Source organism: Kroppenstedtia sanguinis, assembly GCF_050433445.1.
In the GTDB taxonomy this organism is placed as follows: domain Bacteria; phylum Bacillota; class Bacilli; order Thermoactinomycetales; family DSM-45169; genus Kroppenstedtia; species Kroppenstedtia sanguinis.
Map to the genome: position 1 here is coordinate 1 of NZ_JBNPXF010000028.1, position 47,627 is coordinate 47,627.

Below are 47,627 nucleotides of genomic sequence, written 5' to 3' on the forward strand. Positions count from 1 at the left end.
GGCTTCAGCCCATCGAGATTGTAGTGCCTGTGGCGCATCCTTAACTTCAAATTGTAGTGCCCATGGCGCAAAGGTCGCTTTGGCAGCACACGACTTCCTTCCGCCGCCCATTTTCTGGTTAATCAACAGCCCTGCATCATAATGTTTCTAGGTTACGCTTTAGAGGGAGAGTGGGCAGTCCTCTCGCTGATTGCTGGGGGATGGATCAGGAAGACCCCGAATTTGCATGGTTTTCTGAATTACAGCAAACGAAATTTTGCAAACAGAGGAACCGATCATTTGCATATTGGCGATAAATCGTTTATTATGGATATCGCGGGTCCGTAATAGATATCCCCTTGTGAGAGGAGGAAGTTAACATACAGTTTTCTAAAAGCACCGATTATGCTCTGCACGCCTTAATTCATTTGGCTCACTCAGAGCATCGCCGCAACATCGGAATCAAGGAGTTATCTGCGTCACTTAGTGTTTCAGAAAGTTACTTATCCAAAATCATGTCCAAGTTGAGGCGGGATGGTATCGTACGTGCAGTGCCGGGAGTGAAGGGCGGTTACGAGCTTGCACGACCAGCCGGGCAGATCACATTTCTTGAGGTGATCCATGTGATTGAAGGCCGGCAATCGCTGTTTGAATGCTCGACTTTGAAATCGAAGCAGCATCGGTTGTTAGCTGAAGAGAGAGCTACGAAACGAGATCCGGATTGTCAGGGAAACAGCGAATGTCTGGTAAAAAAGGTGATGGACGGCGCCGAACAACATCTGTATCAATACTTGCGGGAACATACGATTCAGTCAGTGCTGGATGAAGCTTTCAAGGAGAAGGATCCTGTAAACAAGAAATGATACACTTCTTGTAATTCAATTATGGATATCGGAGGTCTATAAAGGTGGCTGAATACATGGAAAATCAACTGCTCGAAGTGGCAATTATTGGCGGAGGTCCAGCAGGTTTGAATGCCGCCCTCGTGTTGGGAAGAGCGAGGAAAAAGGTGGCAGTGATTGATGAAGGCCGTCCCCGTAACGCAGTGACTCGCGAGACCCACGGGTTTCTTACCCGCGACGGGATCAGTCCTGGCGAGTTTCGGAGGATTGCACAGGAAGAGATCGGCGCCTATCCCTCTGTCTCTTTTGGAGAGGATACGGCCATATCGATTGCGGGCAAGGAGGGCCAATTCCAAATTGATACTGCGCAAGGAAACACCTTTGTAAGCAAAAAGTTGCTGTTTGCTGTCGGAATGAAGGATCGACCATTGGATATTCCCGGACTGGCGGAGGTATACGGGAAAAGTGCCTTCGTCTGCCCGTATTGCGACGGATGGGAATTAAGGGATGAGCCGCTTGTCATCATTAGCAAAGGGGCCGAGCTGATGCATTTCGCTCCATTGATTTCCGGATGGACGAACCATTTTACCATCTGCACAAACGGCCCCGACGAGTTGACAGACGCCGAACGCGACGAACTTCGTCGGCATCATGTCCCCGTATTCGAATCGCCGATCCGGTCCATTGACTCAACCGATGGGATGGTGCGGCAAGTGGTTCTTGAAGACGGGACGACCCTCCCGTGTAGGGGGATCTTTTTTAAACCGGAGCTGGTTACGGGAACGGACTTGCCGCAAGCCATCGGATGCCAGATCACTGAATCGGGAACGATCGTCGTCGACGATTTCGGGAAAACGAATATTCCGGGTGTTTATAGCGCCGGGGATTCAGCAACGCGACTACATCAGGCCATAGCTGCGGCCTCGATGGGCGCATTTGCCGCTGCCGCCATAAACAATGAACTGAATATGGAGGCTTGGAAGAGAAACGGATGAACATTTTTGAAGGAGTTACAGGTTAATTGGAGGTTCAGTTAATAGGACCTGGTTTGAATCAGTAAACCTTGGAGAGGGATAGGTTTCACATGGAATGACTTTGGCTTGCAATAACGGAATGCAGGCGTGTTGATTAGCTATTTTTAGGCAGGAAATAAGGTGGGGATGGTGGGACGGCTAGGATCTCTTGCAAAGAGCGCAAAGGCCTTTCACCGTCCCACCATCCCCACCCCCTCAAACGATATTTTTTGATGGGGGCAGTAGGAAGAGCGAAAGGGTCGTTTCGTTCCCATCATCCACTTTATGGTTCATCAACAGCCCTGAACGGAATGGAATGTGAAACTGGCCCGACCCCAATATGGACTTATCAGACATGCCTTAATCGACACCTGAGTTATAGCGACGCCTCTGTCATAAAAAGCTTTCCGATGGAAATCCTAGATGGGAAAGGATTTCCATCAGAAACGGGGAGTGGGACGGATGAAGCGTCGCTTTTTGACCTATTTGACCCTGATATCATTACTGGGGTCGCTGTGGACAGGGGTGGCCCCAGCCCAAGGGCAGCCCGCCGGTGAACAGACGGAGAGGCCCCAATATTCCATTTGGGCCAAATACGATGATCAGACCGCCAAGGTGACAGGAGATCTGTCGGTGAAGGTGCCGGTGACTGGCGAACCGATGAACCGTCTTTATTTTCACCTCTATCCCAACGCTTTCACCAATTGGAAATGGGGAAAGGAATCCAAGCCGAAGCAACCGGGGTATTTGAAGGTGAAAAATGTCAAAGCAGAAGGTAAGAAAGTCTCTCAACAGGTGAAGGAAACCTTATTGGAGGTACGTCTTCCCAAGCCGGTGCAACCGGGACAGTCCGTGCAGGTGAACATGGATTATGAATTGAAATTGCCCAAAGGAGGAACCCGGCTGAATCAATTTAAGAACACCGCTTTTCTGGCCCAATGGTATCCCATGTTGGCGGTGAAGGACCAAGAGGGATGGCACACTGATCCATATACGACCACGGGGGACCCCTTCTTCTCCCGCATATCCGATTTTGAAGTGACCTTTGAAGTGCCGGAGGGGTATCGTCTGATCACCACTGCCAGGGATTCCCGGGAACCCGTGATGAAACCGGTGACTTTGAAACAGGAACGGGTTCGCGACTTTGCGGCGGTCATTTCCAAGGATTATGAACCTGTGGAGGGAAAAGCCGGCGACACCCAAGTCAATCTGTGGTATCTCAAAGGGATGGAGGAGGTGGCTCAGGAGCTTCACGATGCTGCCATTTCCGGGATGGAGTTTTTCAGCCAACGCTTTGGTCCCTATCCTTATGATGAAGTGGACGTGGTTTTGGGGGAGACCGGTTATGGGATCGCTGGTATGGAGTACCCTGGGCTGGTGACCTCTGTGGATAAAATCCCCACCCGCCAGGGAGAACGGCCTGCGGTCAACGTGGTTGCCCATGAATTGGCCCATCAGTGGTGGTACGCCGTGGTCGGTAATAACCAGGTGAAGGAGCCTTGGCTGGACGAAGGCTTGACCACCTTTTCCGAGTTTCTGTTTATGAAGGAGAAGATGGGAGAAGATGAGGGGAGGTTACTGGTCAAAGCGGCGGAAAGAACAGAACAGATTCATAAGGAGAAAGGGGTTACCTCCGTTGAGTCCCTTTACAAGTATTCCGATCCTATCTACGGCTTGATGGTGTATACCCGGCCCGCTGCGATGATGTGGGCATTGATGGACGAGCTGGGGAAAAATCAGGTGATGAAGATCATGAGTACCTACTACAACCGCTACCAATTCCAGACAGCCACCACAGCGGATTTCATCCGCGTGGCCAAGGAGGTAGCGGGCAAGGATCTGCAGCCTTTCTTCGACCGGTGGCTCTTTTTTAAACCGGGCAAGCAGAAAGGAGTATCATAAAGAGAGGACCGGCATCTGTGCCGGTCCTCTATCATTTACCGGGTCTGATCGATCGCATCCTGATCGATAAACTGATTGGCACCGCCCTGGATATTGGCGCTGAAATCTCCGACAGGAATAGATCCACCTAAATTCTTGATATTAAAATCTCTTCCGACGTTGACACTATCTCCGATATTGACGTTTCCGGTCTGAGACACATTGAAGAGCTTGGCATTAAAGATCTGATTGGCAACAGCCATCCGGGCTCCTCCTTTTTCAACATCCTATGGCAGCGGCAGGGGGCGGGTTCCGGTATCGGAAAAATGAACTTGTGGCAGTGCATAAGATGAAAGGAATACATCGTGGAAGGTGGAAATGAGGGTGAAGTTGATGAGTTACAACATCCGTCACGGATTGGGCTGTGATGGGTGTCTCGATCTGGAACGGATCGCCCGGGTCATTGAAAGGAATGCCCCGGATCTGGTGGGACTGAATGAAGTGGATGTTCGCTTTCACCACCGAAGTGCTTTTACAGATCAGTTGGGTTGGTTAGCGGAACGACTGGGAATGAAATCCTTGTTTGGACCAGCAATCCTTCACAGCGAAGTGGCGGGGAAGACAGCGGGTTATGGGAATGGACTCTTGTTCAAGGGGAAGGTGCACTGCGTACGCAACCAGAGGGTGCAGTGCAGGGGGGAGGAACCCCGTGCCTTGCTGGTGGCGGAATGGATCCCGCCGGAGGAGCGAGTTTCCATCCGAGTAGTGGTAACCCATATGGGACTCAGTCCCTGGATGCGTAGACAGCAGGTGGATCGATTGTTAGAGGAATGCCGGGATTCGACCCAACCGGTGTTGGCCTTGGGAGACTGGAATGTGACCCCCGGTCGGCCGGCAGTCACCCGTCTCGCCCCCTTTCTTGTGGATACCTTGGGGGAGTGCGGGACACCCGCTTCTACCTATCCTTGTTCTTCCCCCCGCAAACGGATTGACTATATTTTTTGCTCCCCTCATTTTCACCCAGGGCCGGCGTCTGTGGTGGCCACCCCGGGATGTCCTTCCGATCATTTGCCGGTGCTCTCTGAACTGAACTGGAAGAGTGAAAAAGAAGCTGAATTTGCCTCCCCGGATTCGTTATAATGAGAGGATGAAACGAGGGGGTGAAAGAGTGGGAAGGGAGGATAACGGATGGCACCCCATTTCCGAACGACTGGCAGCGGTGGCCGCCCAGGTTCCCCCGGAGCGAGTGGTGGCGGATATCGGGTCGGATCACGGATGGCTACTGATCTTCCTCGCTCGGCAGGGAAAAATGAAACGGGGAATTGCCGGAGAAGTCAATCAGGGTCCTTTTGAAAATGCAAGCCAACGAATCCAAAGCCAAGGATTGACAGATCAAATCGAGGTGCGCCTCGGGGACGGACTGAGTATTCTGCGGCGGAACGAGGCAGATGTGGTGGTATTGGCGGGAATGGGGGGCGTCTTGATTCGCTCTATTCTATCCCAAGGGCTAGAGCGGCTTCATGGAGTGGAGCGGTTGGTGTTGCAACCCAACAACAACGGGGAGCAGGTGCGTGCCTGGTTACTAGAGCAGGGTTGGGAAATCGACGGGGAGGATCTGGTGAAAGAAGGAGGAATCCTCTATGAGATCCTCACCGCCCGGAAAGGGGGCGACCCCGGCGCTCCATACAAGGGACTCTCTCTGACGTGTGAACAAGCTCTGCGGTTGGGGCCCTTGCTTTGGAGGGAGCGTCACCCTTTGTTGGAGAAGAAGGTAGAAGAAGAACTGCTGGGCTTGAACCGGATTTTGTCCGGCCTGCAGTCGGCACGTTCACCTGAAGCCGTCCAGCGGCGAGGAGAGATTCATGCCTGGCGACGTCAATGGGAGGAGGTACAATCATGGCTGTCAGAGGAAAAGATCTAATCCGTGTAATGGAAGAGTGGGCGCCTGTGTCCTTGGCAGTGGAAAATGATCGGATCGGACTGCAGGTGGGGGATCCGGAAGCGCAGGTGGATGGAGTTCTGTTGGCCTTGGATGTGACGGAAAAAGTGGTGGATGAGGCGATCCGGATCGGAGCTAACTGGATTGTTGCCCACCATGCGGTGATCTTCCGTCCGCTCAAGGATTTGCGGACGGATACGCCAGCAGGTCGTCTCTATGCCAAACTCCTCAAGCATGATCTGCATGTCTTTATCGCACATACCAATCTGGATTCCGCCCGGGGCGGGGTGAACGATGTCTTGTGTGAAAAGTTGGGCTTGGAACAGACCCAGGTGATGATTCCCACCCGGACTCAGCCATTGCAAAAACTGGTGGTCTTCATACCGGAAACTCACTATGATCCGGTGTTGCGGGCTGTGTGTGAGGCCGGTGCCGGCTGGATCGGAAATTACAGCCACTGCACCTTCAATCTGCGGGGAACGGGTACCTTCCTGCCGGAGGCGGGAACCAATCCTTATATTGGAACCCAGGGGGAGTTGGAACAGGTGCGGGAGGTGCGATTGGAGACAGTGATCACTCCAGAGATCCAGGGCCGGGTTTTGGCTGCCATGATGGAGGCACACCCTTATGAAGAGCCAGCCTATGATCTTTATCCCCTGAATCTGCCAGGAGAGGTGGACGGATTGGGACGGGTGGGGAACTTACCCCAAAAGCTGAAATTACAGGAATTAGCGCAGACATTGAAAGAAGCTTACCGAATCCCCGGATTGCGCATGGTAGGGGACGGAGAGCGGGAAGTGTCCAGGGTGGCGGTGCTGGGTGGCTCCGGAGGACGTTATTATCCGGAGGTAAAAGCGTTGGGGGCGGATGTATATATCACCGGTGATCTGGATCATCATACCGCATTGGATGCACTGGCCGATGGCCTGACCCTGTTAGATCCGGGCCATCATGTAGAGCACCTCGTCTTGGAACAGATCATGCATAAATTGAAGGAAGCCCCGCATCTACAGGAGGTGCCGGTGCAGGTGACCCAGGTGGATACCAATCCTTTCAATTATATATAAACCAATATATAAACCAATAATTGGCTGTTGTTTTGTTCCCCGCAGTTTGATACAATTAACTTCGTCGCTCGTTGAAGGAGAGTAAACTGGGCAATCGCCGGTGGAGTACCGCAAGGTCCCACGGGAGGAAAGTCCGAGCTCCGCAGGGCAGGGTGCCGGCTAACGGCCGGTGGGGGCAACCCTAAGGATAGTGCCACAGAAATGAAGACCGCCGATGGGAACTACGGTTCCACAGGTAAGGATGCAACGGTGCGGTAAGAGCGCACCAGCAACATGGAGACATGTTGGCTAGGTAAACCCCACTCGGAGCAAGACCTAATAGGGGATCTGCGCCGCAAAGCGCAGCTGTTGCCCGCAGTGATCCCGGGTAGGTCGCTGGAGCGGTGTAGCAATGCATCGCCTAGACAGATGATTGCCACTCCACCGATGGGAGGCGTTTCGACAAACGCCGTCTAACCACTTGGAGAACAGAACTCGGCTTACGGTTTGCTTTCCTCTACATAAACCATCGAAAAACAGCGCTCAAAAGCGCTGTTTTTATTTTTTAATAAAAAGGTGATCTGATTGTGATCTCCCTGATAATGGTTTGTCATAGTTTTTGGGTATGATTGGATTAACTAATTAAGGACAAAAAGGAGGGGCCACATCATGAAGAGATGGATCTGGGCGGTTGTCAGCCTCTGCCTCATTCTCTCCGTGATTAAATTTTATCCCATGCTTCAATGGATGTTTGCTGGGCCCCCTCCTGAACCAGTGATGATGACCCAAGAGAACATCTTGACCCAGCTCAGAGAAAAAGCAAAGGAAAAGGCAGAGCTCAACTATCTGGTGTTGGGAGACTCTGTAGCCCGGGGATTTGGATCGGAAAAGTCAGATTCCCATGGATACAGTTCACTGGTAGCCAAAGAGTTGGCCAAAGATCAGATCCCCCTTCAATTGATCAATCGAGGGGTGATCGGACAGACATCGAAGCAACTGACCGGTTATATCCAGACTCCGAACATCCAGCAGGAGATTCGGGAGGCGGATTTGATTTCACTGACCATCGGGGGAAATGATCTGCTGAAGGCGGCTCTTCAAGATCATGACCCTCTTCGGATACTGACGGATTTTGACCAGATACAGTCCAGATACAAAAAAAATCTGGATACCATTTTGACGGAGATCCGGGCTCACAACCGCAAAGCCCCGATCCTGATCACCTCTCTGTATAATCCGGTATTACCCGACGAGCCTTATTTCAAGATATCCAATCGCTTGCTGAAGAACTGGAATATCGGGATGAAAGAGGTAGCATACTCCTATCGGCTCACTCATGTGGTGGATGTGACGGAGCGGCTGATCGCAGGGAAGGGCAACTGGTTGTCTGACGAAATTCACCCCAATGACAGGGGATATAGATGGATGGCCGAGGGAATTCTCGATGAAATCCGGGCCAATCGGTCTGTCTCCGCCAGCGCAAGGTAGTGTTCACTTCAGCTGAGCGGGTGGAGTCATTCTATGACGATGGCGAGGAGAAGAAGAGGTCTGTAGGTATGGCGGAGATCCTTTGCGAAGATCTTCTTGCAAGCCATCGATTTCACAGCATAAAACGATATGAATCACGGCAGGCTATGTTCAACTCCATTCCAAAGGATGACTTCTATGTCTGACGATTTTTTCACATATCAAGCTTATCTGGACCGTTACAAAACCTTTTGGTCTGAGGAGGGGGATCACCGTCCACCGATTCTCACAGAGGAGAGCTTTCGTCACCATTTTCGGTTGTTGCAGGAGAGCTATGACACCTATCGGAGTATGATCAATCAAGGTATGGAAGACGAAGCCGCCGCCTACTACGGAAATGTGATTAACCTCCTGGAAAATGAATTATCCATCGCCGATGGTTTTGACAACTTTCTGGATGAAGATTTTCGCAACAGACTGCAATGAAAACCAAAACTGAACCTGACTTTGTTTACATCCATCAAGCCCCCGGCACTGCCGGGGGCTTGATGATTAGGGATTAATGGTCAAAAGACGGTCCAGCCGATCGATCTGGTGGATCCATTTCTTTTTCTGGGAAGGTGGCACCGTGGAGGTCTGTTCCAATGTCCTTTTTAGTAGCTTTAGATCGTGACCGACATGTTGAGTCTGGCCAGCGATGACAGATTGTAGCATGGCATCCGCTCTCTGTTGCAGGGGGAAAGGAGCAGAGGAGGAGATCTCATGAAAGAGATGAAAAGACTGGTACATCATCATGGAGATCAGATAGACCCGCAGACGGCGCTTGGGGTCATAGATCAGGGTTTCCCCGATTATTGCCGGATGGTTGGAATGATAGGACCAACCCGAAGGTTCTTCGAAATTGGCCTGGGTCAGCTGAAATCCCAAGGGATCCAGTCGATCGAAGCCGATATACAACCAGGAGGGGGATTTCCCCCCTTTTCGTACCAGCCTCAAAGTGAGGTTGGTTTCCTTTTTCCCGCGAAGGTGGGGAGTCAGATTCAGGCTTTCCCCTTTCCACTTTTCCACCTCGCCTGCCCGGACGTCCTCTTCCCATACCACACGATCGCCGATCAGAATCTGTTTTACGTATTCTCCTTTGCGGAGATTCCGGGGATAGACGCTCATGTGATGGAAGCGAAGCTCGTACTTTCCCGAGGGTTTAGGCCGGATGAGCTGCCGGATCTCTCCCTTGTTGCCAGGGGCGGGAGCAGGGCCGGAGGGGATAAAGAGAGAGCCGTAACCATCACCGCTGTATGCGGCATGGTCCCGTCTCTCGGGAAACCATTCCTTGTGAAGGACATAGGTGACCAGTCCCTGGATATTTCCATGGTGAAGCTGTCGGAGACCGGTCCGCAGACTCTCTTCGACGTAGTGTGCAGATGGATTAGAGGGGGTGGCTGACAATTTGCTTGCATGAACCATCAGAATCAAGGGCAATCCTTCCCGAGCGAGAAGTCGAGAGGTTTTGCTGATTTGTTCTTCCAGATCCTGATTTCTTTGGGTGTTTCGATATTTCCCGTCCCGAAAGGTCATTACCACGCCATCAAACAGAGAGCGATACTTTTCCAGAATGTGAGGGTGAATGGCTGAATAGTAGATCTGTGGGTAAAACAACAGATCCCGGTTGCTCTTTTTTGCGGCTTGCTTCATTTTGGCCACGTATTCCGGAGTGAAAAAGGAAAGGTTGTGATTGAAATCATCCATGACGACGCCTTTCAGATTTGCGTAGTTTCGGGACAGACTACCGATGGCCCGGAACCAAGCGATATAGTCAGTTCCAAAGGGTTCCGATTGGATTCGGTGGGCCTCGGAAGGGGGAACAAGGTAAACCCAGACATCGATCCCCGCCTGGCGGGCGGCAGGCAAAAATTCATGGCGAAAATCGTCCCAGTCTGTAGGAGCATGCCAAACCAAATAGAAGTACTGGGTCACACCCAGTTCTTTCAATTTTTGAATCAGTCTCGGGGTATCCACGTGACGAACCCCGTCCTTTCGGGGGCGGGGTTCCCGCAATTCTCCGGCATAATCCCCAAGGAAAGGGGAGGGAGGAGATGAATTGGCCCAAACCTTCAGGGATTGGCTTGTCCAAAGGTGGGGATGAAGAGTTGTAGGACAGAGCGTGAGAAGTAGTATGAGGAGGATGCAGTACTGTTTTCGAGAGTGGGCCAATGGGATCACCTCTGTCGCTAGTTTGATGAGGAAGAAGCCGAAATATGTGTCCCTGTCAGGGTTGTGATTAACCAGAAATTGGACGTGTGTACGATTTTGCATCCTGCCAGCGAAAGGACGCAACATAGGCATGTTGATGAGCCGTATTTTAGTCAGAAAATCAGGTTGGGATGGTGGGGACTTTGATTCGCCTTTGCGCTCTTTGCAAGAGATCGTAGCCGTCCCACCATCCCCATCCCTTCAAGCGATATTTCACGATGGAGGCAATGGGAAGAGTAAAAGGATCCTTTCGTTCCCATCATCCCACTTTATGCTTCATCAACAGCCCTGGAAGCAGCAAAATGATCTTTCCGAAAGTTTCGGCCCCTGTCCAACACTCAGATTCGGAGCCGGGGAGAACACGACCTTACTACCCAAAATATGGTTCATCAACGCGCCTGATAAAATGAGGTGCAGTCAACCATAATAGGAGGGAATCCAAGCGGAAAACCAAAGAAAGGTGAGGGTCTCCCATGGAACTATTAAAAGAGTTGACTGAAGCGAAGGGCGTTTCAGGGTTTGAGGGAGAAATCCGGCAAATCATGCGCCGGGAGTTAGAACAACAAGTGGACCGGGTAGTGACGGACCAGATGGGCGGGATCTTTGGAGAGAAAAAAGGATCCCATGAGAACCCTAGAATTCTGTTGGCCGGTCACCTGGATGAAGTGGGATTCATGGTGACGAAAATCAGTAAAAATGGTTATCTCTATTTCACACCCTTGGGGGGCTGGTGGGAACAGGTTCTTCTTTCTCAGCGGGTGACAGTCATGACCGAGAAAAAGAATTTCACCGGAGTGATTGGCTCCAAACCCCCACATCTATTGACGACGGAAGAACGGAACAAAGTTTACCCGATGCAGGAAATGTATATCGATGTAGGAGCCAAGGATGCGGAGCAGGTGAAAAAATGGGGAATCCGAGTGGGAGATCCCGTGGTTCCCATCTGTCCCTTCGAAATGATGCCCGATCACGATACGATCCTAGCTAAGGCCTTGGACAATCGGTTTGGATGCTATCTCGCTCTGGAAACACTGAAACGGCTGAAGGAGGGAGACCACCCCAATACCGTGATGGCAGGCGCCACTGTCCAGGAAGAAGTGGGTCTGCGGGGGGCGAACACGGCTCCCTACGCGACAAAGCCGGATGTAGCCTTTGCCCTTGATGTGGGAATTGCCGAGGACGGTCCGGGGAGCGATAGTGACAAACCTCGATTGGGCGGGGGTCCCTTGATCACCTTCCTCGATGCCACGATGATCCCGAATATCCGGCTGCGCAACCTAGTGATTGAGACTGCCGAGGAGCATCAAATTCCATATCAAGTGGATACGATGACTGGAGGAGGAACCGACGCGGGCAGATTTCATCTCCATCGCCGTGGAGTGCCTTCCATCGTGATTGGTGTTCCCACCCGCTATATTCACAGCCATGTATCTATGGCCAGCAAGAGTGACATTGAGTATTCTGTCAAATTGCTGACGGCAGTGGTCAGGAAGCTGAACTCCGAGACAGTGAACTCCTTCGGCTTTGACGGTTAATCCCAAAACCCGCGAACATGCGGGTTTTTACTATTCCATCTCATGGATTGACCCAATTTCCAGCCATGGAAAACATAGCGCTTTCATGATAAGATGAAGAACGAAAACGGATAGGGAGAGAGATTGGAAAATGAACAAGTTCAATGAATTTCTGAATTATATGGAAGCGGATCTTTCCAATTTGCCCACACTTCCAGCGTCTGAGTTGTTGGAGCAGACGGGGCCTGATCGGCTTTATCTGGTGTTCGTCGATATTATCAATGGATTTTGTGAAGAAGGGGCTTTGGCCTCTGACCGCGTGGCACAGATCGTGGAACCGGTGCGCCAACTGGCACAATTTTCGGTGGATCAAGGGATTCCTCCTCAAAACTTGATTTTTTTACAAGATGATCACTCGCCGAATGCAGCAGAATTTAGTTCCTTTCCATCCCATTGTGTAAGGGGCACAGCTGAGGCCGACACGGTAAAAGAGCTTCGCCCTTTCCTGGAAGCACCTGGTGCGAGACTGTTTCGCAAGAATGCCACCAACGGTCTGTTTGGCAGAGACGAGAAGGGGCTACGTTTTTTTGAATTTTTGGAAGAGGTGTTCCGACAAGGCCCTGCCACCTTTGTGGTGACCGGGGACTGCACGGACCTTTGCATCTATCAAAATGCGACAGGCATTCGGCTGTTGGCAAACGAACATGATGCCGATGTCCGGGTGGTGGTTTCCGGTGAACACACCCAAACTTTTGATACCCCGGTTGAAACGGCAAAATCCATCGGCGCCCATGCTCATGATGGAGAGTTTATGGATCATATGTTTCTCTACCACATGAAGCTGAATGGGGTGGAGGTGGTACGCGCCATTCAAGTGGATTCAAGCGTGTCTGATTAAAGAGAAGGGGAAAGGCCTGGTAACGGATATGGAAGATCGGAGAAACCATTGCCTCCCCGGAAGGGATGACTCCGACACGCCTACATATGAGAGGGAGGGGGAGAAGCTTGCGAACGGAAGAGATGCTATTGAATGTGGGTCCGCAACACCCGAGTACGCATGGGGTGTTTCGGCTGATTCTGCGGATTGACGGAGAAATCATCCGGGAGGCCCAACCCCGGATCGGCTATCTCCACAGGGGAACGGAAAAACTGGCGGAAGATTTGACTTACAACCAGATTATTCCTTACACGGACCGCATGGACTATCTCAATGCGATGAACAACAATCACGCGATCGTCCTTGCCGTGGAAAAACTGATGGAGTTGGAGATTCCGGATCGAGCAGAGCATCTCAGAGTCATCGTTACTGAGTTGAACCGGGTGGCCAGTCATTTGGTCTGGTTCGGTACGTATCTGATGGATATCGGGGCGTTGAGTCCGTTTTTGTATGCTTTTAAAGACCGGGAGAAGATCCTCGAGCTGTTCAATGAGCTGTGCGGCGCCCGCCTCACCTACAACTACATGCGGGTGGGTGGTGTGAAGTGGGATGCGCCGGATGGCTGGTTGGAGAAGGTGAGGGACCTCATCACTTATCTCCGGCAGCAACATCAGGTATATATGGATCTAGTAGCGGGAAACGAGATTTTCCAAGCTCGGGTGAAGGGAGTGGGCCGTTATGACGCTCGGACGGCGGTGGAATACGGCTTATCCGGGTCCAATCTGCGATGCACGGGGGTCAAAAGGGATCTGCGCAGGGACCGCCCCTACTCCATATACGACCGTTTCGATTTTGAGGTACCGGTAGCGAGGGGCGGGGACTGCCGGGACAGGTTCTATCTTCGCATGGAAGAGATGTTACAATCCCTCCGGATCGTGGAGCAGGCAGTGGAAAGGATTCCCGATGGGCCAATCATGGCCAAAATTTCGCGAGTCATCCGACCTCCAGCAGGAGAAGTCTACTCAGCGGTGGAAAATCCTCGAGGCGAACTGGGGGTCCATCTCGTCAGCAAAGGGAAAGACAAGCCTTGGCGCCTCCATTGGAAACGGCCCTCCTTTAGTAACCTGCAAATTCTTCCACACCTACTGGAAGGTGAAAATGTGGCCAATCTGGTCGCGATCCTCGGTGCTGTCGATATCGTTTTGGGGGATGTGGATGCTTGATAAAGGCAACCTATTTTGCGGCCGGAAGGCCGTTTTTTTATTTTGGGTTATAAAGGACCCCCTTCTTGTACATATAATGGAGAGAGAAGCCCGTCCGGCGTAGTTCTCGCAAGCTTGTCAGATCTTTGGTATCATAGATGAGGAGTTTAATAAACACCTATGCCGATTCAGGGCCTGGGTTGATGTACCGAGAAAACGAGGTTGAACCATGGAACAGACTGTAATGGATCTACTGTCTCAATACGGATATCTCGGGATTTTCTTCTTCCTAGTGCTGGGGATTATCGGACTGCCCCTGCCCGATGAAATCATGATGACCTTTATCGGCTATCTTACATCGATCGGGCAACTCAACTTGGTCTTTGCTTTTCTGAGTGCTGTGGCAGGTTCTATGTGTGGGATCACAGTCAGCTACTATTTGGGGGGCAGACTGGGTTATCCTTTTTTGAAGCGATACGGGAGTAAATTTTTTATCACACCAAAACGGCTGAGAACGACACAAATCTTATTTCGGAAATATGGCAACTGGGTCCTGCTTTTTGGATATTTTATCCCTGGAGTGCGGCATGTGACTGCATATATGGCCGGGATCTCCCGGATGTCACCGTTTCAATTCGCCTCTTACGCCTATGTCGGTGCCTTTACCTGGTGTACGGCGTTTATCGGTCTTGGATATCTGGTAGGGGCCCAATGGGAAAGTGTGTTTCAGGCGATGCACCGTTACGGTTTGATTGCGCTCTGGATTCTGATTCCCGTGCTTGTCCTTGTGATTGCACGTTTTCTTTATGTGCAACATGATCGATACAACTCTCTCCGCAAATGAGATGATTCCTCCCTGTTTAGTAGAGCGGAAGAGTTTGGTTAACCGAGGGCAGTCCCCTGTAATCTTTTACTGAGAAGGTGGCAGAAATAAGAGGAAGGCCCCTCAACTGACGTGTATGGACTCGGGGCTGAAGATGGAACTCGTCCATGATAGATCGGCTGTGGCTGCCGGAATAGAGCAGGAGACAGAAGTGGATTCTGATGGGCAGGTGGAAGGGGACAGATCGGTCCCTCACCGGGGTATGCCAGGAGAGATGAAGGGGCAAACCATGCCCCAGGCTGATGCAATAGAGCAAGAACGAGAGGGTGGGAGGAGACGAAATTGCCACAGGTGGAAGTGAAAATCGGGGCAAAGGAATACCAATTTGAGTGTGAAGAAGGGGAAAACCTGCTTTTTGAAGCGATCTCACGCAATATCATGATTCCATTTAACTGCACCTCCGGCCGTTGCGGACGATGCCGGGTCCGCGTGCTGGAAGGGGCAGAGAATTTAAGTGAGCTAGGCGACCGGGAGGAACTGCGCCTGGGAGAGGAGCAGGTGGAAAAAGGGTTTCGCCTTTCCTGTCAGACTTATATCTATGGAGATGTTTCTCTGAAAGTCCCACAACCGCGATTATATTAAATGGATTTGACCAGGCGTGTGGATTAGCCATATTTAGTCAGGAAATCAGGTCGGGATAGTGGGACGGTGAAGAGTCTTTGCACTCTTTGCAAGAGATCGTAACCGTCCCCTCAAACATATTTTACGATAGGGGCACAATGGGAAGGATCGTTTCGTTCTCATCCTCCACTTTATGGTTCATCAACAGCCCTGGGATTTGACCCTTTGCGGGTCCATTGTTAAAATAAAGAAAACTCCATCTTTTAAATGATTCCACTAGGGGTGCACGAAGACGTGCTGAGAGAGGCCTGATGCTTCAACCCTTTGAACTTGACCTGGTTTGCACCAGCGTAAGAAAGTGGGATCCGGCATGGACGATCATGTAATGTGACCGTACAACCGGGATCCCAACAGGGGTCCCGGTTTTTGCATGAATGGAGTGGGGGAGGAAGGAGGATGAATGAACTTCATTTCGTGACGGATCCCCGGAAATCAGTGAATGAGTGGGTCTTAGTTTGCCGAAAAGCAAGAGAATGGTTGGATTGGATCCACCTACGCAAACCGGGGGCATCCACTGCAGAGCTTCAGAGCTTGGGACATACTCTGATCCGGGAAGGGGGAGTGGATCCGAAACGATTGACAGTCAATGGGAGTGCTGAAGTAGCGGAAAATCTGGGATGTGGTGGGGTTCATCTCCCGGAAAGTCATCCGATAGCTGGGATATTCATCAAGAAAGGATCCCATCGGCGGATAGGATGTTCTGTTCACTCCCTGGAGGCTGCGAAAGAGAAGGAACGGCTGGGAGCCGAATACCTGTTTTTCGGACATGTGTTTGCAAGTGATTCCAAACCTGGGCAAAGGCCGAGAGGAACCCGGCAACTGTGCCAAGTGACAGCGGCAGTGAACGTCCCCGTGATTGCCATCGGAGGAATCACTCTCGAAAGGCTTCCTTCATTGTCTGCAACAGGCTGCGCCGGGGTGGCTGTCATTTCCGCAATCGCTGATGCTCCAGATCCGGCAGCCGCTGCCCGCCAGTTGAAGCAGGCCCTTACATAGGTGAGGGAGGATGTTTGTTCCATGTTGAAGGGAAGCCGTGTCCGTGAAGGAGGGGGATCATGCATATTCAATTGAACGGGAAGCAGCAGGATGTACCGGAGTCCATCTGCGATGTGGAAAGCTTGATCACTCATCTAGGACTCTCCGACCGCATGATCGTGGTGGAGAAAAACCGCGAGATTCTCGACCGAGATCAATATAGCGAGATCCTGCTAGAGGAAGGGGATCGACTGGAAATCGTTCAATTTGTGGGAGGAGGTTAAATCTTGCTCAAGATTGGAACCTACACTTTTCAATCCCGACTGCTGTTGGGAACTGGCAAGTTTTCATCCCTTCGTGTGCAATCCGCGGCGGTGGAGGCATCGGAAACGGAGGTTTTGACCTTTGCCTTGCGCCGTGTCAATCTAGACCGCCCTGATGAGCCCAATTTCCTGCAAGAACTGGATCTGAACCGATACCACCTGCTTCCCAACACCGCCGGTGCCAAAACAGCGGAAGAAGCGGTTCGTTTGGCCCGCTTGGCCCGAGCCTCTCAGCTGTGTGATATGGTGAAAGTGGAAGTGATCGGGGATGATGAGAGGTTGCTCCCGGATCCGGTGGAAACTTTGAAAGCGACTCAACAACTGGTGGAGGAAGATTTTATCGTGCTCCCTTACACCAGCGATGACCCTGTGTTGGCCAAACGACTGGAAGAGGCAGGCGCCCATGGCATCATGCCGGGAGCTTCCCCCATCGGTTCAGGGCAGGGGATCTTGAATCCGATGTATCTGAAGTTTATTATTCAGCAGACGCGCTTGCCCGTGATCGTGGATGCAGGGATCGGATCTCCTGCAGATGCCGCCTGGGCGATGGAGTTGGGGGCGGATGGTGTGCTCCTCAACACCGCAGTCTCTGGAGCGGATGACCCGGTTCAGATGGCCCACGCGATGAAACTGGCGGTACAAGCCGGCCGTCTCGGTTTTGAAGCCGGCCGCATCCCCTGCAAGGAGACTGCTGCCGCCAGCAGCCCTGTCGTAGGAGTGCCCAAGTGATAGGAAAAGCCCCCCTGTGGGGGCTTTTTTCTGTCTGGTGTAAAAAATCACCCGACCATCCGGAGTCTCACGTCCGGAATGGATCGGGTGAACTGACGGGGTGGAGATGGCGGGCCCTTTTGGGCTCCGACTTTTTTTGTGAGGTTTGGGAGACCGAGTGACGAGAGATATTGAGCAGGATACCCGCGGCCAACATACACATGAGCAGAGAAGAGCCCCCGTAACTGATAAAAGGAAGCGGGACCCCTGTAACTGGCAACATAGCGGTTACCACTCCCAAGTTAAAGAGGGTCTGCAGAGAAAACATGGTGACGATTCCGATCCCCAGCAACATCCCAAATAAATCTGGGGCTTGAAGTGCGATACGAATCCCCCGGATCACAAAGGCGATGTAAAGAAGGATCAGAAGGGTTCCGCCAATAAATCCTAGTTCTTCGGCAATGATGGCGAAGATGAAATCTGTTTGCGACATCGGTAGATAGGCCAGTTTTTGAATACTGTTGCCCAGTCCTTTTCCCAGAAGACCTCCCGGACCGATGGCAAAGAGGGACTGAATCGTTTGGAATCCATCTCCCGACGGGTCTTTCCAGGGATCTCGGAAAATGAGCAGGCGCATCACCCGATAATCTTCAGAGGTCATGAGCCACACGAAAAAGGGAATTCCCGTTGCTCCCAGAAGGAGCAGATGTTTGAGACGGGCTCCGGCACAGAAGATGATGGTTAGGCAGGATCCGAGTAGAATCACTGTGCTGCTGAAATGGGGTTCCAACACGATCAGCCCGCAGAAAAGTCCCAGTACAATCAAGGGCGGAAGCAACCCTTGTTTGAAGAGATGAAGACTCCCCTGTTTTTTCACCATAATCGATGCAGTGTAGATGATCGCGCCCAGTTTGGCCAATTCTGAGGGTTGAAAACCGATTGAACCCAACTGGATCCAACGGGTAGCCCCATTAAAATTCACTCCCAATCCGGGAATGAAGACCAGCACTAGCAAAATCAGACTTCCCAACAGGATAGAGCCCACATGCTTTCGATAGAAGGTGTAGGGAACATTGGAAATAACGAAAAAGAGGAGAATCGATCCCAATGCCCACATCAGTTGGCGTTTAAAATAGTGGTAACTATCTCCGTGCTGGACCCATCCGTCATAGTAACTGGCACTGAAGACCATCACCAGTCCAAAACCGGTCAGCAGAAAAATGATGAACATCATCCAGAAATCAGGTTTGCCGCGTGACATAACGATCTCCTTCGTTCAAGATATGTAGGGGCGGCCCTGTAAATAGGGGGTAGCAGTACTCAATGCATCTGAAGTTCGGTATACTGTTGGTGAAACCTTTATCAATGGCGGGTGTTGGCAAATGAAGCCGAGTCGAATGATCCGACAGTTGGATTACCCATTGATTTTCTTGATTCTAGTCTTGGCCGCCATTAGCATTGTTGCCATTTCCGGTGCCACTCACTCTTTCAACCCCTCCTACGTGCAACAACAGCTCCTCTGGTACCTTTTAGGTATTCTACTCATGGGAGCGACACTCCTGTTTGATTACCGGGTTCTCATGCAAGGACGTTTCCTGTATGTACTGTACGGTTTGGGCGTTCTACTACTAATTCTGGTGATGATTCCAGGTGTGGGAGTGACGGTCAAAGGAGCGCAAAAATGGATCCGGCTCGGTGGCTTTCAGTTTCAGCCGTCGGAATTGATGAAATTGATCTTGATTCTGGTTCTGGCCAAAGTGATTGCAGAGATCAGACATCTTCCCCTCCGGGATTGGCGGAAGATCGGGCAGATCATCGGCCTGTTTATTCCGCCTTTTCTTCTGACACTGAAAGAACCCGATCTTGGGATGGCATTGGTTTTTGTCGGAATCTTGGTCAGTATTTTGTTGGCAGGGGGATTGGATTGGCGCATTATGTTGATGGGTTTGACGGCAGTGGTCATTCTGGTCGCAGGTGTGGTTCTCCTGTATATGACAGAAAGCCCCCTGCTCGCCAAAGTTTTAGAACCTCATCAGATTCAACGGATCGAGACCTTTGCCAATCCTTCATCAGATCCCACCGGGGCTGGATACCAGCTGACCCAGTCGATGATCGCTGTCGGTTCGGGTCAATTAGATGGGAAAGGATTCCAACAAGGCACCCAGACCCAGGGGAATTGGATTCCCGAACCCCACAATGATTTTATCTTTGCCGCTTTTGCCGAGGAGTTTGGTTTTATCGGAGGCAGCATTCTGCTCTGCATATTTATTTTCCTGGTCTACCGAACCATCCGGATCGGTATCCACTGCGAGCATCGGTTCGGTGCCTATATTGTTGCCGGTGTGGCCGGGATGACGGTGTTTCAAGTGTTTCAAAATATCGGGATGAACGCTGGGATGTTACCTATCACGGGTCTGCCCCTTCCCTTCATCAGCTACGGTGGAAGTTCCTTGATCACGCAAATGGTGGCCATGGGACTGGTTCTCAATATCGGGATGCGCAAGGAAGGGGAGTTCCTGTTCATGGACTGACCCATCTCTCGAGTCGGAGAGAATTCGGAAACCACGAAAGTCGATTCCGAAAAAACTCAGAAGGTGGACCCGACTGCCGATTAATTGCCAGCTATAACCCTTCTGTCCTTCGTCCATACTGAAGGCAGGGGGTGAAATGGATGCCACAAGTGAAATGTAGTGTGGCCAATTGTTTCTTTTGGACTGCCGGGAATAATTGCGGTGCTGATGCCATCATGGTAGAAGTAAACCAACATTCCAACCGAACTTATCGGGAGGAGATCGGCGGGGAGTTTGTCGATTCCGTACATCAGGATTATACCGCCAATCAATCGGTGGACACTTGTTGTCATACGTTCCGGCCGAAAAAATCCCAGTAACCTCTGCTTGCAAAAAACACACCCGCCAGTCGAGGCGGGTGTTGGTGATTTAAGAGCCCTGTTCTACCTTTTTTCTGTTGAAGACGGCTTTCAATGTTGGTGGAGTCACCAGAGTGGTTACCAACACGATGATCACTGTGACGGTGAAGAGATCATTGGTGATCAATCCTCGGCTCAGTCCGATAGAGGCGACGATCAGGCCTACTTCTCCACGGGCGATCATGCCGGCTCCGATACCCAATGAGCTGTTCCAATTGAATCCGGCCAGCTTGGCTCCCAGTCCTGCTCCGATCACCTTGGTCAGGATGGCCACAAGGCTGAGGACCACCATCAGAATCAGGATATCCTTTGTCAGACCGCTCACGTCGGCGGTGACACCGATGCTGACGAAGAAGATGGGGACGAAGAAGGAGAAAGAGACAATCTCCACCCGTTCAAACAGTTCGGTCCGATATTTGGTCAGACTCAGCATCAAACCAGCAAAGTAGGAACCGACGATTCCGGCCAAACCGAACATTTCCGCCAAGTAGGCAAAGCTCAGAGCCGAGACGATTCCGAAAGCTAGCAATACTTCCGAGGTCATCAGTTTGGAAGACCAATGAAATAATCGTGGAAGAAGATAGCGCCCAATCACAATGATAAGGACGAAGAACAGAATGATTTTGGCGAGCAGAATCATGATGTCGACGAAACTGCCCCCGCCACCACCTGCGGTGAATCCGACCACCACCGAAAGGAGGATGATGCCCAGTACGTCATCCAGCACCGCTGCCCCTAGGATCGTGACCCCTTCTTTTGTTTGCAACTGACCCAATTCCCGCAGGGTTTGCACCGATATACTGACACTGGTAGCTACCAGTAGTGTACCGATGAAGATGGAGGTACTGGTACTGTAACCGAACATCAAGCCGACGGCAAAACCCATAACCAGCGGTAAAATCACTCCACCGACTGCGACCAGGGAGGAACCGTAGGCTGTTTTTTTAAACTCTTCCACATCTGTTTCCAGACCGGCCAGAAACATGAGTAGGATGACACCCACATCGGCTAATTGCTTGACCAGCCCAGGATGATGGGGATCCACCACGATCCACCCGAGAATGGCTGGACCCAGAATAATCCCCACGAGCAGTTCACCAAAAACAGAGGGTTGTCCGATCTTTTTGCTGAAATGGCCTGCTAGTTTAACGGCGACCAGAATAATGACCAGTTCCAACAGAAAATGATAGTCCTTCAGTTTTTCCATATCTACGAGTTTCTCGATCAGGTCCATTTCTTACCTCCTATTTGCTGTGTCCATCCTCATTTTATCAAAGATGGATCGGACGTTTCACTGATGTTTACAAACTGGATATAGGTGTAATATCTTATAGGCAAAGAGTGTATACGGAGGGAAGGCAGATGAGGAAATCCAATGTCGGCCTCTGGATCGTGTTGCTGATGGGGGTGCTCATCGTGGGTGGACTCATTATGAATGTTGTGACGTCTTCCTAATTTTGAGTCAGGTAAAAACAGCATGAACCGGATATGGTATAATGATGATATGATGGAGATAAGAAAAGTTCTCGGTGAGGGATGAGGGGGGTCAGTTTGCTGGAACTTCTCTTTTATCGATATATTCCTGTTCTAGTGATGACCTGTTTGTTTGTGATGATCCCTATGGAAATGGAATATGGCACTCCCACCGTGGCGATCTCATTCCCCTACAAAGGGAAGAGAATCCATCCTAGGGATATTTGTATTCGGTTGAGAAAAACCGGATCTTCCCACCAAAATCGAAATTGGTATCGCCAGCAGGCCTTGCGGTGTGATGATATACAGTATCGACTCAGAGCGATTTGGACTATACCCCGTCATTTTCAAGGGATTACATTTTAAAATCAAAGTTGGCACAGGAATGGCAGCCCCAACCTTTCAAAAAAGGAGCTATACAACTGATGAATATCCATGTGTGGATGTTAGTGCTTATGTTGGCAGCATTTGGTCTGACGATCTGGGCACAATTTCGGGTGAAAGGCAGTTTTAAAAAGTGGGCTGAAGTACAGTCTTCATCAGGCCTTACCGGTTATGATACCGCTCGTCGCATTCTGGACGACAACGGTTTGTACGATGTGAAGGTAGAGCCGATTTCTGGAGTGTTGTCTGACCATTACGATCCCATGGCCCGGACGTTGCGGCTGTCGGAGCCCGTCTATGGATCCAGCTCCATCTCGGCTGTTTCCGTGGCTGCACACGAATGCGGTCACGCCATTCAACACAAAGAGGCATATGGATTTCTGGTACTGCGTCACAAGATGTTTCCGATCTCTAACTTTGCCTCGGGAATCGCCCCGTTCTTGCTCATCGGGGGGCTTTTGTTCCAAGCGAGTGGATTATTGCTCCTGGGGATTATCTTCTACACCGCTGCAGTCGCTTTTCAAGTGGTGACCCTGCCTGTAGAATTTGATGCCAGCAACCGGGCACGGGCGATTCTGGTGAACAAAGGGATCATCCGAAACCAGGAGGAACGCGGTGTTGGCAAGGTGCTGAACGCGGCGGCCCTCACCTATGTGGCCTCCACCTTATACGCTTTGCTGGAGCTGCTTCGCTTCGTGTTTCTGTTCCTCTCTTCCAACGAAGAATAAACCTGAAAACCGCCGCTCTCCGGCGGTTTTTTTGCATACATATTTTTGGGGTAGCAACGGATACTAATGCCTGACCATGATCATGGAAAGGAGCAAGTCATATGGGCAAAGTATCCAAGGGAATTCTTTTGTTTACTGTTTTTGGACTGGTGTTCACCTCTGCTGTGGGTTGTGCCACGCAACAAAAACCGGAATCCCGCCAACAGGCCAACCGGACACAACCGGTTCGGGATCAGACGGGTCTTCGCACAGCCCCCGGAACACCGACTCCTCCTCCGGCTCGTACCACGGATCGGAACCAAGGAAATCAGAACCAGGGAAATCAGAACCAGATGGGACAAAATATGAGGGTAGCCGATGATGTGGCCAACTCCGTTACCCGTCTGAAAAGTGTTGATTCGGCGACAGTGATGGTGACCGACTCCACCGCCTATGTCGGAGTGATGCTGGCTAAGGACTACAAGGGCAAAATGACGTCCAAGATTGAGGACCAAGTGTCCAAGCAGGTTCGCAAAGCGGACCCCAGTGTCAAGCGGGTGTTTGTTTCTGCTAACCCCGGTTTTGTTAACCGTTTGGGGGACTATGCTCGGGATGTCCGTAATGGCCAGCCCATCTCCGGTCTGGTTCAAGGCTTCTCGGATCTGGTGGAACGTACCTTTCCCAAAGCTCGTTAAATAAATAAATATTAAGCAACCAGGCCCCTCATAGCAGGGGCCTGTTCCTGTGTTTCCGGCTTGAATACAGTCTTTTTTGTATATATGATAATAGAGAATAAGAAGGCTGTTTGAGACAGAAAGGGAGGAGTTCATATGGAACGTCTGACGCCGCAGGATATTTTTAACAAAGACTTTAAGTCTTCCATCCGGGGATACGATGTAGATGAAGTGAATGAATTCCTCGATTTGGTGATTCGAAATTTCGAAGTCGTGCTTGAGGAAAACCAAGAACTCAAAGAAGAACTGAAAAAAGTGAAATCCCAGCGCCTTCCCCGACGGCAAGAGGGGGATAATCAGGATCGGGTGATACAAGATATTCTACGACGCCTGGAACGGTTGGAGCAGATGGTGATACGTTGAAACTAGACGCTGGAAGCATGGGGATTCGAGAGCGGGGGAAGCTGCATGCAGAGAGAGGAGCGACTGAAATCTCTGATCGAGGATTGGAGCCGCCAATTCGGGGAGACGGAAGCTCGAGTGGGATGCGATCTTTTCTGTTGGCGAACCGGGAAGCGTTGGGGAGTGGATGTGAATAAAGGGTTTGCTCCTGCTTCCAATCAGAAATTGTGGACTACCTTGGCCGCTATAGATGTGTTAGGTCCTGATTACCGATGGCGAACCGGGTTTGCGGCAAGTTCAGGGTGCCTGTACATTCGGGGCGGCGGAGACCCTTCCTTTGATGAAAGGGCTGCATTGCAGGTGGCTGGGGAATTGAAGGAGAGAGGACTTACTTGGTTGAAAGAGGTGTGGTTGGATGATAGCCTAAGTTCCGGTCCTCACTGGGGAAAGGGTTGGATGTGGGATGATCTCGCCCATGGGTACGGTGCTCCGATCCATGCGTTGATTATACAGGGGAATCGGATAACCTTTCACTTGGATCCCACCAGTGATCCACCGCAGATCGCTGCGATCTCCCCTCGCTTTTGTCAAGGAAAAGCAAATACGACGCTAAGTTGGACGGAGAATCCCGATCCGGAAGTGGAAATCTTGCGTACAGGTGCGGAACAGTTTGAAATCAAAGGGGAGGTCTTCCGCGAGGAGCCGGAGGTGGAGGCGGCAGTCGCGGCTGGTCCGGAATTTTTTGCCGAAGTGATGATCGGTGCCCTTCAGGAGAAGGGCGTGATTTTGTCGGAGGGGATCCGGGTGGTGCGAGGATCTTTTTCGGAAAGAGCCGATATTCGGGTGGATCGGTGGTCACCGACACTGGCGGAAGTTCTTCAGCGGGTGAACAAGGAGAGTGACAACCTGACAGCAGAGATATTACTTCGCACTATGGGGATGATGGGGAGGGGAACACTTTCCGAAGAAGAGGGGCTTCTCTGCATGAGGAGCTGGTTTCGGAAACGGGGGTTCCAGCCTCCCGGAGTATTTGCGGATGGTTCCGGACTTTCGGGTTACAATCAGGCGACTCCGGAAACCATTTTGAACACTTTGATCCAGGCGTTTCAGAAAGATTGGCGCTTTCAACTGTGGTTGGACAGTCTTCCCCGATATGGGGAAGATGGAACGCTGAAAAACCGGACCGCCGCTTTGCCGGAAGGAGTGAAAGTAGCAGCCAAAACCGGGAGTTTGGCAGGGGTAAAGAACCTATCCGGTTATTTTCTCGATAGCGAAGGGGAGCCTGTACTCTCCTTTTCTTTCTTGATTAGCGGATTGTTGGAGGAGGAAAACGGGGAAAAGCTACAGGATCAACTCCTGCAGCTCACAGCCAAAGAGTGGATTAGGTAAAGGATTCTCCGCCCTTGTACCGGGTACTCCCCCACCATTCACTTTGATAGGGTTCATCGGTTAAGCGATTGATCTTCACCGAGTTGGGCGTGTTGGGAGAGTGGATAAAGGCGCCGTCACCGATGTACATCCCTACATGGTGGATGGATCCTTTTCCTTCTTCGTAAGCAAAAAAGAGAAGATCTCCAGGCGCCAACTCCTCCTTGGATACTCGCTGTCCATAACGGGCTTGAGGGTCTGCATCCCGGGGAATGGCAATCCCGTTCGCCTCAAAGATTCGATACATCAATCCAGAACAATCAAAACCGAAGGAAGACATTCCCGCCCACAAATAAGGCAAACCGAGGAAACGTTCAGCCGTCCGGATGCGCGCTTCCACCCCAGTCACTGGCAACTGCCGGGTAACTGTCACCTCCTTTGCCGGGATCCGTCCTGTCCTCCCGTCGGGAGTCCATACGATAACTTCTCCATCTCCTTCTTCCACTTGGGGCAGACGGGTCATAAAACTGAGCTCCACTTCTTCGTCGGAATCTAGGAGCAAGCGGGAACGGTCGGCAGTCACCCAAGCGAAGGAGGAATCTTCCCAGGCTTGATGGTACTTCGGATCGAAGGTGAGTTGGGAGGCGGGGATCCATCCGGGATACCCGTTGGGATCTTTGGGCGTAAATTGTCCGGGAACACAGACCCGAGCCCAACCCTCCTGCTCTTCTATCACTTGAACCGGTGCACCGTACAGAACCTGGGATTCCAATCTTCCCACGAGATCCAAGCGATTTTCCGTCCCCATGTCCAACCAGGTCTCCCGATCCATCGGAAAGTGAAGCGAGGGACGGTCCACCTCCCGCACTTTTTCCGGATGGAGCCACAGATTGGCAAAGGTGTCACGTACATATTGGATCTTCAAACATCTTCCTCCCTGCTTTTAATATAGTATGGTAAACACCCTTATTGCTTTCGGCGTACCGGATCCAGAGTCCTTCCACGGGCGTCATTCCACAAAAGCAGGAAAAGTGATTTCACTCATCGAATGAAGGAATGAATCGATGATTCAGAAGGATTCTTTTTCTCAAGGGGGAATGGACATGATCCGTAAGTCATGGATCGGCGTATGGGCGTTGTTGTTCGCAGTCAGCCTGTTGGCGGTGGGATGCGGGGGAGAAGGATCGAACGCCGGTTCCAAGCAGGGGGAGATCTTAAAATTAAACCTTTCCAATGGCGAGCCGACTTCTATCGATCCCGCCAAAGCTTTTGATGATGATTCGATGGAAGTGGTTAACAATCTGTTTGAAGGGCTTACCCGTCTGAACAAGGAGCATCAGCCGGAACCCGCGGTGGCGGAAAAGATCGACAAATCTGACGACGGGCTCACTTATACTTTCACTCTGCGCAAAGATGCCAAATGGTCCAACGGCGAACCGGTGACTGCTCAGGATTTTGAATATGCTTGGAAAAGAGTGCTTGATCCCAAAACGGCATCTGAGGCCTCTTTCCTGATGTTTTTTATCAAAAATGCCGAGCAATACAATGCCGGAGAGGCCAAAGTGGAGGAAGTGGGGATTCATGCCGAAGATGATTCCACGCTGGTGGTGGAATTGGAACAGCCCACTCCGTTTTTTGAAGGGTTGACGGCCTATACTCCCTTCGCTCCGGTTTACCGGAAGAGCGTGGAAGAAAATAAAAATCCCTTTGGCAGTGCCAAGAATTATGTCAGCAATGGTCCCTTTAAAATGACCCAATGGAAGCACGACGGACACATCAAAACCGAAAAAAACGAACATTATCGGGAAGCAGATCAGGTGAAACTGGCCGGACTAGAATGGTCGATGGTTGCCGAGGCTACCACAGCGTACCAGATGTTTAAACAAAAAGATCTTCACTTTGGGGAAGCCCCTGGTGAAATTCCACCTGAATTGACGGGAAAAGTGATTGAAAAGGGTGAAGCGAAAGTCTCCGATGATTCGGGACTGGAGTTTTATCGGTTCAACGTGAAAGAGGAGCCTTTCACCAACGCTAAGATCCGGAAAGCCTTCGCTCTGGCTGTGGACCGGAAAGCCATTGTGGAACAGGTCGTTCAGGGGGGGCAACAACCAGCCTACGCTTATGTAGCACCAGGGACGATGTCCGAATCGGGAGATTTTCGGGATCAAGGTGAGGATTACATCCAAGACGCCCAATGGGAAGAAGCCAAAAAACTGTTGGAAGAAGGAATGAAGGAAGAGGGATGGACGAAACTGCCACGGGTCACCATCTTGTTTAACAAAGATGAAAAGCATAAAAAAGTGGCGGAAACCATTCAGGAGATGTGGCGCAAACATCTGAATGCCAAAGTAGAGTTGCAAGCCCGGGAAGTGGGGGTCTATTTTGATGATCGGCGCAGCGGCAACTTCATCATCGCCCGCTCCAGTTTCCTTCCTGATTACAATGATCCCTACAACTATTTGGAAAGCTTCCAGTCGGATCACTCCATGAACCAGACCGGCTGGAAAGACAAGAAATATGACCAGTTAATTGAAAAAGCTCGTGGAGAGACTGAGGATGCTAAGCGGATGGAATATTTTCATCAAGCGGAGAAACGTCTCTTTGAAGAAATGCCGTTGTTTCCGATTTATTATTACAACAGTGTCGTCCTGAAACAGCCGAATGTGAAAAATATCCTGCGGCATACCGTGGGTCCCAACGATTATCGCTGGGTTGAAATTAAATAATAAAAAAACAAGCACCCGCATCTGGGTGCTTTTTCTCTTTAGTGGGTGGTCCCTTTGCGCCGGAGCAGATGCCAGATCAATGCGATTAGCAAGATCAAGGCCACGAGGGAGAGGCTGAGTGGGCCAAAATATTGTTCAATAAATACTACCGCTGCTTGCCCAAGCTGTGCAATGATCCAAGCGACCAGAAAAAAGCGGGCTCCTCTGCCTAGCAAGGACCATAGAACTACTTCTCGGATGCGAATATCACACATCCCGGATGCGATGGTAAACACTTTGAAGGGAATGGGAGTGAAGCCGGCGATTGCCAGGGAAAAACCGCCGAACTGATCAAAATAGGCCTCCACCTTTTCCACAGTCTGATGCTTGAAAAGGCGAAGCATCAAGGGCCGTCCCAATTTTCTCCCAATCCACCATCCCAGCAGAGCTCCTGCCACGGAGGAGAGGGTGGTGATCAGGGCGTACCACCAGACCCATTCGGGCTGGGCGATCCCCAGAGGGATGAGGATTACATCAGGAATCACAGGGAAAAATGAGGATTCAAAAAAGGACAAGATGGCTAGGCCCCAAGAGCCATAAGAGAGAAACCACTCCACCACTGCATGGATCCAATCAGACCACATGAGGTTTTTCCTCCCCGGAATTGATCGACCGCGTTATCTTTGCTTCTGAGGTGTTCCTGTAAAAACTGCCATCATACCCGCCCCTCCAAGACGCATACTAAGGGCAACCCGATGAGGGGAGGGTTGGATGTGAGTAAAAAGAAAAACCGCAACTATCGGGACCAACAGTTTCAACCAGGTCAAATGAGGGATGGTTCCGCTGACAAAGTGGAATTCGGCCGAGAGCCGGGAGCAGCCGCCGATGAGGTGGAATTTGGCCGGGAACCGGGAACAGCCGCCGATGAGGTGGAGTTCGGTCGCGAACCGGGAGCGGCTACCGATGAAGTGATCTTTGACGAAGTGACTCCCGGTGCCCCCAATGTCTTTGATGCAGTCGGGTATTCGGGGGCAGGAGACAACCAGGATGTGGAATTGGGTGAGGAGTCAGCGGATCGCAATCGGGACCGATTGCAGGATGAAGACCGTCCAGGAGCGCAGGATACGGAAACGGCTACCGAAGTCGCCCCAGTTGTCGATCGGGAATGGGAGCGGAATGAAGATCGCGCAGACAGGGAAGATGCCGGGAATGAAGCTGGGGATGAAGGAAGAGGTCTTGGAATCACCAGTATTATTCTATCGGTCTTATCCTTCTTTTTCGTTCCCTTCCTCCTGGGATCCGCAGGAATCATCTTAGGAGTGATTGCCGGTCGCAAGGGCAGTGCCATGGGCTGGTGGGCTGTCGGCCTCGGAGCGATTTCCGTGATTTTGACAGCATTTGTTGCACCGATTGCAGGCTTTTAACGATCAGGCTTCCCCTTAAAGGGAAGCCTGATCTTCTGGTATCAGGATCCGCTGGTCGCCTACTCGTCGGGTGATTCCCTTTTTATCCATCTGTTCCAACAAAGGGATCAGGTATTTTCGGGAAAGGCCGAAGCATTCCTTGGCCTGTTGCATGGATAGACTCCCTTCCTGATGGATCGTTTGGATCGTCAGGTTTACCGCAGAGTCATAAGCCTTTCGATGCATCAACAACTTCTCCGTCAGGGGCACAACAATCTCCTTCCGAATCAGATAACCCCGGATATCTTCACCGGATGTAGCGGGAATTCCGGATTCAGCAAACAAGGTCTCCCATTCAGTAGGAGTCCAGCCTTCCTGGTGTAGGCGATGGATCACTTGAGCCGTTGCCGCTTTCCATTGCTCGGGAAGATTCGGGGTGAAGGAAGGGAGAGCGATGTATTCATCCTGCTGATTCAATAGGCGTTGTCTTTCCCATCGGCCCAACAGTATGTTCACCTCTGGGGGATCGAGGGTCGGCAGAAACCGTGCGGACCATTCCGCCTTGGGAACACCAGGCCACATGGGATGTTCCTGGTGATAGGAGGTAAGCCAATCTTTCATCTCTTTCTCGACCCGAACCAGAGTGCTGGCAGAAACAAAGCCAGATGCTACGGGAAGGATCTGACCTGCCTTCTCTAACGCCTTCAATTCGCCGTGAAGGGCAACATCTCCTTCACCTGCTATCGATTGAATTTCTCGGAAAGTCAGCAGGAGAGTTCGATCCAGTGCCTGCAAAATTCGGGCGGACAAACCACCCTGCCAAATTTGGCGGATCTGTTCCGCGGCAGCAGGGGAGATCTTTCGCTTGACAGCTATTGCTTCTGCTACTTCGCCTCCTCCGATGGTGGTTGGCGGAGTAGGGCGACGCAAGATAAACCGGTCCCCGTGTGCCGCGACCACAGGTTCTCGTAATACCAAACTGGCATATATCTCTTCTCCGGGTTTCCACTCCTTGCGATCATAGAGGATCAACTTGGCGAAAACTTCCGAGGTTCCGATCATCAGGGTGACCCGACTCCGTTGACGTAAGCTGAAACCCAGATCCGGCAAGGAGCGCGCCCGAATATCGAGCCGGCGGGAAGGGGACCAGATTCCCGGTTGGCCGACGGTTTGGCCGCGGGAAACTTCTTCCCGGTGAATTCCGCTCAGATTAAGAGCGGCCCGCTGCCCAGCTGCCACCCTCGGCACGCTCTGGCTGTGAATCTGGGCTTGTCGCACTTTGACTCGCTTGCCGCCGGGTAAAACCTCCAGTTCTGCTCCCGGACCGGTGCTTCCGGACTGAACCGTTCCGGTGACCACGGTCCCCGCGCCTTGGATCATAAAGGATCGATCCACAGGAAGGCGGAAAGGGGCCTCGCTCTTTCGCTGCTTAATCCCTGGAAGTTTTGCATCCAGCACATGAAGCAGGCGATCAATACCTTCCCCAGTAGTAGAGGAAATACGCAGTAGGGGAGCTCCTTCCAAAAATGTATTTCGGGTGAGCTCACGCAGATCCTCTTCTATGATCGGCAACAGCTCCGGATCTGCCCGATCGATCTTGCTGAGGAGGAGTAATCCCTTCTTCGCCCCGAGAAGATCCAGGATGGATAGATGCTCCCGGGTTTGGGGCATCACCCCTTCATCAGCAGCCACCACCAACAGCACAAAATCGATTCCTGTCACCCCAGCCACCATTTGCCGGATCAACTTTTCATGGCCGGGTACATCGATGATCGAGACCGTTACTCCTGAGGGAAGCGTCAGTGGGGCAAAACCCGGCTCGATGGAGATCTTTCTTTCTTGTTCCTCTTTGAGCCGATCTGTATTCACACCGGTTAAGGCCTGGGTAAGCCTCGTTTTACCGTGATCGATGTGTCCCGCTGTCCCGATAACATATCGTTTCGCTTCCAAACCCATCCCCCCTTTCCCTAGAGCTGTCGGTTTGTGTTCATAGTATCATTTCATACGTTTCATTTCCCGCTGAAAGATAAAGAAAAAGTGCTTGTCAAAGACTCAACTTCATGATAATATATTACTTGTCTCGCAAAGAGATTCCAACCTATGCGGATGTAGTTCAATGGTAGAACACCAGCTTCCCAAGCTGGTAACGCGGGTTCGATTCCCGTCATCCGCTCCAAATCAGACCGTTGCCCTCAGTCAGGGGGGCAACGGTCTTGTCGTTTGAAATGAGGAGATGACGAGGAATGATTCACATTCGACCTGCGGAAATAGGTGATTAGATACAACCTCCATCGGATTTATTGGCCACTTTTACTGGCAACCAGCAGGTGATTTAAAATTATGAAAATTGTGGGTTCCAGGTGAAAGGGAGGTTGCGGAAAGCGAAATGGACGACGGATCAGGATATAATGGTAATGGGATTGTTGGGAGGACTGGGCAGAGCAAAATGACAGATGACATGGAAAGCACCCAGGGGTTGACACCTCCGGGTGCGCGGATTTATTTCCTAGAGTGCTCCGAATGAGATTCCCAGATCAATTCAGCAAAGGGTTTGCCCTTGTCACCGATATAAGCCCGCTCTACTTCTTGCCCGCTTTCATCCAGACGGCAAATATAGGGGCGGCGAGATTCATCCACCCGCAGGCATAATGGTTCTTCGGACCACTCCACATCTTTTGCATCACACTGGATCGATCCATCGGGTTCCCTCCGCCAGGGAAGATATCCCAGGCGACCGGGATGGAGGGCTTGTCCCTGCGTCTCCTTGACTAAGTCCCGTAGCGTTCCTTCCCGGAGATAGGCGCCTCCCTCTCGAGTTAGTTGCCACACTGACTGCAGTTTCTCCGCAATCCGGTATAAGGTTGGATACAGTTCCTCTGATGTTCCCATCTCTTTATACTCTCCTGTATCAATGAAGAAGAATTCAGTTTGGCGAGTCACTCAGGGGAGGATCCGCTTTAGTACAGGATATTTTCTCCATTTGTTCAGTTGTCGCCCGAGCTTGGGATAACGGGTTTCCAGTTTGATCACCAGCTGCTGGGCCCGGGGAGACGTTTTGGATAAAATCATCAGTCCAATCAAAATGAATAAAATCCCTTGTAAAAACGGAAGCACCAGTCCGAGGATACCTAATACGATGAAAAACCAACCTATGATCTGGCCCGCTAACCGTTTGATATTTTGTTTGTTCAAGGGGATCCTCTCTCTTTGCCTTAGAGTACTGTCAGGCGTATTATACCGTGATTTTAGCCTTTGATTCAAACGGAGAAGGGAAAGTATAAAGTATGGTATGATATGGGGCTTTGCCACGTATTCATAATAGTGGATGAATCCTTTGCGTATAGATGGATGCATCGGGGGGATGCGGATGATCATCGCAGTGGATTGTGGACGCAGCTACGTCAAAGTGATCACGGAAGGGAAATCCTTTTTGTTCCCCAGCAAAGTGAGCGGTTGGCGTAAACGGAACTACCGCCAGGAGTTGCCGGGGGATTTGGAGATGGAGTATCAAGGGCGGAGATGGTTTGTAGGAAAACTGGCGGAACGGGAAGGGGAGTTCACCCGTCAGGCGATGCAGGATTCCAAAGCGGTGGAAGAGACCTTGATCCTGACCTTGACGGCCCTTCATCAAGCCCATGCCCGGGGCCGGATCACCTTGATCACAGGCTTGCCCATCGGAAATTTTACAGATGTGGAACAAAAAGCGATCAAGCGATTGCTCGAGGGGCCGCATCGGGTCACGGTAAACGGTGTGGAACGTTCCTTTTATGTGGAAAACGTATACAGTACGATTGAAGGGGGCGGCGCTTTTTTCTCAGCACCGCGAATGGGGTTGGTCCGGATCATCGACATCGGTGCCAAAACAACCAATTATGCCACCTTTCGGGATAAGGTGTTTATTGACCGGGAATCAGGAACACTCCCGGTCGGCTGGGAGACGGTTAAGGTTTCCAATATCAAAGAGATGGCGGATTTGATCGCCGGGACCCTCTCCAAAACCTGGAGTAGCCGGGATGTTGTCATGTTGGTGGGGGGGATGGCTCGCAAGCTGGAACCCTACATCCGAGAGCATTTTCATCATGCTTTCGCAGTAGAAGATCCTCAGATGGCCAATGTTCGGGGATACTATGAAATCGGCAGGGCTCTTCTCTGATGGGTAAGAAAAAAGTTTATGGGGTGGTTTTTGATATGGCTGACCCCGTCGATTGCTCCCTTCTCGACCAAGTGGAAGAGAGCACGGAGGACTTCAGCCAATTGGTGAAATCCCTCCTCCGCAAATGGGCCCTTGATCGTGATTCATCATCAGGAGATGCCTCGGATGACGAGGGGGAAGCGATTCGCAAGAGTGGGTTACCCTTCGGATGAAAAAAGCCTCCCGGTTTTTTCGGGAGGCTTCCGTTATTTGGTGACGGCTGCTTTTTCCTTCATACTCAATACCCGGAATCCTTTCTCTTCTAGGCACTGGCGAATAGGATCACCGTGGGGGGTGGGGCTGACCTTGAGCAAAATCCGGCGGGCGGCGGCATCGCCGGCATCAAAGGTGACGACGCTGATAATATTTACATCAAAGGCACGTACCGCATCCAGAATCTGCTCTAATTCATGGGGGACGTCCATGACGACAGCCAGGAGAAACCGGATTCCAGGCAGAGCATGTCCGTACGTATCGGCAAGGGCGGCTTCAATATCACTGATCTTCACAATCCCGAGAAAAGTGAAGCCATCATCGGAGACAACGGGGACAAAGGGATGGCGGACGATGACCGGGAGCGTCTCCTCGAAATCATGACTAAGGGTGAGGGGGTTTATGGTGTGCAGGGCATCCTTCACTTTCATATGGCGCCAGTCCCCCTCGGACTGTTCCAAGGCTGACTTCAGCAAATGGCCGTAGCCGGTGATGCCCAGAAAATATCCTTTTTCATCCACCACGGGGATGGATTCCAAACCCCTTTCCGATAAAATGCGGACCAATTCCGAGGCTTCCGTCTCTGGGGTGACGGTGATGATGTCATCTTTTGGTGTGAGGCAGTTTCGGATAAACAGAAGAATTCACTCCCTTTTACGAAATAGAACCCTTCCAGTTTTATTCGTGATCAGCTTGGATTTCCCCTTTATCCGGGGATGTAATCTTTTGCCAAATCCAAGTCAACGGACGTCTTCATTTTTCACAACCTTTTGTTGACGGGAAGTCACTGGATTCATTAACATGGAAATTGAAAATGAATGAGCTCTCATTCAAATAGGTGTGAAGTTCATGAAATGAGATGGGTTCATTTCCGCTTTCAAGGATCGGAAGAAAGTCGGATCTCGGATTCACTCTATTCGAACTGATCGATGAAAAAAATGAGGAGTGTGGAAAATGAAGGGGAAAAGGATCATCATCACCGGGGGAACCAGCGGGATGGGAAAAGCGATGGCCACCCGATTCTGCCGGGAGGGCGCTCATGTGGTGGTTACAGGCCGGGATCCGGAAAAGCTGGAGAGAACCAAGGAAGAATTCGCCGGGTTGGAAGGCCGTGTTCTTCCAGTCCAGATGGATGTGCGTCAACGGGAACAGGTGGCGGAGACCGTGGCCAAGACCAAGGAAGCATTTGGCGGGATCGATGCTTTGGTTAACAATGCTGCCGGTAACTTTGTAGTTCCAGCGGAGGATCTCTCTCAGAATGGCTGGAATGCGGTCATCGACATCGTTCTCAACGGAACCTGGTACTGCACCCAAGCGGTGGCCAAGGAATGGATTGAACAGGGACAGCCCGGTTCTATCATCAATATGGTGGCCACCTATGCATGGACGGGAGCGGCGGGGGTAGTCCACTCTGCCTCCGCCAAGGCCGGAGTATTGGCGATGAGTCGTTCTCTCGCGGTGGAGTGGGGTGACAAATACGGGATTCGCATCAATTGCATTGCTCCAGGGCCTGTGGAAAACACCGGGGGTGTCGATAAACTGATCCTCAATGAAACGATGCACAAGCATGTACTTCGCAGTGTTCCTCTCCACCGTTTTGGCAAACTGGAGGAGATTGCCGGAGTGGCGGCCTTCCTTCTTTCTCCTGATGCTGGTTATATCAATGGAGAATGTATCACTATGGACGGCGGGCAATGGATGAATGGGGCGCGCTTTCTGTGAAGAAAAGATCGCTCGCGTGAACAGGCCAGCCTCTTGTGAGGCTGGTTCTCCGTTTTTATTTCGCGAACAAAAAACGCCGGAATCAGATACCCGGCGTTTTGCTTTTATGAGTTGGCGGGAACGTGTGGGAATCGAACCCACCGGAGACGTCACGCGCCTCCCGCACGGTTTTGAAGACCGGGGGGGACACCAGTGCCCCATCCGCTCCCACAGTTTCGGATATTATCTTATCATACTGGGGAGGATGGAGGCAGAGTTTTCATCAATTCAATGGAATGGACCTCGGCGGCACAATGAAACATACCCTTTTTAAGGGAAGTTGGATATAATGAGGGTGGCTTTGACAAGAGAGAGGGAGATGGATCTGGGAAGTGAGGGGGGTGATTTTTTTGCAACGGATCGGGGTCTGTGCAATACTTTTGTTTTTCTTTTTTTTCGTTTCCATGTCCGGTTTGAGCGCGGCGGAAAGCGAAGATTCGAGGCTATCTATACATACAGAACATCAGGTGCTCATCGCACCCCAAAAGGAGGAAAAATGGATTGGCGTACTGGAGAGGGAAGTGCTAGGGGTCCAGGTGCGGGCCAAATTGGTTACTGATGGGAAGGCCCAGGGCATTTGGAAGTTTAGCTATGCCTATCCCGAAAAGGTTCGCTTGTCCGAGGGGAGTGTCAAAACCGTCGTCCGCAGGGGGAATTTGGAGTCGAAAACCGGATCGGTTCAACTCCCGATCACTCGGCCCAATCCTTATCGGATCACGGTCCGTTTTGAGGGCCTAGTGGATGGGAAGCCGGTGACAACCAGTCAATTCTATTCTTTTGATATTCCCCGGATTCAGCAAAAAGCGGACAAACTGGGAAAAGACGACTCCACTGTAGTCCAGGCTCAGATGACTGGCAGGAAAGTGGAGGGACATTGGATGATGGCCGTAGCCCGGCCGGATAGTGAGATTTTGTATGTACATGAAGGAAAAAAACCTCGATTGCAGGTACAGTTGCCGCCGGGAGAGTATATCCTGAAGACCGTCTTTTACGGGAATGTGGATGGTCTTCGGATGGGCATGCAAGAGAGCAAAACCTTGAAAGTGAAGGAAAAGGATAGCAGTACCTATGTGATTCCTGGTAAAAACAATGAGCTTCGCACTTATGATCAGGCGATCCGTGCGATCAAAGGTATGCACCAGAGCGGCCGTCTGGCGGAGTCGGATCAAACCTATTCCGTCAAAGCGAAAGCATACAGCGGAGGGGTCTCCGTCCTGCTCGTCCTGCTTGGTCTGATGGTATACCGAAAAAAGAAGATGAGCTGATCCATCATGAAGAAGCCGCCATCCAGTTGGATGGCGGCTTCTTGTAGGTTGAATTGGATCAACGGATGAAGGAGCCGATGATGGGATAGTCGAACCGGCGGCCTTGCAAGGCGCGGATGATGCCAATGATCGGGCCGATGAAACCGATCAATACGAAAATGATCAAAAATGGAATCCCGATCAAAATAAAGGAGAGGAGGTAGGAGATAGAGACTAACAACCAGATTGCAAAGTGGAACACCAGAGCTTGTAGCGACAGGCGTTTCAAATCCTCTTCCTTGGTCAGTAACCAGACGATAAGCGGTACCAACACGGGTGCAAACCAAGTGCTGGCATGAACAAGAATCTTGATAATCTTCAACGAGATTCCTCCTTGAAAAACTTAAACGATGACTCTTCCTATCATACAAAAAACGATTTACAGATTCCACAGGAAGCTATGGTTGGGATTCCGCAAGCGCTCGGCGGACTCGTTGATCCGCCAGCCGCGTGGTTTCCGGTAGACGATAACGGGGAGAGCTTCAGAATCCAGTCCCGGGCTGTGGATCACACGGGATGCCAGTTCTTTTTGTAGGAGGAATGCTTCTCTGACATCCAAGTTCCATGGATGTTGTATCATCGGTTCCATAGTTTATTCCCCTTGTGAATTTTAAATGGTAGTGGATGCATGTATTTTCTCTGTCTGGAACAAATTAACACACAGTACAGTGTTTCTGGAAGGGGTACGTCTTTATGTCGATCTTTCGCAGGTTTCGCAGGCGAAAAAAACAAAAAACAGGGGTTGTTTCCCAGGGGATCGACAGCCAGGAGGAGAGTTTGAATACCTCGCTACATGCCGACTTCGAAAAAAATCGGCGTATTTTTCATGATCTGTTCACCGATTGCTATGATGTGATCTTCCACCCCTTTCGGGTCGGCGGCAAGGTTCAGGCGGAACTGATTTATATCCAAAACCTGTCCAATGTGGAGGAACTGAATGAGAATGTATTATCTCCTTTGATGCTGGAGATGACGAGTCCCAGGGACATTGAGACAGTTCTGCAAGATAGGCTTCCCGTCTCCTCAGCCAAACGGGTGAACACCTTCTCCGATTGTACTCGGGCGCTGACGACGGGGAATCCGATTCTGTTGATCAAAGGTGCTGACTGGGCTCTCGATCTGGGTATCCACAAATGGGAAAAGCGGGCGATCGACGAACCGGAAAATGAACCGGTGATCCGGGGGCCAAAAGAAGGATTTATCGAATCCCTGCAGACCAATACTTCCCTCTTGCGGCGTCGGATTCGCAGCCCCCAGCTGAAGTTGAAATCCCTTCATCTCGGTCGTTACACCGATACGGAAGTAGTGGTTGCTTATATCGAAGGAATCGTCAATCCGGACATTCTCGCTGAAGTGAACCGACGTTTGGAGCGGATCGATATCGACGGGTTGATGGACAGTGGATATATCGAAGAGTTGATCGAAGATCATCCCTTTTCGCCCTTTCCCCAGGTTTTCACGACGGAAAAAACCGATGCCGCCGCCGCTGGTCTGTTGCAGGGACGGATCGCCATCCTGGTGGACGGCTCCCCAGAGGTGTTGCTGGTCCCGGTCACCCTTCCCGGTATGCTACAAGCTGCGGAGGATTACTATAATCGCTACATACCCACCACGCTCATCCGGTGGCTCCGTTATCTGTTCTTTGTCGTTTCGATCTCCCTGCCCTCTTTTTATGTGGCAATGACCACTTTTCACCAGGAGGGGATTCCGACGGAGCAACTGATCAGCTTTGCTGCTGCCCGGGAGAGAATACCCGTCCCCAGTCTCGTGGAGGCTTTGATCATGGAGTTTGCTTTTGAAGCGCTCCGGGAAGCAGGATTGCGCCTGCCACGCATCGTCGGTTCCGCTGTGACCATCGTGGGTGCACTGGTGATCGGGGAGGCGGCGGTCTCCGCAGGGCTTGTCTCCGCCCCAATGGTGATCGTGGTAGCCACCACGGGAATCGCTTCCTTTACCGTCCCCCGTTATGCCCTAGGGCTGCCGATGCGGTTTCTCCGCTTTCCGTTGCTGATCGTGTCTGGAACGCTCGGCATGGTCGGGATGATTCTCGGATTGATCACCATCGTGGTTCACCTGTGCACGCTGCGTTCTTTTGGTGTGCCTTATCTGTCTCCCGTGGCACCGTACAAAAGGAAGAGTATCAAGGATGTCCTGTGGCGGGCTCCTTGGTGGAAAATGAACTGGCGACCCCAGGAGTTTCACACGCCGAATAGCCGAAGAAAGTCTCCAGCTCTAAAACCGGGTCCCGGCAGGGGAGGCGAAGGAGGCAATTCCAGATGATCGAGAAGGGACGCATCACTTCCGGCCAGATGGCCCTGATGATATTTGTAACCGTCGGTACGACGGGGGCACTCATTTCCTCCAATGCGACGGGAGTGTATGCCGGGCGGGACCTGTGGATTTCCGTTTTATGGGCCTCCCTGTACGGGTTTGTCGCAGTCGGGTTGGCGATCCGCCTTCATCGCATCTATCCGGGGGAAAACATCATCCAATACAGCCCACGCATACTGGGTTTCCTGCCAGGAAAAGTAATGGGATTTATTTACCTGTTTTCCTATCTGTTTTTAGTGGCAATTACTTTGCGGGCATACAGCGAATTTGTCAAAGCGATCTTTCTCCCGCAAACCCCGCTGGAGGTGATCATCGGGAGCATGATGCTCGTAGCCGCCTTTGCCGTGAAGGGCGGGGTGGAAGTGATTGCCCGTGTAACCCAGGTGTTGATTCCGCCGGCATTAATTGTTTACTTGGCTACCATACTCTTGACGATACAGTCCTGGGATGTGCAACAACTGTTTCCCATCCTGGAAAATGGGATCGCTCCTTCCTTGAAAGGGAGTATGGTGACCGGCATCTGGTTCAGTGAATTTTTCACGATCACATTTCTCCTCCCATTTGTAGCCGATCGCTCCAAGGAAGTGCGGCGAAGCATGATGTCTGTGATCAGTGTGATGTTGATGTTAATCTATATCAATCTGATCTGTCTATTCGTGTTTGGCATAGAGTATCTGGTGATGCTCTACCCACTGTTTGAAGCGACCCGCTATATCAGCTATGCCCAGTTCTTCGAACATTTGGATGCAGTAATGTTGATGCTGTGGATGCCTGGCATCTTTATCAAAGTGTGCCTGATTCATTACGTGGTGGTGCTGGGAACATCCCAGTGGCTGAACCTGCGTGATTACCGCCCCTTCTCGCTCCCACTGGCTTTTCTGGCGGCAGGACTCAGTCTCTGGGTGGTTCCCTCCTCCCAGGAGCTGTTCAGAGCCACCTCCACAGTCTACTCCTTGTATTTCCCAGGAACATATGTCCTGCTCCCTCTGTTGTTATGGTTGATTGCGAAATGGCGGAACCGGGGTTTACGAAAGAGGGTGGTAGCCCAGTGAACAGAAAGGGCATCTGTCTGATTCACTGCTTGATCCTCCTCTCCCTCCTCACCGGCTGTTGGGATAGGCAGGAATTGAATCAATTGGCCATCATCAGCGCGCTTGGAATCGATCAAACCCAGGATGGGAAGATCATAGTGTACACCCAAGAGATCAACCCCCAGACCGTGGGAGGAGGGGGAACAGAGTCGACAGGTGGGGGGAGTGGGGGGCAGAAGACACTTCTCCGGATGGAAACAGGGGGGACGGTGGCGGATGCTCTGTTCAAATTACAGAGCAAGGTGGGACGTAAATTGTTTTGGGGGCAAACGATGCTGGTGGTGTTTGGTGAGGGGATCGTCCGCAAAGGAATTCAACCCCAAGTCGATTTTCTCATGCGCCACCCGCAAATGCGGTTGCGGGCCAATGTCTTTGTCAGTAAAGATCCGGGTGCGGTTCTGGAGATTCAATCTCCCGTGGAAACCTCCTCGGCGCAGACGCTCCGAAACATGGTAGAGTTACGGCGGAGGAAGGCGATGGATATCAGAGAGTTGGCAATGACGATGGTCGACGATGCACAGGCGGCGATCATTCCCCATATCCAACCCACCAGTAAAAAGATCCCGTTTATATACGAATCGGTGGTGATTAAGGAAGGGAAGTGGGCTGGTAAACTGAACCGGTTAACTACTGAGGGGGTTCTATGGCATCGTAATGAAATGAAAAATGGATCCGTATCCCTGAATTTACCCGGGAGCCAGGGAGGTGCCGCAGGGGTAAGAATCGACAATTCCCATGTGGAAATGATTCCCAAGATCGAGCAGGGTGAATGGTCGATGACTGTTCGGATCCACGTGGAGGATGACATTGAGGTGAATGAGACCGTTTTGTCCATGAAGAATCCCCGGTTCACGCAGATCATTGAAGAGGCGGCGGAAAAAAAGATCTATGCACAGGCGCAGAAGATGTTGCAGAGAGTGCAACATGATCTAAGGGCGGATATCCTGGGATTTGCTGAAGCTTTTCACCGCAAGTATCCAAGGGAGTGGGAACAGGTGAAGGATCGGTGGGATCAGGTATTTCCCCGAGTAAAGGTGAATCTGCAGGTAAAGGTGGATGTCGAGAGGGTCGGGTTGACCACCTGGCCCGCCGGCCTGCCTTTGGACAAGGTGAAAAAGAAATGAAAGGCTTGATCCTGCTCGGCATCACTGTGATCGCACTTTTCATCGGCGGGTATGAATGGTGGTCGATCCATACGGGGAGACGGAAGGAAAAAGTGATCCTCATTCTCATGCTGACACTGGGATGGGTGTTGGCAGGGCTTCTCCTCTATTTTCCCGATCTTCCCGGTCCCGGTAATTTATTAGAAAAAATACTCAGCCCTTTGATACGATGGATGGAGGGGAGGAGTGGGCTCGGGTTTTGACCAGGTCAGAGACGTTGCCGTATTTTCGTTGAGAATAGACACCCCAAGGGAAAACAAATCAATCTCCCCGCCATTTCTGATATAATGAAGGAGGCTTGTCAAAAATGAAGCCGGAGAGTTCGAAACGCCCACCTCTCCGAAAACAAAACTAGGGAACGCGCGATCTGATTCCGTTTGACCATGGATCAGACTTTCCACCCCTGCGGCGTTCTGCGGGGGTTTTTCTATGGAGGCGGATCGTGCGTTGAAAAAAGGGGAAGTTTCATGGATCGTGAAGAGCTTTGGTTTGTGGTGCGGGTCGGGTTGGTGATCGGAATGTACCGGCCGCTGTGCGAGTCTACGCCTTGATATTTGTCTGTACCGACGTGGTGGCGGAAGTCTGGCAAGGGAGAATCACCGATGATTGAAGGAGGAGAGTCCTCATGGGTAAAGTGACAGTGGATCATAGCAAGTACCAAGACATTCGATTTGACACTCAGGATGAGTCGGTAATCTTGACGGAGATCCTGGAGACGATTCCATACGAATATCCGGGGAAAGAGGTGGAGGTGGAGATTCCGACGGCGGAGTTCACCTCGGTCTGCCCCTGGTCGGGACTGCCGGATTTTGCAGAGATCAAGATCACCTTTGTGCCGGACCACCATCTGATCGAGATGAAGTCATTGAAGTATTACCTCACTTCCTATCGGAATGTAGGTATCTACCAGGAGCATGCCACCCGTCGGATTTTGGAGGAACTGGTGGCAGTGGCAAAACCGAAGCGGATGAGAGTGGAAGCCCTCTGGAATCCCCGGGGCGGCTTGGGGACGCGCGTGGTGGCGGAATTCCCGGAAAAATCATAGAGAAGCCGGCCGGGCTGTTTGAGCCCGGTTTTCTTTGTTCGAAACAAATTTTGCTTGGAAGTGGGGGCGGGGTGAGCATCCGCCAGTTCAGGGTAGAACTGGGATTTCTGTTGGCAGTGGGGTTGTTCGCCGCCTGGCGTTCGGTGCAGGCTACAATCTTTCCCAGGCAAAATGAGAGGATTCTGGGGGAAGCGGAAGACCTTCTCGGGGTGGGATTCATCCGGAACCTGCCGTGTTGACGAAGGACTGACTTAAAGCGAATGCTGGATCAGGGGAAATCGGGTTTCCCAATCTGTCGGGATCTCCTCTGCACCGAATGCGAGGGAGCCTGGTGATTGAACAAGAGATTCAAAAAACCATCCAGGCTCCCAATTCCAGAGGGTCACCGTTCAGGGTCAAAAGAACCGTTTTTTCCAGAAGATGAGGGCAGTCAGAAAGGAGAGGAGCAGGGAGAGAAATAGAATGGCGGCGAAGGCTTGCGGATTCTCCTGAAAAGGCAGGGGGACGTTCATCCCGTACAGACTGGCCAACATGATGGGGACGGACAGGATGATGGTGATGGAGGTGAGAGCTTTCATCACATTGTTCTGGTTGTTGGAGATGACCGATGCGAAGGCGTCCATCATTCCGCTCAGGATGGAGCTGTAGATCTGACTCATCTCCAGAGCTTGCTTGATCTCGATCAGAGTGTCTTCCAACAGGTCTTCATCCTCTTTGAACATGGGGAGATAGCGGTTGCGAAGCAATTTTTCCATGACCAGGTTGTTGCTGTTCAGAGAGGTCATGAAATAGACGAGACTTTTCTCCAGACTGAGCAGAGTGAACAGTTCCTTATTCTTCAAGGATTGTTGCAACTCCTTTTCGATGTCATCGGTCTTTTGATTGATCCTTTTGAGATCCTCCAGGTAATAGAGGGCCATGCGGCGAAGGAGTTGCAACACAAACCGGGTCTTCTTGTACGTGAAAAATTCCCGGACACGCCCTTGGATGAAGTCCTGTAGGATGGGGTTATCCCGTAGACAGACCGTGATGAATACCTCTTCGTGCACCACCATCCCCAGGGGAATCGTCCCGTAACGTTCCTCGGGAGAGTCCGTCTCCCGATCGATGGGGATGTCCACGATGACCAGAAGCGCCTCCCCTTCCCGTTCAATGCGGGATCGTTCGTTGATATCCAGCGGGTCCCGGATCACATGAGGCGGCAGCTTCCACTCTTCGATCACCTGCCGGATCTCTTCTTCCGTGGGGTCGATCAGGGAGATCCAGCAACCTCCCCCTGCTTTTCGCACCTCCGTCAGCCTACCGCCGGACTCCGTCCGATACATCTGCAACATGAAATCACCCCCTTCCCGCATAGGATGCAACGGTCGGGGGTGGTTCATGCAGTGGACACTCCTTCTGAGCACAGATGTGAGGGGCCTTTTGCATGTTCAGTCCTGGGGATCCGCAAACTTGGCGATATAGCCTTCCACCCACAGGTGGATCGCATCCTCAACCAGCTCGGACTTGGTCGCCGGTTGTCCCTCGGGTAGCTCGTGTCGATTGCTGTGCCGGAGGATGCTCTCCAGTTTATCGTCTAGCTCCCTGGAGATTTCGACAGTGATTTGCCGGGTTCCGTTTTTCACGGTCATGCCTCCGTTCCATTGGGATTCCTGGCACTTAGTCTGCTCCCATCCCGGTAAAAAGAATCCGCCAGGGGGATCCTTCTCGATCCTGGTGCGGTTCCCCTTCTACAAGTCGTACTAAGGAGACGGAGCAAAGAAGTTGAAAAGTTTGCTTCGCTCATCATATGGATCCAGGGCTGTTGATAACCAGAAAATGGGTAGCGGAAGGGAGTCGTGTGCTGCCAAAGCGACCTTTGCACCATAGGTACTACAATTTGAAGTTAAGGATGCGTCACAGGCACTACAATCTCGATGGGCTGAAGCCCTGGAATAAAGGTAGCCATCCTACCCAGCGGAGAATCTGAAGGGAGGGCGTTTAGGGGCAACCTCTTCCCTGTGTTGCTTCCGTAAGGCTTTGCCCCTGCCCGATGGTCAGATTTGGAGCGGCCAGTTTTCACTTCCTTGCCGGATGGCAACCGGAGCGCTAATCAACACGCCTCATATGGATCACCAAAATAACGGGTGTTGGAAAGCCAAAAAGGGTGGATAGTCTTTGATTGTCACCAAGGAAGGGATCCGTCGTCGGGGTGGTCTTTTGATCTCAGTTTCTGGCTGGCTTCCAGCAGTTTTTGTCTGGCCTTCTCTTGTTCCCGTTCCATCGCGTCGATGCCCAGATGGATTACTTTTTCAGTCACCTTCAGGATTTCCCGCTCGCTGTATCCCAGTTCTTTCATTGCTTTTTTGACGTACTCCATCACCTGGGTGGTTCTCATGGGCTCACCTCCCTATCCATCCATTTTTCTGAAACCGTTATCTTCATTATACTGGCTGGTCCGGATTTTTTCCTTCACGAAAAAGATCTCGGAAAGTATTTCAAAGGGATACAGGCTCCTCGTGGGTCTCATCATCTGCAGGTTCTTCCTCCATAGAACGAAGGATATGTTAAACTGAAGCGGGCGACATCTGCCCGTAAAAGAGTGTCGGAAACCCACCACTCTTTAAAAAATACTAGGGGACTGAAAAGCATACCCATCACCTCCATGGATCGTGAGCAGTTGAGCCTGGAGGTCTTTTCCACGTCCCCCTTGAATCGAAAGGGGTTTTTTTATGGAATTTAGAATACCCGATCAGGTGGAACGGTTGGGAGTGGACATCGAGCGGCACGAGCTCCGCTATCATCGGAAGCGAGTGGCTGTCACCCGGGAGTTCACTTTTGATGCCGCCCACCATTTACATCTCTATGAAGGAAAATGTAAGAACCTTCATGGTCACACCTACCGGCTGGTGATCACCGTTAGCGGGTTTGTGGACGAAATCGGGATTGCTGTCGATTTCGGGGAAATTAAAAGGATATACAAGGAGGAAATCGAAGCGCGGCTGGATCACCGATATCTGAATGAAGTCCTCCCCAACATGAACACCTCCGCAGAAAATATGATTGTTTGGATCTGGGAGGCGTTGGATGGGCGGCTAGCGCAGGAGGGATGGAAAAAACGGGGGTGCCGTCTGGAAGAGTTGGTCCTCTATGAAACACCTACCAGCCGGGCTACGATGAAAAGAGAGTGGATGGAAGCGGGGGATTCCGATGAGTAATTGGGAACTGCCGCCATCAGCAGAATATCGGGCTTGGAAACTACCGATGGTGGAGATCTTCGAAACGGTGGAAGGAGAAGGATCGGCGGCAGGCTATCCCACCGTTTTTATCCGGGTGTTTCACTGTAATCTCCGCTGTACTTGGTGTGACACTCCCTACAGCTATGCCCCCGCCCGACCGGAGTTTGAGGCGAGGATTGCAGAGATTTTGGAGCAAGTGCAGCGCTTTTCAAGCCGGAGGATCTGTCTAACAGGGGGAGAGCCGCTGATGCACCGTGAGAAATCCGCTGCCTTGTTGGCTGCCCTCGCTGATCTGGATCAGGTGGAGGATATCCATGTGGAGACCAATGGGGCGATTGATTTGGCTCCCTTCCACCGGCTTCGCAGGGAGGAAGAGAAGCGGCGGAAAAAAATCCGTTTCATCATGGATTACAAGTTGCCTGCTTCTGGAGAGGAGCACCGCATGGTGCGAGACAATTTCCAGGTGTTGACGGAATCAGATGAGGTCAAGTTTGTCATCGGAGGCGCAGAGGATTTCCGGGCTGCGGTTCGTGTGGTACAAGAGCGCCACCAGGAAGGGCAGATTCTCTTCAGTCCGGTGTTTGAAACATTGCCTCCGCGAAAGCTGGTGGAATGGGTGCTGGCGGAGCCTTTGCCCCAGGTGAAAGTCAGCCTACAACTTCATAAGTGGATCTGGGATCCGGCAGAAAGGGGAGTCTGAGTATATGGCTAAAAAAGCGGTGGTGGTATTGAGCGGAGGCTTGGACAGTACGACCTGCATGGGGTTGGCACGGGAGGCGGGTTACGACCTGTATCCCCTCACCTTTCATTATGGGCAACGTCACGACCGTGAGGTGGAATATGCCCGGAAAGTGGCGAAGTATTTCGAGGTGAAGGAACATCGGGTGGTGGACATGGGTTTTCTGCGTCAGATCGGCGGGAGTGCGCTGACCGATGACAAGATGGAAGTGCCTGTCCCTGATGACTCAGGAGAAGAGATTCCCTCCACTTATGTCCCAGCCCGCAACCTGATTTTTCTCTCCCTGGCTACCGCCTACGCGGAAGTCATCGGTGCTGTAAAAGTCTATATCGGTGTGTCGGCAGTGGATTACAGCGGCTATCCTGATTGTAGGCCGGAATTCATCCAGAGTATGGAGGAGACGATTCGCCAGGGGACGAAAGCCGGGGTGAACGGAAATCCCATTCACCTGGAAGCTCCTTTACTCCATCTATCTAAAGGGGAAACAATTCGGGAAGGTCTGCGCTTGGGAGTTCCTTACCACTTGACCACCTCTTGCTATCGGGGGGGTGAAACGGCTTGCGGTCTCTGTGACAGCTGTCGTCTGCGACTGAAAGGTTTTCGCGAGGCTGGAGCCGAGGACCCGATCCCCTATGCAGAACACTTGGAAGTGAGAAGAGATTCGTAACATCCCTCGAATCTTGCTTGATCGAAACATCGATCTAAACCCGGTACCCTGTCTCCATGGGGCCGGGTTTTCTATACGCCGCTAAAATGAAGGTGGGATTCCGCCAAATATCTCGGTAATCTGTGCATATGTAAAGATGACCGAAACCGAAGAGTGAAATTCATGGAAAAAAGGAGGGATTCATACGATATTCATAGGGGCGATGCGGAGGCTTTTGAAGTTAGGATATATATTTAAAAATATGCAGGCGTGTTGATTAGCCATATTTTGGGTGGGGAGATCGTGTTCACCCACGCGACCGTTGCCATCCGGCAAGGAAGTGAAAACTGGCCGCTCCA

The 47,627-nt window shown here is 51.5% G+C and carries 52 protein-coding genes, 2 tRNA genes, 1 other RNA gene and 1 riboswitch; of the genes, 39 read left to right on the plus strand and 16 right to left on the minus strand.

From position 1 onward, the window contains the following. The first annotated feature begins 359 nt into the window (after positions 1-359). The 3 genes from JOD24_RS14170 (at position 360) to JOD24_RS14180 (ending at position 3,736) form a co-directional block, all read left to right on the plus strand. Positions 360-842: an RrF2 family transcriptional regulator gene (locus JOD24_RS14170; RefSeq protein ID WP_429247167.1), complete on the plus strand. Its 483-nt coding sequence runs from the start codon at positions 360-362 to the stop codon at positions 840-842. A gap of 56 nt (positions 843-898) precedes the next feature. After that, positions 899-1,816, plus strand: a complete 918-nt coding sequence (locus JOD24_RS14175) for an NAD(P)/FAD-dependent oxidoreductase (protein WP_429247135.1) — start codon at positions 899-901, stop codon at positions 1,814-1,816. Between the two features lie 480 nt (positions 1,817-2,296). Then, the gene (locus tag JOD24_RS14180) at positions 2,297-3,736 is read left to right on the plus strand and encodes a M1 family metallopeptidase (protein ID WP_380162588.1); all 1,440 of its coding nucleotides are present in this window, start codon (positions 2,297-2,299) and stop codon (positions 3,734-3,736) included. A 35-nt stretch (positions 3,737-3,771) separates the two neighbouring features. On the opposite strand, the gene JOD24_RS14185 is transcribed toward JOD24_RS14180, so the two are convergent. Beyond that, positions 3,772-3,978, minus strand: coding sequence for a spore germination protein (locus tag JOD24_RS14185; protein WP_380162589.1), 207 nt, complete (start codon positions 3,976-3,978; stop codon positions 3,772-3,774). A 130-nt stretch (positions 3,979-4,108) separates the two neighbouring features. On the opposite strand from JOD24_RS14185, the gene JOD24_RS14190 reads away from it, so the two are divergent. The 6 genes from JOD24_RS14190 to JOD24_RS14215 all read left to right on the plus strand — a co-directional run bounded on the left by JOD24_RS14190 (position 4,109) and on the right by JOD24_RS14215 (position 8,653). Then, positions 4,109-4,855, plus strand: coding sequence for an endonuclease/exonuclease/phosphatase family protein (locus JOD24_RS14190; protein WP_429247168.1), 747 nt, complete (start codon positions 4,109-4,111; stop codon positions 4,853-4,855). Between the two features lie 28 nt (positions 4,856-4,883). Continuing rightward, on the plus strand, positions 4,884-5,636 hold the full coding sequence (locus JOD24_RS14195) for a tRNA (adenine(22)-N(1))-methyltransferase (RefSeq protein ID WP_380162590.1): 753 nt from the start codon (positions 4,884-4,886) through the stop codon (positions 5,634-5,636). After that, positions 5,612-6,721, plus strand: coding sequence for a Nif3-like dinuclear metal center hexameric protein (locus JOD24_RS14200; RefSeq protein WP_429247136.1), 1,110 nt, complete (start codon positions 5,612-5,614; stop codon positions 6,719-6,721). Before JOD24_RS14195 ends, JOD24_RS14200 begins: the two co-directional genes overlap by 25 nt. Positions 6,722-6,799: 78 nt before the next feature. Continuing rightward, an RNA gene (rnpB, locus tag JOD24_RS14205) (RNase P RNA component class A) lies at positions 6,800-7,218 on the plus strand. Between the two features lie 151 nt (positions 7,219-7,369). Next, positions 7,370-8,188 (plus strand): GDSL-type esterase/lipase family protein, encoded by an 819-nt coding sequence (locus JOD24_RS14210; RefSeq protein ID WP_429247137.1) that lies wholly within the window; start codon positions 7,370-7,372, stop codon positions 8,186-8,188. Between the two features lie 177 nt (positions 8,189-8,365). Next, positions 8,366-8,653, plus strand: a complete 288-nt coding sequence (locus JOD24_RS14215; protein ID WP_380162593.1) for a hypothetical protein — start codon at positions 8,366-8,368, stop codon at positions 8,651-8,653. Positions 8,654-8,719: 66 nt separating this feature from the next. On the opposite strand, the gene JOD24_RS14220 is transcribed toward JOD24_RS14215, so the two are convergent. Beyond that, the gene (locus JOD24_RS14220) at positions 8,720-10,183 is read right to left on the minus strand and encodes a hypothetical protein (protein ID WP_380162594.1); all 1,464 of its coding nucleotides are present in this window, start codon (positions 10,181-10,183) and stop codon (positions 8,720-8,722) included. A 707-nt stretch (positions 10,184-10,890) separates the two neighbouring features. Here JOD24_RS14220 and JOD24_RS14225 point away from each other — a divergent pair. The 8 genes from JOD24_RS14225 to JOD24_RS14260 all read left to right on the plus strand — a co-directional run bounded on the left by JOD24_RS14225 (position 10,891) and on the right by JOD24_RS14260 (position 17,541). Continuing rightward, complete coding sequence (locus tag JOD24_RS14225) at positions 10,891-11,952, plus strand: M42 family metallopeptidase (protein WP_380162595.1); 1,062 nt, start codon at positions 10,891-10,893, stop codon at positions 11,950-11,952. 130 nt (positions 11,953-12,082) lie between these two features. Continuing rightward, a complete protein-coding gene (locus JOD24_RS14230) occupies positions 12,083-12,829 on the plus strand; it encodes an isochorismatase family protein (RefSeq protein ID WP_380162596.1) in 747 nt (248 codons plus the stop codon). Positions 12,830-12,915: 86 nt separating this feature from the next. Further along, positions 12,916-14,031, plus strand: coding sequence for an NADH-quinone oxidoreductase subunit D (locus tag JOD24_RS14235; protein ID WP_380162651.1), 1,116 nt, complete (start codon positions 12,916-12,918; stop codon positions 14,029-14,031). Between the two features lie 208 nt (positions 14,032-14,239). Continuing rightward, positions 14,240-14,854 carry a DedA family protein gene (locus JOD24_RS14240; RefSeq protein WP_380162597.1) on the plus strand — a complete coding sequence of 205 codons (615 nt, stop codon included), beginning with the start codon at positions 14,240-14,242 and terminating at the stop codon, positions 14,852-14,854. Between the two features lie 330 nt (positions 14,855-15,184). Continuing rightward, positions 15,185-15,475, plus strand: a complete 291-nt coding sequence (locus JOD24_RS14245; RefSeq protein WP_380162653.1) for a 2Fe-2S iron-sulfur cluster-binding protein — start codon at positions 15,185-15,187, stop codon at positions 15,473-15,475. A 247-nt stretch (positions 15,476-15,722) separates the two neighbouring features. Next, positions 15,723-15,828: riboswitch (TPP riboswitch) on the plus strand. 82 nt (positions 15,829-15,910) lie between these two features. Further along, positions 15,911-16,510 (plus strand): thiamine phosphate synthase, encoded by a 600-nt coding sequence (locus JOD24_RS14250; RefSeq protein ID WP_429247138.1) that lies wholly within the window; start codon positions 15,911-15,913, stop codon positions 16,508-16,510. Positions 16,511-16,569: 59 nt separating this feature from the next. After that, positions 16,570-16,773 carry a sulfur carrier protein ThiS gene (gene thiS, locus JOD24_RS14255; RefSeq protein ID WP_380162599.1) on the plus strand — a complete coding sequence of 68 codons (204 nt, stop codon included), beginning with the start codon at positions 16,570-16,572 and terminating at the stop codon, positions 16,771-16,773. 3 nt (positions 16,774-16,776) lie between these two features. Further along, the gene (locus JOD24_RS14260; protein WP_429247139.1) at positions 16,777-17,541 is read left to right on the plus strand and encodes a thiazole synthase; all 765 of its coding nucleotides are present in this window, start codon (positions 16,777-16,779) and stop codon (positions 17,539-17,541) included. Between the two features lie 67 nt (positions 17,542-17,608). On the opposite strand, the gene ftsW is transcribed toward JOD24_RS14260, so the two are convergent. Further along, positions 17,609-18,781: a putative lipid II flippase FtsW gene (gene ftsW, locus JOD24_RS14265; RefSeq protein WP_380162601.1), complete on the minus strand. Its 1,173-nt coding sequence runs from the start codon at positions 18,779-18,781 to the stop codon at positions 17,609-17,611. Positions 18,782-18,902: 121 nt separating this feature from the next. Between ftsW and rodA the strand changes: the two genes are divergently transcribed. Together rodA and JOD24_RS14275 are read left to right on the plus strand one after the other, a co-directional pair. Next, a complete protein-coding gene (gene rodA, locus JOD24_RS14270; RefSeq protein WP_380162602.1) occupies positions 18,903-20,051 on the plus strand; it encodes a rod shape-determining protein RodA in 1,149 nt (382 codons plus the stop codon). Positions 20,052-20,191: 140 nt separating this feature from the next. Beyond that, the gene (locus JOD24_RS14275; RefSeq protein ID WP_380162603.1) at positions 20,192-20,410 is read left to right on the plus strand and encodes a DUF1540 domain-containing protein; all 219 of its coding nucleotides are present in this window, start codon (positions 20,192-20,194) and stop codon (positions 20,408-20,410) included. A gap of 49 nt (positions 20,411-20,459) precedes the next feature. On the opposite strand, the gene JOD24_RS14280 is transcribed toward JOD24_RS14275, so the two are convergent. Further along, positions 20,460-21,683 (minus strand): cation:proton antiporter, encoded by a 1,224-nt coding sequence (locus JOD24_RS14280; RefSeq protein WP_429247140.1) that lies wholly within the window; start codon positions 21,681-21,683, stop codon positions 20,460-20,462. Positions 21,684-22,347: 664 nt separating this feature from the next. On the opposite strand from JOD24_RS14280, the gene JOD24_RS14285 reads away from it, so the two are divergent. The 4 genes from JOD24_RS14285 to dacB all read left to right on the plus strand — a co-directional run bounded on the left by JOD24_RS14285 (position 22,348) and on the right by dacB (position 25,478). After that, a complete protein-coding gene (locus tag JOD24_RS14285; protein WP_429247141.1) occupies positions 22,348-23,034 on the plus strand; it encodes a zinc metallopeptidase in 687 nt (228 codons plus the stop codon). Between the two features lie 101 nt (positions 23,035-23,135). Beyond that, complete coding sequence (locus tag JOD24_RS14290) at positions 23,136-23,708, plus strand: YhcN/YlaJ family sporulation lipoprotein (protein ID WP_429247142.1); 573 nt, start codon at positions 23,136-23,138, stop codon at positions 23,706-23,708. A 135-nt stretch (positions 23,709-23,843) separates the two neighbouring features. Continuing rightward, the gene (locus JOD24_RS14295) at positions 23,844-24,110 is read left to right on the plus strand and encodes a DivIVA domain-containing protein (protein WP_429247143.1); all 267 of its coding nucleotides are present in this window, start codon (positions 23,844-23,846) and stop codon (positions 24,108-24,110) included. A 45-nt stretch (positions 24,111-24,155) separates the two neighbouring features. Next, positions 24,156-25,478, plus strand: a complete 1,323-nt coding sequence (dacB, locus tag JOD24_RS14300) for a D-alanyl-D-alanine carboxypeptidase/D-alanyl-D-alanine endopeptidase (protein WP_429247144.1) — start codon at positions 24,156-24,158, stop codon at positions 25,476-25,478. Here dacB and JOD24_RS14305 read toward each other — a convergent pair. Beyond that, the gene (locus JOD24_RS14305) at positions 25,471-26,382 is read right to left on the minus strand and encodes a C40 family peptidase (protein WP_429247145.1); all 912 of its coding nucleotides are present in this window, start codon (positions 26,380-26,382) and stop codon (positions 25,471-25,473) included. The genes dacB and JOD24_RS14305 overlap by 8 nt on opposite strands. A gap of 178 nt (positions 26,383-26,560) precedes the next feature. Here JOD24_RS14305 and JOD24_RS14310 point away from each other — a divergent pair, with 178 nt between their 5' ends. Continuing rightward, on the plus strand, positions 26,561-28,183 hold the full coding sequence (locus JOD24_RS14310) for a peptide ABC transporter substrate-binding protein (protein WP_429247146.1): 1,623 nt from the start codon (positions 26,561-26,563) through the stop codon (positions 28,181-28,183). Positions 28,184-28,221: 38 nt separating this feature from the next. Here the strand turns inward: JOD24_RS14310 and JOD24_RS14315 are convergent, their stop codons facing one another. Further along, positions 28,222-28,806, minus strand: a complete 585-nt coding sequence (locus tag JOD24_RS14315) for a YqaA family protein (protein WP_380165884.1) — start codon at positions 28,804-28,806, stop codon at positions 28,222-28,224. Positions 28,807-28,935: 129 nt separating this feature from the next. Between JOD24_RS14315 and JOD24_RS14320 the strand changes: the two genes are divergently transcribed. Next, positions 28,936-29,586, plus strand: coding sequence for a hypothetical protein (locus JOD24_RS14320; protein WP_429247147.1), 651 nt, complete (start codon positions 28,936-28,938; stop codon positions 29,584-29,586). A gap of 15 nt (positions 29,587-29,601) precedes the next feature. Here JOD24_RS14320 and selB read toward each other — a convergent pair whose 3' ends face one another. Next, on the minus strand, positions 29,602-31,515 hold the full coding sequence (selB, locus tag JOD24_RS14325; RefSeq protein WP_429247148.1) for a selenocysteine-specific translation elongation factor: 1,914 nt from the start codon (positions 31,513-31,515) through the stop codon (positions 29,602-29,604). Positions 31,516-31,667: 152 nt separating this feature from the next. Between selB and JOD24_RS14330 the strand changes: the two genes are divergently transcribed. Next, a tRNA-Gly gene (locus JOD24_RS14330) sits at positions 31,668-31,741 on the plus strand. Positions 31,742-32,064: 323 nt separating this feature from the next. Here JOD24_RS14330 and JOD24_RS14335 read toward each other — a convergent pair. Beyond that, the gene (locus tag JOD24_RS14335; RefSeq protein ID WP_429247149.1) at positions 32,065-32,454 is read right to left on the minus strand and encodes a hypothetical protein; all 390 of its coding nucleotides are present in this window, start codon (positions 32,452-32,454) and stop codon (positions 32,065-32,067) included. A 51-nt stretch (positions 32,455-32,505) separates the two neighbouring features. Beyond that, positions 32,506-32,757: a DUF454 family protein gene (locus JOD24_RS14340; protein WP_429247150.1), complete on the minus strand. Its 252-nt coding sequence runs from the start codon at positions 32,755-32,757 to the stop codon at positions 32,506-32,508. Between the two features lie 175 nt (positions 32,758-32,932). On the opposite strand from JOD24_RS14340, the gene JOD24_RS14345 reads away from it, so the two are divergent. After that, positions 32,933-33,718 carry a ParM/StbA family protein gene (locus JOD24_RS14345; protein WP_429247151.1) on the plus strand — a complete coding sequence of 262 codons (786 nt, stop codon included), beginning with the start codon at positions 32,933-32,935 and terminating at the stop codon, positions 33,716-33,718. Beyond that, positions 33,718-33,930 (plus strand): hypothetical protein, encoded by a 213-nt coding sequence (locus tag JOD24_RS14350; RefSeq protein ID WP_429247152.1) that lies wholly within the window; start codon positions 33,718-33,720, stop codon positions 33,928-33,930. Before JOD24_RS14345 ends, JOD24_RS14350 begins: the two co-directional genes overlap by 1 nt. A gap of 33 nt (positions 33,931-33,963) precedes the next feature. On the opposite strand, the gene JOD24_RS14355 is transcribed toward JOD24_RS14350, so the two are convergent. Next, positions 33,964-34,614, minus strand: a complete 651-nt coding sequence (locus JOD24_RS14355; RefSeq protein ID WP_429247169.1) for a CBS domain-containing protein — start codon at positions 34,612-34,614, stop codon at positions 33,964-33,966. Positions 34,615-34,924: 310 nt separating this feature from the next. Here JOD24_RS14355 and fadH point away from each other — a divergent pair, with 310 nt between their 5' ends. Beyond that, positions 34,925-35,692, plus strand: coding sequence for a 2,4-dienoyl-CoA reductase (gene fadH, locus JOD24_RS14360; RefSeq protein ID WP_429247153.1), 768 nt, complete (start codon positions 34,925-34,927; stop codon positions 35,690-35,692). 112 nt (positions 35,693-35,804) lie between these two features. Here the strand turns inward: fadH and JOD24_RS14365 are convergent. Next, a tRNA-Sec gene (locus tag JOD24_RS14365) sits at positions 35,805-35,901 on the minus strand. 180 nt (positions 35,902-36,081) lie between these two features. On the opposite strand from JOD24_RS14365, the gene JOD24_RS14370 reads away from it, so the two are divergent. After that, complete coding sequence (locus JOD24_RS14370; protein WP_429247154.1) at positions 36,082-36,996, plus strand: hypothetical protein; 915 nt, start codon at positions 36,082-36,084, stop codon at positions 36,994-36,996. 58 nt (positions 36,997-37,054) lie between these two features. Here JOD24_RS14370 and JOD24_RS14375 read toward each other — a convergent pair whose 3' ends face one another. Next, positions 37,055-37,363, minus strand: coding sequence for a magnetosome magnetite crystal formation protein family (locus JOD24_RS14375; protein ID WP_429247170.1), 309 nt, complete (start codon positions 37,361-37,363; stop codon positions 37,055-37,057). A gap of 51 nt (positions 37,364-37,414) precedes the next feature. Further along, positions 37,415-37,624: a hypothetical protein gene (locus tag JOD24_RS14380; protein ID WP_429247155.1), complete on the minus strand. Its 210-nt coding sequence runs from the start codon at positions 37,622-37,624 to the stop codon at positions 37,415-37,417. Positions 37,625-37,728: 104 nt separating this feature from the next. Between JOD24_RS14380 and JOD24_RS14385 the strand changes: the two genes are divergently transcribed. The 6 genes from JOD24_RS14385 to JOD24_RS14410 all read left to right on the plus strand — a co-directional run bounded on the left by JOD24_RS14385 (position 37,729) and on the right by JOD24_RS14410 (position 42,904). Beyond that, a complete protein-coding gene (locus tag JOD24_RS14385; protein ID WP_429247156.1) occupies positions 37,729-39,315 on the plus strand; it encodes a spore germination protein in 1,587 nt (528 codons plus the stop codon). Next, a complete protein-coding gene (locus tag JOD24_RS14390; RefSeq protein ID WP_429247157.1) occupies positions 39,312-40,418 on the plus strand; it encodes a GerAB/ArcD/ProY family transporter in 1,107 nt (368 codons plus the stop codon). Before JOD24_RS14385 ends, JOD24_RS14390 begins: the two co-directional genes overlap by 4 nt. Further along, on the plus strand, positions 40,415-41,581 hold the full coding sequence (locus tag JOD24_RS14395) for a Ger(x)C family spore germination protein (RefSeq protein ID WP_429247158.1): 1,167 nt from the start codon (positions 40,415-40,417) through the stop codon (positions 41,579-41,581). The genes JOD24_RS14390 and JOD24_RS14395 overlap by 4 nt, the downstream gene beginning before the upstream one ends. After that, complete coding sequence (locus JOD24_RS14400) at positions 41,578-41,823, plus strand: hypothetical protein (RefSeq protein ID WP_429247159.1); 246 nt, start codon at positions 41,578-41,580, stop codon at positions 41,821-41,823. The genes JOD24_RS14395 and JOD24_RS14400 overlap by 4 nt, the downstream gene beginning before the upstream one ends. A 422-nt stretch (positions 41,824-42,245) precedes the next feature. Beyond that, on the plus strand, positions 42,246-42,665 hold the full coding sequence (gene queF / locus JOD24_RS14405) for a preQ(1) synthase (RefSeq protein ID WP_380150667.1): 420 nt from the start codon (positions 42,246-42,248) through the stop codon (positions 42,663-42,665). A gap of 71 nt (positions 42,666-42,736) precedes the next feature. Beyond that, positions 42,737-42,904 (plus strand): hypothetical protein, encoded by a 168-nt coding sequence (locus tag JOD24_RS14410; RefSeq protein WP_429247160.1) that lies wholly within the window; start codon positions 42,737-42,739, stop codon positions 42,902-42,904. Between the two features lie 156 nt (positions 42,905-43,060). Here JOD24_RS14410 and JOD24_RS14415 read toward each other — a convergent pair whose 3' ends face one another. The 3 genes from JOD24_RS14415 to JOD24_RS14425 form a co-directional block, all read right to left on the minus strand. Next, the gene (locus JOD24_RS14415; protein ID WP_429247161.1) at positions 43,061-43,999 is read right to left on the minus strand and encodes a magnesium transporter CorA family protein; all 939 of its coding nucleotides are present in this window, start codon (positions 43,997-43,999) and stop codon (positions 43,061-43,063) included. 96 nt (positions 44,000-44,095) lie between these two features. After that, positions 44,096-44,290 carry a hypothetical protein gene (locus JOD24_RS14420; protein WP_429247162.1) on the minus strand — a complete coding sequence of 65 codons (195 nt, stop codon included), beginning with the start codon at positions 44,288-44,290 and terminating at the stop codon, positions 44,096-44,098. Positions 44,291-44,829: 539 nt separating this feature from the next. Next, positions 44,830-45,042: a hypothetical protein gene (locus JOD24_RS14425; RefSeq protein ID WP_429247163.1), complete on the minus strand. Its 213-nt coding sequence runs from the start codon at positions 45,040-45,042 to the stop codon at positions 44,830-44,832. 334 nt (positions 45,043-45,376) lie between these two features. Here JOD24_RS14425 and queD point away from each other — a divergent pair, with 334 nt between their 5' ends. Genes queD through queC form a run of 3 tightly spaced genes read left to right on the plus strand, consistent with a single transcriptional unit; the run spans position 45,377 to position 47,289 of the window. Then, entirely contained in the window at positions 45,377-45,862 is a 486-nt protein-coding gene (gene queD / locus JOD24_RS14430; RefSeq protein WP_429247164.1) for a 6-carboxytetrahydropterin synthase QueD, read from the plus strand. Further along, complete coding sequence (locus JOD24_RS14435) at positions 45,855-46,583, plus strand: 7-carboxy-7-deazaguanine synthase QueE (RefSeq protein WP_429247165.1); 729 nt, start codon at positions 45,855-45,857, stop codon at positions 46,581-46,583. The genes queD and JOD24_RS14435 overlap by 8 nt, the downstream gene beginning before the upstream one ends. A 4-nt stretch (positions 46,584-46,587) precedes the next feature. After that, a complete protein-coding gene (queC, locus tag JOD24_RS14440) occupies positions 46,588-47,289 on the plus strand; it encodes a 7-cyano-7-deazaguanine synthase QueC (RefSeq protein ID WP_429247166.1) in 702 nt (233 codons plus the stop codon). The last annotated feature ends 338 nt before the right edge of the window (positions 47,290-47,627 follow it).

Excerpts from the sequence above, each read along its gene's own strand:
- JOD24_RS14175 (WP_429247135.1), top strand. The coding sequence starts at position 899 with ATGGAAAATCAACTGCTCGAAGTGGCAATTATTGGCGGAGGTCCAGCA.
- JOD24_RS14180 (WP_380162588.1), top strand. The coding sequence starts at position 2,297 with ATGAAGCGTCGCTTTTTGACCTATTTGACCCTGATATCATTACTGGGG.
- JOD24_RS14185 (WP_380162589.1), bottom strand. The coding sequence starts at position 3,978 with ATGGCTGTTGCCAATCAGATCTTTAATGCCAAGCTCTTCAATGTGTCT.
- JOD24_RS14190 (WP_429247168.1), top strand. The coding sequence starts at position 4,109 with ATGAGTTACAACATCCGTCACGGATTGGGCTGTGATGGGTGTCTCGAT.
- JOD24_RS14200 (WP_429247136.1), top strand. The coding sequence starts at position 5,612 with ATGGCTGTCAGAGGAAAAGATCTAATCCGTGTAATGGAAGAGTGGGCG.
- JOD24_RS14210 (WP_429247137.1), top strand. The coding sequence starts at position 7,370 with ATGAAGAGATGGATCTGGGCGGTTGTCAGCCTCTGCCTCATTCTCTCC.
- JOD24_RS14215 (WP_380162593.1), top strand. The coding sequence starts at position 8,366 with ATGTCTGACGATTTTTTCACATATCAAGCTTATCTGGACCGTTACAAA.
- JOD24_RS14225 (WP_380162595.1), top strand. The coding sequence starts at position 10,891 with ATGGAACTATTAAAAGAGTTGACTGAAGCGAAGGGCGTTTCAGGGTTT.
- JOD24_RS14230 (WP_380162596.1), top strand. The coding sequence starts at position 12,083 with ATGAACAAGTTCAATGAATTTCTGAATTATATGGAAGCGGATCTTTCC.
- JOD24_RS14235 (WP_380162651.1), top strand. The coding sequence starts at position 12,916 with ATGAGAGGGAGGGGGAGAAGCTTGCGAACGGAAGAGATGCTATTGAAT.
- JOD24_RS14240 (WP_380162597.1), top strand. The coding sequence starts at position 14,240 with ATGGAACAGACTGTAATGGATCTACTGTCTCAATACGGATATCTCGGG.
- JOD24_RS14250 (WP_429247138.1), top strand. The coding sequence starts at position 15,911 with ATGAATGAACTTCATTTCGTGACGGATCCCCGGAAATCAGTGAATGAG.
- thiS (WP_380162599.1), top strand. The coding sequence starts at position 16,570 with ATGCATATTCAATTGAACGGGAAGCAGCAGGATGTACCGGAGTCCATC.
- ftsW (WP_380162601.1), bottom strand. The coding sequence starts at position 18,781 with ATGTCACGCGGCAAACCTGATTTCTGGATGATGTTCATCATTTTTCTG.
- rodA (WP_380162602.1), top strand. The coding sequence starts at position 18,903 with ATGAAGCCGAGTCGAATGATCCGACAGTTGGATTACCCATTGATTTTC.
- JOD24_RS14275 (WP_380162603.1), top strand. The coding sequence starts at position 20,192 with ATGCCACAAGTGAAATGTAGTGTGGCCAATTGTTTCTTTTGGACTGCC.
- JOD24_RS14280 (WP_429247140.1), bottom strand. The coding sequence starts at position 21,683 with ATGGACCTGATCGAGAAACTCGTAGATATGGAAAAACTGAAGGACTAT.
- JOD24_RS14285 (WP_429247141.1), top strand. The coding sequence starts at position 22,348 with ATGAATATCCATGTGTGGATGTTAGTGCTTATGTTGGCAGCATTTGGT.
- JOD24_RS14290 (WP_429247142.1), top strand. The coding sequence starts at position 23,136 with ATGGGCAAAGTATCCAAGGGAATTCTTTTGTTTACTGTTTTTGGACTG.
- JOD24_RS14295 (WP_429247143.1), top strand. The coding sequence starts at position 23,844 with ATGGAACGTCTGACGCCGCAGGATATTTTTAACAAAGACTTTAAGTCT.
- dacB (WP_429247144.1), top strand. The coding sequence starts at position 24,156 with ATGCAGAGAGAGGAGCGACTGAAATCTCTGATCGAGGATTGGAGCCGC.
- JOD24_RS14310 (WP_429247146.1), top strand. The coding sequence starts at position 26,561 with ATGATCCGTAAGTCATGGATCGGCGTATGGGCGTTGTTGTTCGCAGTC.
- JOD24_RS14315 (WP_380165884.1), bottom strand. The coding sequence starts at position 28,806 with ATGTGGTCTGATTGGATCCATGCAGTGGTGGAGTGGTTTCTCTCTTAT.
- JOD24_RS14335 (WP_429247149.1), bottom strand. The coding sequence starts at position 32,454 with ATGGGAACATCAGAGGAACTGTATCCAACCTTATACCGGATTGCGGAG.
- JOD24_RS14345 (WP_429247151.1), top strand. The coding sequence starts at position 32,933 with ATGATCATCGCAGTGGATTGTGGACGCAGCTACGTCAAAGTGATCACG.
- JOD24_RS14350 (WP_429247152.1), top strand. The coding sequence starts at position 33,718 with ATGGGTAAGAAAAAAGTTTATGGGGTGGTTTTTGATATGGCTGACCCC.
- fadH (WP_429247153.1), top strand. The coding sequence starts at position 34,925 with ATGAAGGGGAAAAGGATCATCATCACCGGGGGAACCAGCGGGATGGGA.
- JOD24_RS14380 (WP_429247155.1), bottom strand. The coding sequence starts at position 37,624 with ATGGAACCGATGATACAACATCCATGGAACTTGGATGTCAGAGAAGCA.
- JOD24_RS14385 (WP_429247156.1), top strand. The coding sequence starts at position 37,729 with ATGTCGATCTTTCGCAGGTTTCGCAGGCGAAAAAAACAAAAAACAGGG.
- JOD24_RS14390 (WP_429247157.1), top strand. The coding sequence starts at position 39,312 with ATGATCGAGAAGGGACGCATCACTTCCGGCCAGATGGCCCTGATGATA.
- JOD24_RS14400 (WP_429247159.1), top strand. The coding sequence starts at position 41,578 with ATGAAAGGCTTGATCCTGCTCGGCATCACTGTGATCGCACTTTTCATC.
- queF (WP_380150667.1), top strand. The coding sequence starts at position 42,246 with ATGGGTAAAGTGACAGTGGATCATAGCAAGTACCAAGACATTCGATTT.
- JOD24_RS14415 (WP_429247161.1), bottom strand. The coding sequence starts at position 43,999 with ATGTTGCAGATGTATCGGACGGAGTCCGGCGGTAGGCTGACGGAGGTG.
- JOD24_RS14425 (WP_429247163.1), bottom strand. The coding sequence starts at position 45,042 with ATGAGAACCACCCAGGTGATGGAGTACGTCAAAAAAGCAATGAAAGAA.
- queD (WP_429247164.1), top strand. The coding sequence starts at position 45,377 with ATGGAATTTAGAATACCCGATCAGGTGGAACGGTTGGGAGTGGACATC.
- JOD24_RS14435 (WP_429247165.1), top strand. The coding sequence starts at position 45,855 with ATGAGTAATTGGGAACTGCCGCCATCAGCAGAATATCGGGCTTGGAAA.
- queC (WP_429247166.1), top strand. The coding sequence starts at position 46,588 with ATGGCTAAAAAAGCGGTGGTGGTATTGAGCGGAGGCTTGGACAGTACG.